This window comes from Pseudomonas weihenstephanensis (genome assembly GCF_001043055.1).
Taxonomy (GTDB): domain Bacteria; phylum Pseudomonadota; class Gammaproteobacteria; order Pseudomonadales; family Pseudomonadaceae; genus Aquipseudomonas; species Aquipseudomonas weihenstephanensis.
In genome coordinates, this window is record NZ_JYLF01000004.1 from 230,309 (window position 1) to 287,979 (window position 57,671).

Annotated in this window: 38 protein-coding genes (2 of these 38 running past the window's edge); 12 read left to right on the top strand and 26 right to left on the bottom strand. The window is 58.7% G+C overall.

Translation table 11 applies throughout. The features are described from left to right. Positions 1 to 645: the 5' portion of a glycosyltransferase gene (locus TU86_RS11755; RefSeq protein WP_048364483.1), read on the bottom strand. 486 nt of this gene lie to the left of the window's left edge; only the first 645 of its 1,131 coding nucleotides appear in the window; the start codon lies at positions 643 to 645; its stop codon lies off the left edge, out of view. Continuing rightward, on the bottom strand, positions 629 to 2,386 hold the full coding sequence (locus tag TU86_RS11760; RefSeq protein ID WP_048364753.1) for a carbamoyltransferase family protein: 1,758 nt from the start codon (positions 2,384 to 2,386) through the stop codon (positions 629 to 631). Before TU86_RS11760 ends, TU86_RS11755 begins: the two co-directional genes overlap by 17 nt. A 286-nt stretch (positions 2,387 to 2,672) precedes the next feature. On the opposite strand from TU86_RS11760, the gene TU86_RS11765 reads away from it, so the two are divergent. After that, complete coding sequence (locus tag TU86_RS11765) at positions 2,673 to 6,935, top strand: membrane-targeted effector domain-containing toxin (protein ID WP_048364484.1); 4,263 nt, start codon at positions 2,673 to 2,675, stop codon at positions 6,933 to 6,935. Positions 6,936 to 6,977: 42 nt separating this feature from the next. Here TU86_RS11765 and TU86_RS22445 read toward each other — a convergent pair whose 3' ends face one another. Next, a complete protein-coding gene (locus TU86_RS22445; protein ID WP_338053168.1) occupies positions 6,978 to 7,346 on the bottom strand; it encodes a YceK/YidQ family lipoprotein in 369 nt (122 codons plus the stop codon). Between the two features lie 214 nt (positions 7,347 to 7,560). Here TU86_RS22445 and TU86_RS11770 point away from each other — a divergent pair, with 214 nt between their 5' ends. After that, positions 7,561 to 9,663 (top strand): TonB-dependent receptor family protein, encoded by a 2,103-nt coding sequence (locus TU86_RS11770; RefSeq protein WP_048364485.1) that lies wholly within the window; start codon positions 7,561 to 7,563, stop codon positions 9,661 to 9,663. On the opposite strand, the gene TU86_RS11775 is transcribed toward TU86_RS11770, so the two are convergent. Both TU86_RS11775 and TU86_RS11780 read right to left on the bottom strand, forming a co-directional pair. Then, the gene (locus TU86_RS11775; protein ID WP_048364486.1) at positions 9,660 to 10,370 is read right to left on the bottom strand and encodes a 3'-5' exonuclease; all 711 of its coding nucleotides are present in this window, start codon (positions 10,368 to 10,370) and stop codon (positions 9,660 to 9,662) included. The two genes, TU86_RS11770 and TU86_RS11775, sit on opposite strands and share 4 nt — an antisense overlap. Then, on the bottom strand, positions 10,367 to 12,301 hold the full coding sequence (locus TU86_RS11780; protein ID WP_048364487.1) for a putative nucleotidyltransferase substrate binding domain-containing protein: 1,935 nt from the start codon (positions 12,299 to 12,301) through the stop codon (positions 10,367 to 10,369). Before TU86_RS11780 ends, TU86_RS11775 begins: the two co-directional genes overlap by 4 nt. Positions 12,302 to 12,586: 285 nt before the next feature. Here TU86_RS11780 and TU86_RS11785 point away from each other — a divergent pair, with 285 nt between their 5' ends. After that, a complete protein-coding gene (locus TU86_RS11785; RefSeq protein ID WP_048364488.1) occupies positions 12,587 to 13,036 on the top strand; it encodes a response regulator in 450 nt (149 codons plus the stop codon). Between the two features lie 94 nt (positions 13,037 to 13,130). On the opposite strand, the gene TU86_RS11790 is transcribed toward TU86_RS11785, so the two are convergent. Further along, positions 13,131 to 15,308, bottom strand: coding sequence for a malate synthase G (locus TU86_RS11790; RefSeq protein ID WP_048364489.1), 2,178 nt, complete (start codon positions 15,306 to 15,308; stop codon positions 13,131 to 13,133). A 427-nt stretch (positions 15,309 to 15,735) separates the two neighbouring features. Between TU86_RS11790 and TU86_RS11795 the strand changes: the two genes are divergently transcribed. Continuing rightward, positions 15,736 to 16,254 carry a glycine cleavage system transcriptional repressor gene (locus TU86_RS11795; RefSeq protein WP_048364490.1) on the top strand — a complete coding sequence of 173 codons (519 nt, stop codon included), beginning with the start codon at positions 15,736 to 15,738 and terminating at the stop codon, positions 16,252 to 16,254. On the opposite strand, the gene rarD is transcribed toward TU86_RS11795, so the two are convergent. From rarD to glnE, 12 genes are all read right to left on the bottom strand, one after another. Continuing rightward, on the bottom strand, positions 16,251 to 17,135 hold the full coding sequence (rarD, locus tag TU86_RS11800; RefSeq protein ID WP_048364491.1) for an EamA family transporter RarD: 885 nt from the start codon (positions 17,133 to 17,135) through the stop codon (positions 16,251 to 16,253). The genes TU86_RS11795 and rarD overlap by 4 nt on opposite strands. Before the next feature lie 166 nt (positions 17,136 to 17,301). Further along, positions 17,302 to 18,276 (bottom strand): serine/threonine protein kinase, encoded by a 975-nt coding sequence (locus TU86_RS11805; protein WP_048364492.1) that lies wholly within the window; start codon positions 18,274 to 18,276, stop codon positions 17,302 to 17,304. A 93-nt stretch (positions 18,277 to 18,369) separates the two neighbouring features. Beyond that, positions 18,370 to 20,271 (bottom strand): PhoX family protein, encoded by a 1,902-nt coding sequence (locus TU86_RS11810; protein ID WP_048364493.1) that lies wholly within the window; start codon positions 20,269 to 20,271, stop codon positions 18,370 to 18,372. A 79-nt stretch (positions 20,272 to 20,350) separates the two neighbouring features. Further along, positions 20,351 to 21,805 (bottom strand): lipopolysaccharide kinase InaA family protein, encoded by a 1,455-nt coding sequence (locus TU86_RS11815; RefSeq protein ID WP_048364494.1) that lies wholly within the window; start codon positions 21,803 to 21,805, stop codon positions 20,351 to 20,353. After that, the gene (locus tag TU86_RS11820; RefSeq protein ID WP_048364495.1) at positions 21,805 to 22,557 is read right to left on the bottom strand and encodes a lipopolysaccharide kinase InaA family protein; all 753 of its coding nucleotides are present in this window, start codon (positions 22,555 to 22,557) and stop codon (positions 21,805 to 21,807) included. Before TU86_RS11820 ends, TU86_RS11815 begins: the two co-directional genes overlap by 1 nt. Continuing rightward, positions 22,554 to 23,288, bottom strand: a complete 735-nt coding sequence (locus TU86_RS11825; protein ID WP_048364496.1) for a lipopolysaccharide kinase InaA family protein — start codon at positions 23,286 to 23,288, stop codon at positions 22,554 to 22,556. The genes TU86_RS11820 and TU86_RS11825 overlap by 4 nt, the downstream gene beginning before the upstream one ends. Beyond that, entirely contained in the window at positions 23,288 to 24,094 is an 807-nt protein-coding gene (gene rfaP, locus TU86_RS11830; protein ID WP_048364497.1) for a lipopolysaccharide core heptose(I) kinase RfaP, read from the bottom strand. The genes TU86_RS11825 and rfaP overlap by 1 nt, the downstream gene beginning before the upstream one ends. Continuing rightward, entirely contained in the window at positions 24,094 to 25,215 is a 1,122-nt protein-coding gene (locus tag TU86_RS11835; RefSeq protein WP_048364498.1) for a glycosyltransferase family 4 protein, read from the bottom strand. Before TU86_RS11835 ends, rfaP begins: the two co-directional genes overlap by 1 nt. Then, positions 25,215 to 26,276 (bottom strand): lipopolysaccharide heptosyltransferase I, encoded by a 1,062-nt coding sequence (waaC, locus tag TU86_RS11840; protein ID WP_048364499.1) that lies wholly within the window; start codon positions 26,274 to 26,276, stop codon positions 25,215 to 25,217. The genes TU86_RS11835 and waaC overlap by 1 nt, the downstream gene beginning before the upstream one ends. Continuing rightward, complete coding sequence (gene waaF / locus TU86_RS11845) at positions 26,277 to 27,311, bottom strand: lipopolysaccharide heptosyltransferase II (RefSeq protein ID WP_048364500.1); 1,035 nt, start codon at positions 27,309 to 27,311, stop codon at positions 26,277 to 26,279. A 58-nt stretch (positions 27,312 to 27,369) separates the two neighbouring features. After that, positions 27,370 to 28,293: a branched-chain amino acid transaminase gene (locus tag TU86_RS11850; RefSeq protein WP_048364501.1), complete on the bottom strand. Its 924-nt coding sequence runs from the start codon at positions 28,291 to 28,293 to the stop codon at positions 27,370 to 27,372. Between the two features lie 85 nt (positions 28,294 to 28,378). After that, complete coding sequence (glnE, locus tag TU86_RS11855; protein ID WP_048364502.1) at positions 28,379 to 31,351, bottom strand: bifunctional [glutamate--ammonia ligase]-adenylyl-L-tyrosine phosphorylase/[glutamate--ammonia-ligase] adenylyltransferase; 2,973 nt, start codon at positions 31,349 to 31,351, stop codon at positions 28,379 to 28,381. Positions 31,352 to 31,734: 383 nt separating this feature from the next. On the opposite strand from glnE, the gene aceE reads away from it, so the two are divergent. The 4 genes from aceE (at position 31,735) to msrA (ending at position 39,793) form a co-directional block, all read left to right on the top strand. Next, positions 31,735 to 34,380, top strand: coding sequence for a pyruvate dehydrogenase (acetyl-transferring), homodimeric type (gene aceE, locus TU86_RS11860; RefSeq protein WP_048364503.1), 2,646 nt, complete (start codon positions 31,735 to 31,737; stop codon positions 34,378 to 34,380). Between the two features lie 11 nt (positions 34,381 to 34,391). Next, positions 34,392 to 36,032, top strand: coding sequence for a dihydrolipoyllysine-residue acetyltransferase (gene aceF / locus TU86_RS11865; protein WP_048364504.1), 1,641 nt, complete (start codon positions 34,392 to 34,394; stop codon positions 36,030 to 36,032). Positions 36,033 to 36,381: 349 nt separating this feature from the next. Continuing rightward, on the top strand, positions 36,382 to 39,075 hold the full coding sequence (locus TU86_RS11870; protein ID WP_048364505.1) for a putative bifunctional diguanylate cyclase/phosphodiesterase: 2,694 nt from the start codon (positions 36,382 to 36,384) through the stop codon (positions 39,073 to 39,075). Between the two features lie 67 nt (positions 39,076 to 39,142). Beyond that, positions 39,143 to 39,793 (top strand): peptide-methionine (S)-S-oxide reductase MsrA, encoded by a 651-nt coding sequence (msrA, locus tag TU86_RS11875; RefSeq protein ID WP_048364506.1) that lies wholly within the window; start codon positions 39,143 to 39,145, stop codon positions 39,791 to 39,793. A 421-nt stretch (positions 39,794 to 40,214) separates the two neighbouring features. Here the strand turns inward: msrA and TU86_RS11880 are convergent, their stop codons facing one another. The 3 genes from TU86_RS11880 to putP all read right to left on the bottom strand — a co-directional run bounded on the left by TU86_RS11880 (position 40,215) and on the right by putP (position 43,165). Next, entirely contained in the window at positions 40,215 to 41,051 is an 837-nt protein-coding gene (locus tag TU86_RS11880) for a 23S rRNA (adenine(2030)-N(6))-methyltransferase RlmJ (RefSeq protein WP_048364507.1), read from the bottom strand. An 89-nt stretch (positions 41,052 to 41,140) separates the two neighbouring features. Continuing rightward, a complete protein-coding gene (locus TU86_RS11885) occupies positions 41,141 to 41,479 on the bottom strand; it encodes a hypothetical protein (protein ID WP_048364508.1) in 339 nt (112 codons plus the stop codon). Positions 41,480 to 41,677: 198 nt separating this feature from the next. Continuing rightward, positions 41,678 to 43,165, bottom strand: a complete 1,488-nt coding sequence (gene putP, locus TU86_RS11890; RefSeq protein ID WP_048364509.1) for a sodium/proline symporter PutP — start codon at positions 43,163 to 43,165, stop codon at positions 41,678 to 41,680. A 458-nt stretch (positions 43,166 to 43,623) separates the two neighbouring features. Between putP and putA the strand changes: the two genes are divergently transcribed. Beyond that, positions 43,624 to 47,577, top strand: a complete 3,954-nt coding sequence (putA, locus tag TU86_RS11895; RefSeq protein WP_048364510.1) for a trifunctional transcriptional regulator/proline dehydrogenase/L-glutamate gamma-semialdehyde dehydrogenase — start codon at positions 43,624 to 43,626, stop codon at positions 47,575 to 47,577. Positions 47,578 to 47,676: 99 nt separating this feature from the next. Here putA and TU86_RS22135 read toward each other — a convergent pair whose 3' ends face one another. From TU86_RS22135 to TU86_RS23280, 3 genes are all read right to left on the bottom strand, one after another. Continuing rightward, positions 47,677 to 48,189, bottom strand: coding sequence for a hypothetical protein (locus tag TU86_RS22135; protein ID WP_157395897.1), 513 nt, complete (start codon positions 48,187 to 48,189; stop codon positions 47,677 to 47,679). Between the two features lie 660 nt (positions 48,190 to 48,849). Beyond that, on the bottom strand, positions 48,850 to 49,698 hold the full coding sequence (locus TU86_RS11910) for a contractile injection system protein, VgrG/Pvc8 family (RefSeq protein WP_239658783.1): 849 nt from the start codon (positions 49,696 to 49,698) through the stop codon (positions 48,850 to 48,852). Next, entirely contained in the window at positions 49,670 to 49,888 is a 219-nt protein-coding gene (locus TU86_RS23280) for a hypothetical protein (protein WP_053076016.1), read from the bottom strand. The genes TU86_RS11910 and TU86_RS23280 overlap by 29 nt, the downstream gene beginning before the upstream one ends. Positions 49,889 to 50,163: 275 nt before the next feature. Here TU86_RS23280 and TU86_RS11915 point away from each other — a divergent pair, with 275 nt between their 5' ends. The 3 genes from TU86_RS11915 (at position 50,164) to selO (ending at position 56,877) form a co-directional block, all read left to right on the top strand. Beyond that, complete coding sequence (locus TU86_RS11915; RefSeq protein ID WP_048364511.1) at positions 50,164 to 51,906, top strand: potassium/proton antiporter; 1,743 nt, start codon at positions 50,164 to 50,166, stop codon at positions 51,904 to 51,906. 35 nt (positions 51,907 to 51,941) lie between these two features. Next, a complete protein-coding gene (gene mscK, locus TU86_RS11920; protein WP_048364512.1) occupies positions 51,942 to 55,289 on the top strand; it encodes a mechanosensitive channel MscK in 3,348 nt (1,115 codons plus the stop codon). 124 nt (positions 55,290 to 55,413) lie between these two features. Beyond that, on the top strand, positions 55,414 to 56,877 hold the full coding sequence (gene selO, locus TU86_RS11925) for a protein adenylyltransferase SelO (protein WP_048364513.1): 1,464 nt from the start codon (positions 55,414 to 55,416) through the stop codon (positions 56,875 to 56,877). 94 nt (positions 56,878 to 56,971) lie between these two features. On the opposite strand, the gene TU86_RS11930 is transcribed toward selO, so the two are convergent. Together TU86_RS11930 and TU86_RS11935 are read right to left on the bottom strand one after the other, a co-directional pair. Further along, positions 56,972 to 57,397: a hypothetical protein gene (locus TU86_RS11930; RefSeq protein WP_048364514.1), complete on the bottom strand. Its 426-nt coding sequence runs from the start codon at positions 57,395 to 57,397 to the stop codon at positions 56,972 to 56,974. Between the two features lie 62 nt (positions 57,398 to 57,459). Continuing rightward, positions 57,460 to 57,671, bottom strand: the 3' portion of a protein-coding gene (locus tag TU86_RS11935) for a DUF6708 domain-containing protein (RefSeq protein ID WP_157395898.1). It continues 361 nt past the right edge of the window; only the last 212 of its 573 coding nucleotides appear in the window; the start codon falls outside the window, past its right edge — the gene reads right to left on this strand; it ends in the stop codon at positions 57,460 to 57,462.

Genomic DNA, 57,671 nt, shown 5'->3' on the forward strand with positions numbered 1-57,671 from the left:
CTGAATCAGCGTGGTCTGGTCTTTATCAGGGTGCAGACGCCCAACGTTGCCGATCACAAAACCGTCAGCCGACAGCCCAAGGTCGGCACGCGCCTCAGCGCGCGGCACCTGGCTGGCTTGCACCGCCTGAATGTCGATCCGGTTGTAAAGCGTACTGATACGCCCGTTTGGCCATTTTGGCAGGCACTTGCGCAAGTCATCACGCACGGCATCCGAAACGCCGAGCAGGCTCAAACGCTTGCGAAACAAGTGGGCGAACAGCTTGCGGCTACGACGCTGGTAATCGCCGAACGCATGGTGCACGCCGATCACCGGCAAATCAGTGGCCAACAACGCGACGTAAATCGGCTTGAAACGGTGTGCGATGCAAAAGCTGAAATCGCGCGAGGCCGCAATTTTGCGCAGTTCGCGGATGGCGCCCAGCTTCAGGCCACGAATGGCCTTGGAGCTGAACTCCATGAACAGCACGTCGTCCGACCCGCAGCCCGCTGCAACCTGGGGGTCAGCCGCCCCGGTCAAAAAGACCGTGGTGACCTTGTACCCGGTGCCTGCAAACAGGCTGGCGTATTGACGGGCGCAGTCCAGAAACGGCCCGTCATAGCCGTGACAGAACTGCAACACATGACGCTCAGTCGAGCGAGTCATAAGCATCCGCGCCGTCTTTGACTACCAAAATGTCTTCCATGATCAGGTACTGCAAATCAGAACCGAAGAACATGTTCAGGGCGTCGGTCGGCGAACACACCATCGGCTCGCCACGACGGTTGAGCGAGGTATTGAGTGACACACCATTGCCGGTCAGCACTTCCAGCGCTTTCATCATGTCGTAGTAGCGCGGGTTGTATTGACGCTCCAGCACTTGGGCACGGGAGGTGCCGTCTTCGTGCACCACCTCTGGTACGCGGGTCTTCCACTCTTGCGCCACTTCAAAGGTGAAGGTCATGAACGGGGCCGGGTGATCGACCTTGATCATTTGCGGGGCCACGGTGTCGAGCATCGAAGGGCAGAAAGGCCTCCAGCGCTCGCGGAACTTGATTTGTTCGTTGATGCGGTCAGCCACACCCGAGCTGCTTGGGCAGCCGATGATCGAACGACCGCCCAAGGCACGCGGGCCAAACTCCATGCGGCCCTGGAACCAGGCCACCGGATTGCCGTCGACCATGATCTTGGCGATGTTTTCAGGGGTGTTGCTGATCTTGCGGTACGCCGGTTTGCCAGGATGACGGGCACAAGCCGCGATCACGTCTTCGTTGCTGTACGCAGGGCCGAGGTAGACGTGTTCCATCTTCTCGACCGGTACGCCACGGGCGTGCGACACATAAGCGGCGGCGCCGACAGCGGTGCCTGCATCGCCGGACGCCGGTTGCACGAACAGTTCTTTGACGTCTGGACGGGCAATGATCTTCTGGTTCAGCTTAACGTTCAGCGCGCAGCCGCCGGCAAAGGCCAGCTTGCCGGTTTCTTTAAGCACGTCGCCCAGGTAGTAGTCGATCATCTGCAACGACAGTTTTTCGAACAGTGCCTGCATGCTGGCCGCGTAGTGGATATACGGCTCGTCGGCGATATCGCCTTCGCGCTTGGGACCCAGCCACTCGATCAGTTTTGGCGAGAAGTAGAAACCTTTGCCCTTCTCTTTGTAGCGGCGCAGGCCGATGACGTTGGCGTATTCAGTGTTGATCACCAATTCGCCATTTTCGAACGAGGCCAGGCGCGAGAAATCGTACTTGCTGGCGTCGCCGTACGGCGCCATGCCCATCACCTTGAACTCGCCGTCCAGCATCTCGAAACCGAGAAACTCGGTGATTGCACCGTAAAGGCCGCCCAGGGAATCCGGGTCGAAGAACTCTTTGATCTTGGTGATCTTGCCGTTTTCGCCATAACCGAAGAAGGTCGTGGCGTACTCGCCTTTACCGTCGATGCCCAGGATCGCGGTTTTCTCTTTGAAACCCGAGCAGTGGTAAGCGCTGGAGGCGTGAGCCAAATGGTGTTCAACCGGCTCGATCTTGATTTTTTTCGGATCGAAACCCAGTTGCTCAAGGCACCACACAATCTTGTTGCGATAGCGCTTGTAGCGACGGTTACCCATCAAAATCGCATCCAGGGCGCGATCCGGGGCATACCAGTAACGCTTGGCATAGTGCCAGCGCGCCTCACCGAACAAGCTGATCGGGGCGAATGGGATCGCCACTACGTCAACGTCGGAAGGCTTGATACCCGCTTGTTCAAGGCAAAATTTTGCAGATTCGTACGGCATGCGGTGTTTTGCATGCTTATCACGTACAAAGCGCTCTTCTTCCGCTGCCGCGACCAGCTTGCCGTCGATATACAGGGCGGCGGAGGGGTCATGGCTCAGGGCGCCGGACAGGCCAAGAATCGTCAATGCCACAGGTTGTGCCTCTTTTGAATGCAGGCAGGCGGCAGGCGCCTGAAAAAAGGGTGTGCTGCGCGCAACGCGCAGAAACAACTAAAGGGCGCGATTATAGCGTAAAGAGCGCGGTAATGACCCAGCGCGATTTGCCACGCCCTGCTCTGACGGCTCATGGCACGCCTCGCGGCGTAATCCCTCCCCCACGGCATACATATATAAGCCCAGCCCCCCTGCACTTTGCGATTTCCTGTGATGACGCATTGGTGTGCATCTCGCACCCACCTCCACAACAGGAACGCCCCCTATGCCTGACAACTTGGCATTGCTCACGAACGCCGCTAAAGAACTGCTTACCCTGCGCAATAACCTGCCAGACCTGGAAATCGCCATGGAGCATCGTCTGCGTCAGTTTTTCCCGACGCTGGCAGAGGACGTTTGCACCGACCTGCTTTTCATCAATGAACAAGCCCCACCTGAGCCGGGGCAAACGCCCTTCATCACCAGCAAAACGCTGAGCATGCTGATCGATCAGTGCTATCTCGAACAAAAGGTACCCACCTTTGTGCAAGGTAAAACCAAGGTCTATCACTACGCCCACACGTTGGCCGAGCAGGATCAGGCCAGTGAGATCACCGTGGATCTGCTTGAAAAATTCCTCGCCGACACCACGTTTAGCCTTGAGATTTGCCTGCGCGATGCGCTCATCGAATTTTGGCAAAAGCCGCAGAGTGAGTTTAATTCACTGACCCCGAAAGCTTGGCTATCGCACTATGTTAGAAACATGATCCGCGCCGAAGCCGCTGTGCGTCATGACGACAAAACTCTGGATACGGCGGCTCTGAATGCGGTCAATCAGGTATTTCCCCCAACCCAAGAGCCGTCCGCACAAGCCACGTTCGGTTTCTATACGCTGACCCTCAACGGGAACAACCCACTGGCGGCCCTGCCTTTGCACGGCATTTTTGTGATCACCACGAAAAACCTGCCTACCGAATCAACCGACTCTTTAACGCTGCGAGTGGTGCAAGACGATTCGCCGCGCACAGTAGTGCTTTTCACCCCCACCCAGGGTCTGGAGTCATTCGCCTCCTTGTCGGCGCTGACCCAGGAGCTGAGTGCGCGGCTTACGGACACCTACCAGCGCGACTCATTGTTCGAGAGCGTGCTGGAGCAAGACCGTGTGCGCGCCCTTGCCCATCATCATGTGGATCTCAGCCCGGTCGAGGAGGCCTCTGCTCAAACCTTTTACGCCGATCAACTGATCGACAAGCAAAAGCATGACATGCGCCATGCCTGGTCCGTGGCGGTCGCACGCCAGGAAGACAAGAGCATCGCGCAACTGTCCGAGCACGTAGAGCAGTCACTGGACTCAAGCATCGTGTTAAAACCCGCAGGTATTTTACGGACTCGCTATACCCGACTGCTGGAAAGCCAGCTCCCGAACTGGCTCAAAACGGCGAGCGACGCCAATAAAAGTCAGTGGCGACTGGCGGTCGAAAAACTCATCCATGAACAACGGGCATCCGAGACCAGCCTGGCACAATCCATCACCCAAAGCGGGCAAAAACACACACTGTTGGGGTACGCACGCCAGCAGCTTAAAGAACGGATCAAAGCCGACCGTAACATCGAGGTCGATCCCGATTTCATCTTCATCTCCACCACTGAAGCCTTGCAAACAGGCCCAGTGATTTACCCTATCGGCGGTTCTGGGTTCCCCGCCGGTTCCAGCATCCCGCGGACCGGACCTTCAATTACCTATAAAACCACCACTCTGAGCCTCAGCGAACTGGCGCTCTCCAACGTCGGGGTATGGGACATCACCTTTGCCTTGACTGCACGTATCACCGACGCCAAGGGGCACCCACATCTCGTTCTGACGCCAAGCTACATCAAAACCCTGGTGCGAGAACTCGATATTGGCGAACGCTACAAAACCCGACTTAATCATCTGCTGGTGAATTCGCAGCAAGCACACTGGCGCAAAGAGCGGTACGTCGCCCTCAAGACTGCACAACTAAAACTGGACCTGATTGAAGCACGCCTGTCAGGTGCGCTGACGGAGAGTAATGCTGCCTGGGTACAAGCGGTATTGGACCATCCGGTTGAAAAAAACCGCCCCTTGATTCAAGGGGCTCAGATAAAAGTCCATCTACTGATGTTGCGCTACCATTCGCTGCCGGGCCTGCTGGTATTCAGTTCTACAGGGGCTCCCCACCTGTTGTGCTACCACCCTGACGCGCCGAACAACAATTGGTTTACCGTGGCAAGCTCACGTAATGATTTGGCCCGCCTTTTGTCCCAACCGATTTTTCACCGTTATGTCGAGAACAAGGTGACTTCAGCACAGCAGGCCTATATCAAACCTCTGCTCAATAAGGGGCTGACCGACAGCAACGTTCGATTGCAAATGATCCATCACCACGCGTTCGAAGCGTCCTACGACACAGAGGTCTCGTATACGCTCAGGGATGCTGACGAACAATCGACCTCCACCTATGAAAGCAACCTCAACACGGCCAAAGAGACGGCGCTGACGTTGCTTGATGTCATATCGTTTGTGTTGCCCACCAAAATACTGCTGCCCATTGTGGCTGCGCGCTTCATCTACCAATTGACATTCGTCTATGACGCCCTGCAACGGGATGAAAAATACGAAGCCTTACTGCACTGGATGGGGGCCATCAGCCATCTCACCGATGGTGCTTCGGACTTTGCCGGTTCTTCGGTGTTTAGCCGCTCTATTCGCCAGCGAGCCAGACAACCCGCGGCCACACTCAATCCCAATGCGGCCAGTTCACCCTCCCCGCAATCGCTCAAACTTCGCACCGGTCACGAGTATGGCGCAGGTGTATACGAAGGCCCCTCAAACGGCGGTAGCGTACCGGCGTATTACGTTAAAGACAGTAATGGCAATTTGTACCGCAGCCGCTATGACAATCTGGACGAGATCTGGCGAGTGAGCGACGAGAGAGCCCCTGATGCCCAGCGCCGCGTGCCCGTAAACGAGCTGTCGGCAGGCAAATGGGACGTGCACCCGGCATCGCCCCAGCTCACGCAAAGGAGCGGCATCGAGCGTGTCATAGACAGTGCAAAAGTCACGAGTGTCTCGCTCAGCGGAAAAACACCTGACGCCCAAGGCATCTATCGGGTCGCCAACCTGAACTATATCGAGCAGGGCGGCATTGTCTTCGAGGTCTACTCCGGCTGGCTACGCCGCCACTGGTACCTGCAAATGCCCGCAGGTTCCAGCAGCGCCAGTTACAAACTGAGGCGCACGCAAGGGCACTGGGAAATCAAGCATCGTCTGTCCAGTACCGAAAAGCACTGGGAACCCTTGGTCCGCGAGAAAACTCAATTGCCTGCACGCTCCACAAACATCTCATACAGCGCCTACGACCTACCTGTAGAGCACCGCGCCATTGTTCAGGAACTCATCGCAGGGAACGACAAACTCCTGCACGTCGACTATGTATCACCCAATCCTGAGCTTCAAAAGGCCAGCCAGACCTTCAAAACCCTCAGGGCTAAATTACTGACGGACGCCCAGACGTTTCTCAAGGCATCTGAGCCTAAACCACGAGCCGTTCGCCCTTCATTGGCACAGTCCGTCACGCCCGATGACCTGTTCAAAAAATTGTTCGAGCAATCGCAAGGTGTGATTTTAGGCGAAGCGCATTCGCAACAATCCGCGAAAAAAATATTGATCACACAGATGAGCGCGCTCAAAAAAAGTGAAGTCGGCGTGCTCTTTCTGGAGCACCTGCAAACCGATACTCATCAGTCCATGCTAGATGACTTTTTCACTACTCAAAAAATCCCCCCCGCACTGGACGACTTTTTAACGTCCCAGGATGTCGGACACCAGATCGACCCCTCGAGTGAGTTCACCTACAGCAAATTGGTCCGCGAGGCTGTAAAGCAGCGCATCCCGATCAAAGCCCTGGACTGTACAGCCAGTTATCACGTTAGAGGCATGCCGACTCGCTTTCCTGACCTGAACCGCACTGAAATGTTCAGCTATTTTGCATCGCAGGTGATCAGGGGCCATCTGGCAGCAAACCCCAATAAAAAATGGATTGCCCTCACCGGTAACAGCCATGCAAACACCTATCAAGGGGTCCCGGGAATAGCCGAACTGGAAGGCGCAATAGGTGTGCGTATCTCAGATGCAGCACCGAACAACTCCCTCGGTCTGCGCCAGAACATCGCCGAGGTCATACCGCCGAGCATATGGCAGCGTGAGCACATCCTATTAAAAAATGACTACTGGCTAGAGGTCGAAATTGCCGGTACAAAACCAAAATTACCGCCGTTCAATACGCCGCAGATTGAGTCAAAACTCAATAAACCTGGCACGTTCATGTTGGAAAATATTCCATCCGAAGGCCCCTACCTGATCCATCGCGCCAAAAATCAACAAATCGTGCGCACACGCATCCAGCTCGATAACGGCGCAGTGTTTATCGATCACCCCAATTGGCCTGACATCCACCTCAAGCGCTATGACTACCTGGAGGGTTTAATTAGGGACCTGAAAGCGAGAGGGTTGCAATCTGCAAACTAACAAGCACTGGAAGCGTATTTGTTCTCTTTACCAGCCCAAACGCTAGTAAGACCTCAGCAATATGCTGCCATATTTATACTGTCGATACAGTGTGTAAGGCGAAACCACTGTATCGACAGCTGCAGAGGCAAACACATCAAAGAAGAAGATCGGCACAAAACCGACGGGTACACCACTCGATGTATTAGGGAGTGCGTTCAATACACACAGGTCAAACGCTACACCGCTGTACAACCGCGGAATGGACTCACAATAGGTGTGTTTTTTTTTGAGCGTGCGCCGGATTGTTTCGTCATAACTGAAGAGCGTCTGCGCAGACCCACATCCGCCCAACATCACAGATACCGCGCACAACAGCACATTCTTATAAGTCATACAGGTGCCCTTCCGAGAGAGAAGGCAACCTAGCATGTGAAATAAATCCCCTCCTAGGTCATGACTTCTGGGTCTTGTGTAAGACGCCTCTTAGGCCTAACGTGAAACTCCAACAGAAATACCCTCAGAGCCTGTGCATCTGCCTTTTTTACCGCTATAAGGCGCTTGAGCCGCTAAACTGCGCGCCCTCTGCTAGCCTGATACCCGTCGCCCAAGACGGGTCGCGTCCCACGGAACTCCAATACCCCCCATGAAATTTTTTGCACCCGCTCGCCTTGCCCTTTTTGTGCCCAGCCTCTGCCTGACGCCTATCTGCTTTGCTGAACCGCTGGAACTCGACCCAAGCGTCATTACCGGCTCACGCAGCGCCAGCCCGAGTTTTGATCTGCCGTACTCGGTTGACAGCATCAACCAGGCGCAAATCAGCGACGGCCAACTGGGCATTAACGCGTCCGAAGTACTGTCCCGGGTGCCGGGGCTGGTGGTGCAAAACCGTCAGAACTATGCACAAGACCTGCAAATTTCATCCCGAGGCTTTGGCGCGCGCTCGGCGTTTGGTGTACGCGGTATCAAATTGATTGCCGATGGTATTCCGGCCAGCACCCCGGATGGCCAGGGTCAGGCGGCAACGTTCAACCTGGACACCGCCGAGCGCATCGAAGTACTGCGCGGCCCCGCTGCGACGCTGTATGGCAGCAACGCGGGCGGAGTGATTCAAATGTTCTCGCGCGATGGCGAAGGCCCGCCGCGCATCGGCGCCGAAACACTGATCGGCAGTGACGGCATGAGTAAAAACCACCTCACGGCTGAAGGCGCGGCCGATGACGTGGGCTTTGTGCTTGACGCCTCACGCATGGACACCGATGGCTACCGCGACCACAGCGCCGCCCGCCGCGACCAGACCTTCGCCAAGCTCAACTTCAAACCCGACGAGGACAGCAAACTGGCGCTGATCTACAGCAGCCTGGAGCAGAACGGCACGCAAGATCCGCTGGGACAAAGTTGGGAAGCCTACAAAGCGGACCCACGCTCAGTTGCACCCAATGCCATTACCTACAACACGCGTAAAAGCATTGACCATCAACAACTGGGGTTGAATTACGAGCGCTACTTTGGCGACGCGACCTTGCAGGTCAATGCGTATACCGGGACGCGCAGCGTGATTCAGTATTTGGCGATTCCCAAATACATCGGTAATACCCAAACGCTCAATCCGGCAAATGCACGGGGTGGCGGCGTTGTGCAATTCGATCGCAAGTTTTACGGCACCAATGTGCATTGGATTCAGCCCATCACGAGCGCGCCAGGTGAGCTGATTATCATCAGCGGCGTGGACTTTGATCAGAGCCGTGACAACCGGCACGGCTACCAAAACTACAACGGGGCGCAATTGGGCGTTAAAGGCGAAATGCGCCGCGACGAAGTCGATACTGCTCGCAGCCTTGACCCCTTCGTACAAGCCAACTGGGCCATCGAAGACTGGACCCTGCAAGCAGGCTTGCGCTACAGCACGATGGAAATGGACGTCGACGATCACTTTTTGAGCAATGGCGACGCCAGCGGCACCAAACGCTACAAAAAGGCCACGCCGTCAATGAGTGTGATGTACGCCTTCACACCAGAACTGCATGGCTATGTGAGCGCGGGCAAAGGCTTCGAAACACCGACTCAAGCTGAGTTAGCCTATGCGCCGGGCAATCAGGAAGGCTTCAACTTCGGACTCAAGCCCTCTGAAAGTACCCAGTATGAAATGGGGTTGAAAGCTCAGGTCTACAACACGCGAATCAACGCTGCCGTGTTCCAGATCACCACCGAAGACGAGTTGGTGGTCGCAGGTTCGGTGGGCGGACGTACCAGCTACCAAAACGCCGGCCGCACCTTGCGCCGAGGGTTTGAGCTGGGCGTCGAAAGCCAGCTCAGCGAACACTGGACCACCACCCTGGCCTACACCCGCCTGCAAGCCACTTACGACAGCGACTTCAGCAGCAGCAAAGGCACTGTCGATAAAGGCAATTACCTGCCCGGCGTGCCGCAAACCACGCTGTTTGCCGAAGTGAACTGGAAACCCGCAGATTGGGTCAGCACCGCCGTCGAGGGCATGTATCGCAGCAAGGTCTACGTTGAAGACACCAACAGCAAGAAAGCCGCCCCGGCCTACAGCGTGTTCAACTGGCGTGCGCGTTTTGAGCAGAACGTCGAACACTGGACCTTCCACCAAACCCTGCGACTGGACAACCTGCTGGACCGCCAATACGTAGGTTCGGTGATTGTGGCCGACGGCAATGACCGCTTCTACGAAGCTGCGCCGGGCCGTTCGTGGTACGCCGGGGCCGGGGCGCAATACCGCTTTTAAAAACTGTGCACCTGCTTGCGCCGCTGCCATTGATTGAGCCGCTGTTGCAGCGCCAGCGGGCTATCCAGCCCCTGTGCGCGCGCACGGCTGAACAGGATCAGCGCCAGTTCGGCGGTGGCCAGGGCATCGGCGCTGGCGTTGTGGCGGTCCTCGACCTGCAAGTTGAAATGCTTGATCCAGTGGTCGAGCCCCGCCTCGCGTAAATCGGCGTGCGGGCACAGCATGGGGGCCAGCGCTGCCACGTCCATAAACGGATGCTGCAAGCGATAACCCAGACTGTCTTTCAACGCGCGGCCCAGCATGTGCTGGTCAAACGGCGCATGGAACGCCAGCAACGGGCTGCCCCCCACAAACGCCATAAAATCGAGCAGGGCATCGGCCGGCTCACACCCGGCGGCAATCGTTTCAGGCCCCAATCCATGCAGCAGCACGCTGGGGCTGAGCGGGTTGTGGGCGCGGCGCAAGGTGCGCTCAAACGCCTGGCCCAGATCAATCGCCCCGTCCTCAATCACCATCGCACCGATTGACAGCACTTGGTCGCGGTTAAGGTTCAGGCCGCTGGTTTCCAGATCGACCACCACCCAACGTTGATGGCGCAACGAGGTGTCGCGCAGCCCCGGCGAGGGTGGCAGTTGCAGCAGGCGCTGTTGCTGCTCAAGGCTCAAGACCGGGCTTTTGCGCGACAACAGCCATGACAGCAGGCTCATAGCTGATACCGCAGCGCCAGGCTGCTTTGCAGGCGCTGCGCCTGACGCAACGCTTCACGCAGGATGCGCCGGTCGAGCTGGTTGAGGCTGTCCGGGTCGACCCGGTTCGAGTACGGGCGGTTTTCACGGGTTTGCAATTGGTGTTGCTGCATGCGCGTTTGCTGAATGAAGTGATACGCCTCTTCATAGGCCGCCCCGTCCAGCGGCTCGATCACGCCCTGCGTCACCAAGTGGCGCAAGCGTTCGAGGGTGTTGTTGGCCTCCACGCCATGGGCCAGCGCCAATAAGCGTGCACCGTCCACAAACGGGGTCAGGCCCTGCACTTTAAGGTCCAGGGTGGCTTTTTCGCTGCCTTTACGTTCCAGCACAAACTCGCGAAAGCGCCCCACTGGCGGACGATGGCGCAAGGCGTTGTCCGCCATCATGCGCTGGAACAGACGATTGTCGGCGACCTGCTCCAGAATGCCGCGGCGCAGTTGCTGGCACCCGCTGTCGTCACCCCATACCGCCCGCAGGTCGAAATAGATGCTGGAGGCCAGCAGATTTTCAGGCGTGGCTTCGCGGATAAACGCCGCAAAGCGTCGCGCCCATTCGGCTCGTGACAAACACAGGTCGGGGTTACCCGCCATGATGTTGCCCTTGCACAGGGTAAAACCGCAGGCTGCCAGGTGAGTGTTAATCAACTGCGCGATGGGCAGCAGGCGTTGACGAATCTCGGCGGCCTGCACAGCATCAGCGGCTTCAAACAGAATGCCGTTGTCCTGGTCGGTGTGCAGTGTCTGCTCGCGACGGCCTTCGCTGCCGAAACACAGCCAGGTGAACGGCACGCCGGGGTCGCCTTTTTCGGCCAGTACCAGCTCGATCACGCGGCACACCGTGTGATCGTTGAGCAGCGTGATGATGTGGGTGATCTGGGTCGACGAAGCACCGTGGGCCAACATGCGCTCCACCAATTGACCGATTTCGCCCCGCAGGTTGATCAGGCTCTCAAGCCGTGGTGCGTGGCGGATGGTGCGGGCCAGGTGCACCAGATCAACCCGTTGCAGTGAAAACAGATCACGCTCTGAAACCACACCGCACAAGCGCTGATCCTTCACCAGACAGACGTGGGCAATGTGCCGTTCGGTCATGGCGATGGCCGCATCGAACGCACTGTGGTCGGGCGTCAGGTAAAACGGCCCCGGCGTCATGTGCTGGTCGATGGCTTGCGCAAAGTCCTGCGTGCCGTCGGCGACCACCTGGCGCAGATCGCGCAGGGTGAAAATCCCCAGCGGCGCCTTGCGCTCATCCACGATCACAATGCTGCCCACTTGTTGCTCGTGCATCAGCCGCACGGCTTCGCGCAAGGCGGTGCCAGGCAGGCAAGTAACAGGGTGGCGCATGGCCAATTCGCCCAGACGGGTATTGAGGGAGTATTGAGTGCCGAGGGTTTCGACAGCTTTTTGCTGAACCTGCTGGTTCACCTTGTCGAGCAAGCTGCTGACCCCGCGCAGGGCGAAATCGCGAAACTCGTCAGACAAGGCAAACAATTTGATAAACGCGGGTTTGTTTAATTGAAGACAAAACGTGTCTTCAGCGGCGCGGTGCTCGGTGCGGGTGGCACGTTCGCCCAGCAACGCGGCGAGAGGGAAGCATTCGCCTGCGGTGATCTCGAACGTGGTTTCGGCTTCCTGGCGCCCGACATGGGTGCGCTCGCCCACCACACGGCCTTGTTTGACGATGTAAAAGTGTTCGACCGGGCCGTCCGCAGGCCGAATGATGCTTTCACCGGGGCCATAGAAGCGCAGTTGGCACTGCTCGACTAAAAACGCCAGGTGAGTGTTTTCCATGTGATTGAAGGGCGGGAATCGCTGCAAAAACTGCATGGTGCCGTGAATGTTCTGCAACACCGCAGCCTTTCCTGCCTGGAGAAACGCATCCGATTTACTCATTGACCGCTACCGCATGTCTGACCGTTGTTGTTATGCCGGGGCGCTGCACCCTGTCGTCGTAATGCAAGTCATGCTCGGTTGTCTGCGCCAAAGTGCCCATTGGACGTAAGTCTATGGGGATAGTGGCCTACTGATATTTTTGAATTACCTCACAGAAAACAGGTCCGTTTATTGTGTTGCAAGACTTGGAAATGCAGCCTTGCGGGCGCACATTGGGGCACAGCCTAGGAATAGCTGACTGCATCGGTGGGATAACAGACTGAATAAAGCCGTTTTGAGAACCGTATGACCGAACACGACATTTTGAGCGACGCCGAGCGAGAGGCGCTGAGCGAAGTCATGAAAGCCCCCATTCGTGCCCGAGCTGCACAGCGCGTACTGATCGTCGAAGACGATCAACTGGCGCGCGACTTGCTCAGCGAACTGCTGGAGTTGCATGGCATTCAGTGCATCAAGGCCGCTGGTCAGCAGCAAGCCTGGCACACGCTGGAGTCAGATAAATCGGTTGCCCTGCTACTGACGGATTTGCGCATGCCGCCCGGTGACGGCCTGGAATTGATCCGCCAGCTTCGCCGCTCCGAGCGGGCGAACATGCCGGTGATCATCATGTCGGGCAATGCCGAGGTAAAAGATGCCATTGATGGCATGCACTTGAGCGTGCTCGATTTTCTGCTCAAGCCCATTGATACCGAAAAACTGACCGCGCTGATCAAACGCGAACTGCACATCGAATAGCTTCCCATGAGCTGCCGACTGAAGTGTGGCGAGCGCACAATAAAAAGCCCCGGCAGTTCGCCGGGGCTTTTTGTTACTGCGCGTTAACGCTTATTCACAGGCCATTTTTGGCCTTGAACTCACGACGACGACGGTGCAGCACCGGCTCGGTGTAACCGTTAGGCTGGCGGGTGCCCTCAATGACCAATTCGACGGCTGCCTGGAAGGCGATGTTGCTGTCGAAGTCGGGCGCCAGAGGACGGTACAGCGGGTCATTGGCGTTTTGGCGGTCAACCACCGGCGCCATGCGCTTGAGGCTGGCCATCACTTGAGCTTGATTGACGATGCCGTGACGCAGCCAGTTGGCGATGTGCTGGCTGGAAATACGCAGCGTTGCACGGTCTTCCATCAGGCCGATGTCATTGATGTCCGGCACTTTAGAGCAGCCCACGCCCTGATCGATCCAGCGCACCACATAACCCAGGATGCCCTGCGAGTTGTTGTCCAGTTCGTTCTGGATCTGCTCAGGCGTCCACTGCGGGTTGACGGCCAGCGGGAGGGTCAGAATGTCGTCTACCGAGGCTTTGGTGCGCGTGGCCAGTTCGGCCTGACGCGCGAACACGTCGACCTTGTGGTAATGCAGCGCGTGCAGCGCAGCAGCCGTCGGCGACGGCACCCACGCGGTGTTGGCACCCGCCAGCGGGTGCGCGATTTTTTGCTCCAGCATCGCCGCCATCAAGTCGGGCATCGCCCACATGCCTTTACCGATTTGTGCGCGGCCTTGCAGGCCAGTGCTCAAGCCGACGTCGACGTTGTTGTTCTCGTAGGCGCTGATCCACTTCTCGGCTTTCATGTCAGCCTTGCGCACCATCGGGCCAGCTTCCATCGAGGTGTGGATTTCGTCACCGGTCCGGTCCAGGAAACCGGTGTTGATGAACACCACGCGTTCGCTGGCGGCTTTGATGCACGCCTTGAGGTTGACCGTCGTGCGGCGCTCTTCGTCCATGATCCCGACTTTGAGCGTGTTGCGTGGCAAGTTGAGCACGTCTTCAATGCGCCCAAACAGCTCATTGGTGAACGCAGCTTCTTCGGCGCCGTGCATTTTCGGTTTGACGATGTACACCGAACCGGTGCGGCTGTTGCTGCGCGTGGCGGTGCCGTTGAGGCTGTGGATCGCCGCGAGGCTGGTCAGCAGGCCGTCAAGGATGCCTTCGGGCACTTCGTTGCCGTCTTTGTCGAGGATCGCATCGATGGTCATCAAGTGACCCACGTTGCGTACGAACAGCAACGAGCGACCGTGCAAGCTAAGGCGGGCGCCGTTGGGCGCGGTGTATTCGCGGTCCGGGTTCATGGTGCGGGTGAAGGTTTGCCCGCCCTTGGACACCTGCTCGCTGAGGTCGCCCTTCATCAGGCCCAGCCAGTTGCGGTAGATCACCACTTTGTCGTCAGCATCGACGGCGGCCACGGAGTCTTCGCAGTCCATGATGGTGGTCAGCGCAGCTTCCATCAGCACGTCTTTGACGCCCGCCGCATCGGTCTGGCCGACAGGGCTGGTCGCGTCGATCTGGATTTCGAAGTGCAAGCCGTTTTGCTTGAGCAGCACGGCGGTCGGGGCGCCAGCTTCGCCGCGGTAACCGATCAATTGCGCGGCATCACGCAAAGCGCTGCTGGTGCCGTCCTTGAGGGCGACGTGCAAGGCGCCGTTGACCACGGCGTAGCCTAGCGCATCAACGTGTGAACCCTTGGCCAGCGGCGCGGCTTCGTCAAGGAAGGCACGGGCGAAGGCGATGACTTTGTCGCCGCGCACCTTGTTGTAGCCTTTGCCCTTTTGCGCGCCATCGGCTTCGCTGATGGCATCGGTGCCATACAACGCGTCATACAGCGAACCCCAACGAGCGTTCGAGGCGTTGAGGGCAAAGCGCGCATTCATCACCGGCACCACCAACTGCGGACCCGCCATGCGTGCGATTTCGTCATCGACGTTTTGCGTCGTTGCCTGGAAATCTGCGGCTTCTGGCTGCAAATACCCAATGTCTTGGAGAAAGGCCTTATAAGCCACGGCGTCATGGGCCTTGCCGGCCGCAGCCTGGTGCCAGGCGTCGATCCGCGCCTGCAAATCATCGCGTTTGGCGAGCAGTGCTTTGTTCTTGGGTGCCAGGTCGTGAATAACCTTGTCGGCACCGGCCCAGAACTGGTCGGCGGTCAAACCGGTACCGGGGATAGCTTCGTTGTTTACGAAGTCGAACAGGACTTTGGCGACCTGCAGGCCACCGACGTGAACGTGTTCAGTCATTGCTTGCCTCACTCATTTTTATTTAAAGCCTGGAGCGCTTCTTAAAACACCGCGTGGCTCATGCTGGCGGGGTTGTACGGGGTAGTGCAGACGCTTTGGCGGACCTTGTTGCAAATTATGTAGTGGTCGCCGAGGCATACTACATGATCACTTGCAGATGTGAAAATCAGACTAATCACGTCGTTCTACGACCATTTTTATCGCAGTGGTCACGTAGAAGAATGGGATGTTCTCAAGAAATGCACAGGTTGTTCCAGATAATTCTAAAAACAGTACACAATTTGTTGTTTGCTGATCTGGTTTCTAAGCCGTTTAGCGACCTGCCCGGTGTGTATAAACGCCGGGGGATGCCTTCGCGAGCCAACGCTCCCCTGCCAGTACGGCGGCTGCCTATACTCAACCGACCTTTAATAAGAGAGCGTGTGCCATGAACCATCTTGTGATTACGGTCTTTGCCCCGGACAAAGCCGGGCAGGTTGAACGCATTGCGCAGTGCATCGCCGAGCACGGCGGCAATTGGCTGGAGAGCCGCATGTCACGCATGGCCGGGCAGTTCGCGGGCATCGTACGGCTGGGGGTGTCGGCCGAAGCCCATGACGAGTTGGTCAACGCACTCAAACATCTTGAGGGGGAAGGCATTCGGGTGCTGGTGGCCGAGAGCGGGATCGAGCAATCCTGCACCTGGAAGCCCATCGCAATGCAATTGGTGGGCAACGACCGGCCCGGCATTGTGCGCGAGATTACGCGGGTACTGACCGGGTTGGGCGTGAACCTGGAGCGATTAGTGACCGAAGTGCGGCTCGCGCCCATGAGCAACGAGCCACTGTTTCACGCCGAGGCCATTTTGGCGGTGCCGCTGACGCTCTCGCTGGAGGTGCTGCGCGAGCGCCTGGAAACCCTGGCCGATGAGATGCTGGTGGAGCTTAAGTTGCAGCCTGAGGATTAACGCCGGCGCAGGCTGATCCACGCATCAATGCTGTACACCACCAAACCGGCCCAGATGAACATGAACGCGATCAAGGTGCTGTGGGACAAGTGTTCGCCATACACCGCCACCGCCAGAATCAGCACCAGGGTGGGCGCCAGGTACTGCATGAAGCCCAGCGTGGTGTAAGGCAAATGCCGTGCGGCGGCGTTGAAGCAGACCAACGGGATCAGCGTCGCCGGACCTGCTGCGACCAGCAGCCAGGCTTGCGAGCTGGACCAAAACTCGGCGTGTGCGCTGTTGGCTTCGGGGTGCATCAGCAACCAGCCAATGGCAATCGGCACCAGAATCCAGGTCTCGACCACCAGCCCCGGCAGCGCCTTGACCGGTGCCTGTTTACGGATCAAGCCATAAAAGCCGAAGGTCAGCGCCAACACCAGCGACACCCACGGCAGGCTGCCCACTTGCCACACTTGCTGTGCCACACCGACGGCGGCCAAGCCCACGGCAATCCATTGCAGACGCCGCAGGCGCTCGCCCAGCAGCAACATGCCCAGCAGCACATTAACCAGCGGGTTGATGTAATAGCCCAGGCTGGCTTCGAGCATGCGGTCGTTATTGACCGCCCACACGTAAGTCAGCCAGTTGGCGGCAATCAACAGGCCGCTGACCGTCAGCACGCCAAGGCGTTTGGGGTTGTCGCGCAGTTCCTGCCACCAGCCGGGGTGCTTCCATACCAGCAACAGCAACGAGCCAAACAGCGCCGACCAGAGCACACGGTTGACGATGATTTCAGCCGCAGGAACGCTGGCCAGCAATTTGAAGTAAAGCGGGAACAGGCCCCAGATGATGTAGGCACTCAGGCCCAGAATGTACCCGTGGCGCGGGTTGGCGGCTTGCATGGTGGATCCTTGCTCAGGCAACAGATGGACACAGTGGAGGACGAGAGTGTAAGCAGGTTTTACAGAGGTGTCGTGCGTGACGGTCAGCGTGCAGCGCATGTTGCAGTCGCTGCCCAGGACTGCGAAGAGGCGCGCAAAGGGCTACTTTGCAGCCCTTTGCGGCGTATCAAAACAACTTCAGCGGTTCTTCATTGAGCGCCGACAGCTGCTCGCGCAAGGCCAGCACCTGATCGCCCCAATAGCGTTCGGTGCCGAACCACGGAAAGCTGTGGGGAAACGCCGGATCGTCCCAGCGCCGCGCCAGCCACGCGCTGTAATGCATCAGGCGCAGGGCGCGCAGCGGTTCGATCAACGCCAGCTCGCGGGGGTTGAAGTCATGGAACTCGCTGTAGCCGTCCATCAGTTCCGACAACTGCCCCAGGCATTCTTGCCGATCACCGGCCAGCATCATCCACAGATCCTGCACCGCTGGCCCCATGCGACAGTCGTCCAGATCGACGATGTGGAACACCTCGTCACGGCACATCATGTTGCCGGGGTGGCAATCGCCGTGCATGCGGATGTTGGTGTGCGGCGTGGCGGCGTACACGTCTTCGACGCGTTTGAGCAAGTCACGGGCCACCGACTCGTAGGCAGGCAGCAAGCTGCGCGGTATGAAATTACCTTCGAGCAGGGTCGTCAGCGAGTCATGCCCAAAATTCTTCACACCCAGCGCTTCACGGTGTTCGAACGGCTTAGTGGCACCCACGGCATGCAGGCGCCCGAGCAGTTGGCCGAGGCGATACAGTTGGTCCAAATTGCCCGGTTCTGGCGCGCGACCACCCCGGCGAGGGAACAACGTGAAGCGGAACCCCGCGTGTTCAAACAGGCTCTGGCCGTTATGGATCATCGGCGCTACCACCGGCACCTCGCACTCGGCGAGTTCGAAGGTGAAGCGGTGCTCTTCGAGGATGGCTTCGTTGGTCCAGCGCTGGGGCCGGTAGAACTTGGCGATCAGCGGCTGCGAGTCTTCGATACCGACTTGGTACACGCGATTTTCGTAGCTGTTGAGCGCGAGCACGCGGGCGTCGCTGAGGAAACCGATGCTTTCGACGGCATCGAGCACCAGATCAGGGGTAAGTGTTGCAAACGGATGAGACATGCTGACTCCTGCGCGCAGCAGGCTGCCGCGTCCGGCCATGCATGTTAGCGCAGACCGGATGGCAGAGGGCGATGGAAATCCGTAGGCGTTTGATCAGCTACCGACAATCGCGCCGTCTTCGCGGCTGATGGCCATCACCGATGAGCGCGGTTTGCCGTTGGGCAGGTGCTCGGGGAATGTCGAACCGCCGTTTTCGCCCGGATGCTGAATACCGACGAACAGGGTTTTTTGATCCGGTGAGAAGCTGATCCCAGTGACTTCACAGCCGACCGGCCCGACCATGAAGCGACGAATTTCACCGCTGGCCGGGTCGGCACACAGCATCTGGTTATTGCCCATACCGGCAAAATCACCGGTGTTGCTGACGTCGCCGTCCGTCAGGATCCACAGTCGTCCTGCGTCGTCAAACCCCATGCCGTCGGGGCTGTTGAACATGTTTTGCGCGGTGATATTGGCCGAGCCGCCCTTGGGCTGTTTGGGGTGCACGGCCGGGTTGCCTGCCACCACGAACAGGTCCCAGTCGAAACTCATCGCGCCATGCTCGTGGTTGTGTTCGTTCCAGCGCAGGATCTGCCCATAAACGTTTTTCTCGCGCGGGTTGGGACCGCCCACCGGCTGGCCGTCTTCACCGCGTTTAACGTTGTTGGTCAGCGTGCAATACACCTGGCCGTCTTTAGGGCTGACAACAATCCATTCCGGGCGGTCCATGCGCGTGGCACCCACCGTGCTGGCCGCCAGACGCGCGTGAATCAGCACCTCGGCTTGATTGGCAAAACCGCTGCCCGCGTTGATGCCGTTTTTACCGTGGCTCAGCTCGATCCACTGGCCCTGGCCTTTGGGACGGTCCGGGTTGCTGTCGCCGCTGTCGAAGCGGGCGACATACAAGGTGCCGTGGTCCAGCAGGTCGCGATTGGCTTGGGGGTTTTGCTGGTCGATTTTGTCGCGGCTGATGAACTTATAAATGAACTCGCCGCGCTCATCGTCGCCCATGTACACCACGGCGCGGCCGTCACCGGTTTGTGCCAGTGCGGCGTTTTCGTGCTTGAAGCGGCCCAGCGCCGTGCGCTTGACCGGGGTCGATTGCGGGTCAAAGGGGTCGATTTCCACCACCCAGCCGTGACGGTTTAGCTCGTTGGGGTTGTGCGCCAGGTCGAAGCGCGGGTCGTGCAGGTGCCAGTTGATGTCTTTGCTGGCGGCAACGGCGCCGTAGCGTTTTTGCGCGGCGTCGAAGCGGTGTTGGGGGTCGGTGCTGCCAAAACAGTCCGTGAAGTTTTCTTCGCAGGTCAGGTAGGTGCCCCACGGGGTTTTGCCGTTGGCGCAGTTCTGGAACGTGCCCAGCGCCAGCGTCCCGCTGTTATCGGCCCGGGTGCGCAGCAAGGCATGCCCGGCAGCCGGGCCGCTCAGGCGAATCGGGGTATTGCCGTGAATGCGTCGATTAAACGGCGAACCTTGCACAAACTGCCAACGGTCGCCCTTGCGCTGAATCTCGATCACCGACACGCCTTCGCTGGCCTGCGCTTTGTGTACCTCTTCGGCTGAAGTTGGCTGACCGCCGTGGGGGTAAAGGTAGCGGTAGTTGGTGTATTCGTTGTTGATGGCCATCAGGGCACGGTTCGGGTCATCGGGGAAAGCGAAGAGGCTCATGCCGTCGTTATTGTCGCCAAACTGGACTTCCTGCTCGGCAGCGGTGCCGTTACCGTCGGGGTTGAAGGCAGGGCCGTCGCTGTGCAGCGGTTGGCCCCAACTGATCAACACCGATGAGCGGTAGCCGGGCGGCAACGTGATGCTATCGGTGGTGGCAGCCTCAATGCTGCGAAACCCCAGCAACGTGCTGGAAGCGGCACGGATGCCGTCTGCCAGCACGCTGCGGCTCAGCAGGCCTCCGCCCAAAAACATAGCGGCTCCGCACAAGGCACCGGCGCTGATAAAACCGCGACGGCTGAGGCCGACGATGTGCTCAAGATCGGTGGGTTGGTCTTCTTGTAATAGGTTCATGGCTGCCTGCACTCACGACGGTTTTGGCAGCCACCTTAATCAGCCGGTATGACAACGATGTTTCAACGCACCCACAGCCTCAGACAGAAGGGGCTGAGGCGCAGGCTGGCAAGCGCGCATCAATCACTTGATACAACGCGCTGCTGGCTGGCCAGTTGCGCATAAAGCGCGCCCGATCGCGGGCATACGCCGGAGCAAAACTGCTGAGCGAGCGGTGCTGGCACATCGAGTCCAGGTCAATCAGCGCCCAGCGACCGTTGTCCCAGAACACGTTATGCCCCTTAAGGTCGCCGTGGCTGATGTGTTCGCCAAGCAAATCGGCAAACAGTTGATCCAGCGCCTGCAACTCGGCTTCTGGCGCATCGCCCTGCTCTACATAAGGTGCGAAGCGCTCAATGATGTCCGGGCCGGGTAAATATTCAGTCACCAGATACGCTTTGCCACGCAACCCCAAAAAACGCGTTTCGAGCAGCGCCAGCGGCTTGGGCGTGGCGATGCCCAGGAACGCCAGCCGATTGCCTTCACGCCACGAATGCCAAGCGCGGCTCGGGCGCCAAAAGCGCTTGAGCCAATGGGCAAAGCCTTTAATGTTGTAACGCTTGATGACCAGCATACGACCGGCCACTTCGACTTTACCCACGCTCGCAGCGCCACCGGTTTTGTACAGATGACCCGCGTCCAGCAACGCATCGGCATTGGCCAGTACCGGCAACATCGCGCCCTCTTCTTCGCGACGAACCGCCCGCAAGCCGCAGGCGGAGTTCTGCACGCTGAACAGCGTGCAGTCGCGTCCTGTTTTGCTCAGAAAGTCGTTCAAACGCCAGGCTCGGATTTTCTCGACCTGTTTGAGCAGCGCTTCGAGCGGCAAGGCGTGTTCGCCGTTGCTCAGCAGATAGTGCACCAGCAATTCTTCGGTAAACGGTTCGAGGCTTTTGGGCAACTGGGCGAAAAACACACCGAGGTTTTCCAACACTTTGGGCCGGGACAGGGGTTTGCCTGCCTGTTCGACGCAGATCCCTGCACCATCGATCAAGTACAGCGCGCCGTTGTGGCGCAGCAGGTTGTCCAGGTGCAGGTCTTCTTGCCACAAGCCTTTGAGGTGCATTTGGCCGATGGCCGCCAACGCCTCAGCCAGCACCGCTTGTTGCTCGTCTGCCAGCACAGGCAGGTGTTGCACCGCACTCCAGGCTTGGCCGAGGCTTTGCGCACCGTCCAGAAACTCGAACAATAACCAGCCGCCCTCGCCTTCCTGCAAGCCGTCGACCAGCAACTGTGGCGTGGTCAGCCCTTGCTCGGCCAAGAGCCGCACACCGGTCAGCTCGCGCTCAAAGTTGCGCGCCGCCTTGCTGCCGACCATCAACTTGGCCAGTACCGTGCGGCCGCGCCACACCCCCGCGCCCACGTAACGTTGGCCCGGCAATACACGCAACAAGGTCAGCAGTTGCAATTGCGCAGGCCCCGCGGCATCCGCCAGCTCGATGCTCAGCGGCAAGCCCGGCGCACGTCCGGCTTTTTGCAGTTCAGACAGGCGCATCAGCGAGTTTCCTTTTGGCTACGACGCACATTCAGGCGCTGATACCACGCCTGCACCAGGCCACTGTCCGCAGGCTGATCGAGATAGGCGGCGAGCAACGCGCGCACTTCGGTTTCGGTCCAGACCTGAGCCCTGCGCAATAACGGCTCGATGTCTTTGACCCGGTCACGCTGGCCCAGCAGCAGCGGCCGGGTTTTTTCCAGGTCGATCAATTGCGCGCGATAAGCCTCGCCATCTGCCTGCAAAAAGATGTGCTTGGGGTAGAAACAGCCGTGCACCTGACGCACCGCGTGCAGCCGTCGCGCCAGTTGCCCGCACGCGCGCAAGATCGCCTGCTGCTGTTGAGCCGTCAGTTGCGGCCACTGCTCCAGCAGCGAATCGAGGTCATTCCAGCCGTCCAGCGCACGGGTCATCAGAACCGCCCGATGCTCACCCTGGACCTTACGCTCACCAAAAAACACCGCTTCCAACGCAGGAATGCCCAACGCCTGATAGCGCTGAATATTACGAAACTCGCGGGCAAAACTCGGCTCGCCCAGCGGGCTGTGCAGCGTGCGGGTCAGGTAGTTGCTTTGGCGTTTGAGGTAAAAGCCCTGACCGTCGAGGTCCAGACGGAACACGCTGCTCCAACCACCGCGGCTGGTGTTGGGTTCGTCCACGGCATCAAGTTGCAGGTGCCACAGCGCTTCAAAATCCGCCAGACCGTTGCGTTCCAGCAAGGCACGATCAGCGTCTGCTACAAAATCAGTCATTCCCGACCCTCAAAAAAACGCACGATATGGCGTACACGTTCCTTATCCGCCGCGTTGAGCATCGTGCGCCCGGTGTATTGGAAATAAAAACGCAGGCGCTGGGTGGCCGACAGATGATATTTGGCCACTTTGTCCAGGCACGCCAGGTCTTTGGTGATGCGGTACTTGAGCCAGAATCCGCGCCAGAAGTCGCCATTGGGGCAGTCGATCAAATAAAGGCGCGCCTGATCGTCGATCAGCAAATTGCGCCACTTCAGGTCGTTATGCGTGAAGCGATGGTCGTGCATGGTTTTGGTGTAACGCGCCAACTGGCGGCTCACACCGTCGACCCAGACCCGGTCTTTGAGCAGCGGATCGTTGTTGTCGGCCAGGTCGGACAAATCGCGGGTATTGGGCAACTCGCGGGTAATCATCGCGCCACGGGCATAGGCCATGCCTTTGCGCTCAAGGCCCCAGGCCACCACGTCTGCGGTAGGAATGCCCCACTTGGCGAAGCGCTTGAGGTTCTGCCATTCGGACTTCACGCGCGGTCGGCCCAAATAACGGCGCAAGCCTTTGCCTGCTCCGGTGTAGCGTTTGACGTAGTAATTGACGCCCTCACGCTCGACACGAATGACCTCGGACAACGGATCGCGGGTCAGGTGCTCGCCTTGCAGGGCAAACACGGTATCCAGGCTGCCAAAATCGTGGGCCAGCGCACTGTAGGCAGGGTCAAGGTTCCAGCCCGCCATTACAGTGCATCCCCATAACGCACTTTACGTGCATAGAGTTTGTTTGCCTTGCCTTCCAGCCACGCCAACAGGCGGGCCTCTTCGCGCAGGATCTGGCGCAGCGGCATTTGGAAATAGCCGCGCAGGAAGCGCAACTTGTCGCGTTGCGTCAGGCCGATGTCCAGCGCCGAGAAATACAACGCGGCCAGATCCTTGTTGCGCCAACGCTGGCTGATCACGGCGCGGGTTTGGGCGCGGTGCAGGTCGATCACCGACAAACGGAAGTTATCGGCGGTGACCGGGGTGTCGGTGTGCAGCAAAAAATGGCAAATGTAGCAGTCGCGGTGGTTGACGCCTGCGCGGTGCATCATGCCGGTCATGCGCGCCACCTCAGCAATCAACGCGCGTTTGAGCGCGGGCTGCGGCGGCTGCTTGACCCAGTTGAGGCTGAAATCTTCGAGGCTGACGGTCGGCGCGAGTTCTTCCGTGATGATGAACGAGTGCTGCGCGGCCGGGTTGCTGCCTTTTTCGCCATAGGCTACGGCGGTCATGGTGGGCACGCCGACTTCGTGCAGGCGATTGATCGCCCGCCACTCCTGACCTGCACCGAGCACCGGCAATTTGGCGGTCAGCAGGTTTTTGAACACTTCACCCCAGCCAATGCCACGGTGGATTTTCACAAAGTAGCCGCGCCCGTCGACTTCAGTACGCAAAGTCCGTCGCCCTTCCAGTTCGCGGTACACCTCGCCTTCCAGACGCTCGACTTCGGTGAACGCATCGCGCCCGGCCCACACGCTTTTGAACGGTTCGGCAAGAATCAGTTTCATCAGTGTTGCTCCGCCAGAATCACATCCGCAGCGTGCTGCGCCATGCTATAGAGGTCGGCCGTCTGCGCGAAGGCCAGGCCGTTTTGGCTCCAGGCCGCACGCGCAGCATCATCGGACAACATGTGGGTCAGGTACTCATTGAGTTGCGCCTGCTCAAACGGCTCGTCCAGCACGCGCCCCGCGTCTGCATCAGCGATGTAATGGGCATAGCCGCATACCGCGCTGACCAGCACCGGCAAACCGGCCACCAGCGCTTCGAGCAGTACGGTGCCGGTGTTTTCGTTGTAGGCCGGGTGAATCAGCAAGTCAGCGCCCAACAGGAAACGCGGGATGTCACTGCGCCCTTTGAGAAACTGCACCTGATCGCCCAGCCCCAATGTGGCACTTTGCAATTGAAAGACTTTGGGGTCGTCCTGGCCGATTACAAACAGCCGGGTACGTTTTTTAAGCTCGCCAGGCAGCGCCGCCAACGCTTTAAGGCTGCGATCCACGCCTTTGGTCTTGAACCCGGAGCCAATCTGTACCAGCAGCAGATCATCGTCGGCCAACTTGAATTCACGGCGAAACTGGGCACGAATCTCGGCGGCATTTGGCGGCGCACGGCGGTCCAGCGCGATACCCGGCGGCAGCAGGTGAAAACGCTCCAGCGGGGTGCCGTAATGCTTGATGAACAGCGGCTGCTGGACTTCGGAAATCATCAGGATTTGGGTCTTCGCCTCTTTGGCAAACACCGCGCGTTCGTACTCGGCAAAGTGCTTGTAACGTTTGAAGAAGCGGTAAAACGCATGGCGCAGGTTTTGCGCTTTGTCTTCAAAACAGCCGTCTGCGGCGTAGTACACGTCCAGACCGGGCATTTTGTTGAAGCCGATCAGGCGGTCCACCGGACGCTTGGCCAGGTCGGCCTGCATCCAGGCGAGCATTTTTTCGTTGCGGGTGTGGTTGTGAAACGCCTTCACCGGCGCCACTAACACGTCAAACCCGGGCGGAATATCGCCTTCCCAGATCATGGTGTACACACGGATCTGGTGCCCGCGCTGCTGGCACTCCAGCGCAATGCGCATGAAGTCGCGTTGCAAGCCACCAAACGGGAAATATTTGTACAGCACAAAAGCCAGTTGCATCAGCGCAGTTCCTCAGCCAGTAACAACGTGCTTAATCGACTCGCGACACGCTCAGGGTTCAAACGAGTGAAGCACAGCGGCCACTCGTTTTTCAGGTCAAACCGCTGCTGGTCCTGTGCAGTCGGCGAATAGGTACATTTTTTTTGCAGGCACGGCGCGCAGGGAAAGTCGCTGGCCAAGTGGATTTGCCCCTTGCCGTAAGCGCCCGTCAGGCCGGGGTTGGTGGGGCCAAACAGGGAAATGGTCGGCACATCCAATGCAGCGGCCAAATGCCCCAGACCGGTGTCCACCGCCACGCAGGCACTGGCGCTGGCCAGCACTTTGGCAACGCCTGCCAGGTTCAACTTGGGCAGCACCACAACGTTGTGCAAATCCTTGGCGATGCGTTCAGCCCGAGCCTTCTCGGCCGGGTTGCCCCACGGCAAACGCACGTCGACACCCAAATGGCCCACGCGAATGGCCAGGTCGCGCCAGTACACTTCGGGCCAGTGTTTGGTGTCCCATGTGGTGCCGTGCAAAAACAACACGAAGGGTTTTTTACGCGGCAGCTCGACCAGTTTTTCGACGTCCAGACCATAGTCGCCCAAACCTTTGGGCAGATCGTAGCCCAGCGCAACCGCAAACAACTGACGCAACCGCTCGACCGCGTGTTGGCCACGGGCCACCGCCAAACGACGCTGATAAAAGCGGCTGGCCAAGGGTTCGCGGGCCGAGTCTTTATCCAGCCCGGCCACCGGCGCCTTGACGTAGCGGGTCAGCCAGGCACTTTTGAGCAGACCCTGGGCGTCGATCACCAAGTCGTATTTTTCGGCACGCAGGCTTTGCTTGAAGCGTCGCCATTCGCCGCTCTTGAAGGTTTCCCAGATGTTTTTACGCCAGCGGCGAATCGCCACCGGAATCACTTTACCCACGGCCGGGTGCCAGGTCGGAATCTCGGCAAAGCCTTCTTCCACCACCCAGTCAAAGGTGATGCCCGGAATCGCCCGCGCGGCATCGGTCAGGGCGGGCAACGCATGAATCACATCCCCCAGGGATGAGGTTTTGACCAACAGTACGCGCACCTAGTGGACCTCGACCGGTGAACCTTGCAACCGCTGCAAGGCGTCTACAACGGGTTGCGGCATCAGCTCGCGCAAACAGTTGTAATGGCCGAAACGGCAGGTGCGCTCAAAGCAGGGGCTGCACTCAAGGCCCAGACGCACGATCTCGACCTTGTCGGCCAAGGGCGGTGTAAAGCCTGGCGACGTTGAACCGTAGACCGCCACCAGCGGGCGATTCAGGGCGGCAGCCACATGCATCAGGCCCGAGTCGTTGGACACCACCGAGTCGGCGCAGGACAACACATCAATGGCCTCGGCCAGCGAGGTCTCGCCGCTGAGGTTGACGGCTTCTTCACGCAGACCGGGAATCAGGCGCGAGCGAATGTCTTCGCCTACCGCATGATCATTTTTCGAACCGAACAGCCAGACCTGCCAACCTTCGCGGATTTTTTGCTCGGCGACCTTGGCGTAGTGCTCGGATGGCCAGCGCTTGGACTCGCCAAACTCAGCGCCGGGGCACAGCGCCAGCACCGGACGGTCGAGCGTCAGACCAAACTTGGTCAATGCCGCCTCACGGCGCTGCGGATCAATCTGCAACGCAGGCCGCGGGTAAGGCTTGGGCAGCTCTGCGCCCGGCTCGAAGGCCAGCGCCATGAAGCGCTCGATCATCAGCGGGTAGCGTTCTTTATCGAGCTTGCGCACATCGTTCAGCAGGCCGTAGCGAAACTCGCCACGCCAGCCGGTGCGCTTGGGCACCCGCGCAAAGAACGGCACGAGGGCTGATTTCAGCGAGTTGGGCAGCAAGATGGCCTGATCGTACTGCCCCTTGAGGGACTTGCCGATCTTGCGCCGCGTGGCCAGTTCCAGCGCGCCGTGGCCGAGCGGAAAGCTCAAGGCCTGGCGAACTTCAGGCATGCGTTCGAGAATCGGCCGGCTCCACTCGGGGGCCAGCACATCGATTTCGCACTCTGGGTGACGCTGTTTCAGGCACTGGAACAGTGTCTGCGCCATCACCATGTCACCGACCCAACTGGGCCCAACGATCAAAATATTCATAAGTTTCCATAAACAAGCAAGGGAGGCATTCGCCTCCCCGCTGTGATGCCATTTCGCTTTATTTGACCAGTGTACGCCACTCGGGGTGGGCCGTTGTCTTGCCGGTCACCAGGTCAAAGTAAGCCTTTTGCAGTTTTTCAGTGATCGGGCCACGGCGGCCGATCCCGATTAGACGCCCGTCGACTTCACGAATCGGCGTGACTTCAGCGGCAGTGCCGGTGAAGAACGCTTCGTCGGCGATGTATACCTCGTCGCGGGTGATGCGTTTTTCAACAAATTTGTAACCCAGCTCGGTGGCCAGGGTCAGGATCGTGCTGCGGGTGATGCCGTTCAGGCAGGCCGTCACGTCCGGGGTATAAATGACGCCATCTTTGATCAGGAAGACGTTCTCACCCGAACCCTCGGCGACAAAACCTTCCGGGTCGAGCAACAGCGCTTCGTCGGCACCGCCCGAAATCGCTTCTTGCAAGGCCAGCATCGAGTTGATGTAGTGGCCGTTGGCCTTGGCACGGGTCATGGAGATGTTCACATGGTGGCGGGTGAAGGAGCTGGTACGCACCTTGATCCCGACTTCCAGCGCTTCGGCGCCCATATAGGCACCCCAGCTCCACGGCGCGATGATCACATGCACCTTCAAACCGGTGGCGCGCAAGCCCATTGCCTCAGAGCCGTAAAACACCATCGGGCGGATGTAGGCGCTGTCGAGGTTGTTTTCACGCACCGCCACGCGGGTCGCTTCATTGATTTCGTCTTTGCTGAACGGGATCTTCATGCCCATGATGTGGGCCGAATCGAACAGACGGTCAGTGTGCGCCTGCAAGCGGAAAATCGCTGCGCCCTGCGGGGTTTCGTAGGCGCGCACACCTTCAAAGACACCCATGCCGTAATGCAGGGTATGGGTCAGCACGTGGGTGGTTGCGTCACGCCACGGCACCAGTTTGCCGTCATACCAGATCACACCATCACGATCAGCCATCGACATCATTACGCTCCTCAAAAGAATCCAGCACCTGCGCCTTGAGACGACAGGCAAATTGGACGAGCCTTATGGGCCCGCCGGATACGTTCTACAGCTTTAACTCTGTGTTCTGGCTGACCGGGTCAAGACCCAGCTCAGACCAAATGCGTCGCACGTGTTGACGTTCGACGACAAACTGATCACCCGTGACCACCCCCGCTTCCTTTTGCAAGGCTTGGCGGTGAGCGACAGCACGGAAGGCTTTGTAAGCCTCACGCAACAGGCTGGCATCAGCGGCGGGCATCAACCCAGCCTGTTCCAGCCCTTCAAGAATGCGGATGTTATCGGTGTAACGGAGCAATTGCGGGTATTCCCACGCCCATGCAAGGGCCGCGTATTGCACCATAAATTCAATATCGACGATACCTCCGGCGTCCTGCTTGAGGTCGAACGGCACCGTGGGCTGGAAGGCGTTTTCGCCCAGCCCCGCCGCGGTAATGCGCGTGCCCAGGTTGTCGCGCATTTTGGCCCGCATCTCGCTGACCTCCAGTCGCAGCGTGGGCAAGTCACGCTCACGGCCCAACACCTTGGCGCGGACCTGCTCGAACGCAGCCCCCACTTGCTTGCAGCCTACAAGCACCCGCGCGCGCACCAGCGCCTGATGTTCCCAGGTCCAGGCTTCGTTTTGCTGATAACGCTCAAAGGCACCGAGCGAGCTGACCAACAGCCCGGACGCGCCTGACGGACGCAAGCGCATGTCGACTTCATACAACTGACCGGAGTTGGTTTGTGCCGTGAGCAAGTGAATGATCCGTTGCCCCAAACGGGTGAAGAACTGCGCGCTGTCGATGGGTTTGGTGCCGTCCGTTTCGGCGTTCGGGTCACCGTCGTGGATAAACACCAGGTCCAGGTCCGAGCCGTGGCCCAGCTCGATGCCGCCGACTTTGCCGTAGCCCACAATAATGAAGCCCGGATCGCACAAGCTGCCGTCAGTGCGTTGCGGCGTGCCGTACTTGGCCACGGTCTGGCGCCAGGCCAGTGCCAGCACTTGCTCCAGAATGGCTTCAGCCAGCCAGGTCAGGTAATCGCTGACCTTCATTAAGGGCAAGCTGCCAGCGATTTCCGAGGCCGCAACGCGCAAGCGGTGCGCCAGCTTGAAGTTGCGCAGCGCTTCCATCTGCTGCTCAAGGTCATCTTCGGGAATGCGCGTCAGGCGCTCGCGCAACTCGGCGGCCAGTTCCGGCGCCAAAGGTGGCTTGAACAGACGGCCTTCGTTGAGCAATTCATCAAGCAAGAGCGGGAAACGGGTGATTTGTTCGGCAATCCACGGGCTTGCCGCACACAAGGTCAGCAAACGACGCAGCGCGTCAGGGTTTTCAGTCAGTAGCACCAGATACGCTGAACGGCGGGCCACGGCTTCTACCAGGGGCAATACCCGCTCCAGCACCAGGTCCGGATTGGCGTGCTCAACGGCCTGTGCCAGCAAGCGCGGAATGAAGGCATCCAGTCGCTCACGCCCCAAACGCTGCATCGCCCGCAGCTGCGGGCTGGAACGCAGCCCGGCCAGTTGTTTCAATGCTTTGGGGGCATCTGCAAAACCGGCTTCTTGCAATTGAACACAGGCGGCAGCGTCGTCCTGAACTTCTTCCCACAACGGCAGCCACTCGCCGCCCACGATCAACTCACCCTCGTCGATATCTTCTTCATCGTCCGGGTCGGCGATCACCTGACGGAAATGCCAGTCAATTCGCCCGCGCCACGCCATCAATTGTTCATGGAACGTGGCCCAGCTATCGAAGCCCATCATGAAGGCGATACGCGCTTGATCCTGCTCGCTGTCGGGCAGCATCTGGGTCTGGCGGTCGGCAATCGCCTGAATCGCGTGCTCGGTGTAGCGCAAAAATTCATAGCCTTCACGCAGCTCACTGACCACCGCGGCCGGCAAGTAACCCTGGCCTTCGAGGATGCTCAGCACTTTAAGCAGGGGACGCTGCTGCAAGCTCAGGTCGCGGCCGCCGTGGATCAGCTGGAACGCCTGAGCGATAAATTCAACCTCGCGGATGCCGCCTGCCCCCAACTTGATGTTGTCGGCCATGCCTTTGCGCCGCACTTCTTGCTGAATCAATTGCTTCATGGTGCGCAGCGCTTCAATCGCCGAAAAGTCGAGGTAGCGCCGATACACAAACGGGCGCAGCAGATCGAGCAACTGCGCGCCCATTACTTGATCGCCCGCCACCACACGGGCCTTGATCATCGCGTAGCGCTCCCAGTCCCGGCCCTGATCCTGGTAATACTGCTCCAGCGCATTGAAGCTCAGTACCAGCGCGCCCGATGAGCCGTAAGGGCGCAGGCGCATGTCGACCCGGAAGACGAAACCGTCGACGGTCATCGGGTCGAGTGCTTTGATCAGGCGTTGACCCAGGCGGATGAAGAACTCCTGGTTGTCCAGCGGGCGCTTGGCACCCACCGTTTCACCCCCTTCGGGGTAAGCGAAAATCAAGTCGATGTCTGACGACAAGTTCAGCTCGACGGCGCCGAGTTTGCCCATGCCCAGAATCACCATCGGCTGCGGCTCGCCACTGCGCTGCCCGATCGGCGTGCCAAATTGCTGGCAATGACGCTCATACAACCAGCGATACGCCTGATCAATGCTCGCATCGGCCATGTCCGACAGATCGCGACAGGTTTCGATCAAATCCGCCTGGCGGGTCAGATCGCGCCAAATAATGCGCACTTGCTGACGCGTGCGTTGGCGGCGCAATACGCGCCCCAGCTCATCATCGGTGTGCGCCTGCTGCACTGCGGCGCTAATTTGCCCGCACAGCTCGCCGGGGGCAAAGCTGCGGTCCAGTTCGCCAAAGCCCGCCAGCTCCAGCAACATCAAAGGGTCACGTAACGCTTGTTCAATAAAGAAGTCACTGGCGGCGCTGACGCGATTGAAAGCCACCCACCGCTCGGCCGACCAGTCATCCAGCGCCCACTCACTGTCTAGCCCGGCCACCGCAGCGCGCCACGACTGTTCGGCACGGGTTACCAATGGCAATAAAAGGGTGGGGATTGGAGCAAGCGACGGAAGGCTCATGGTCTATCCTTGATCGGCGACAGTAATGCCGAGTACGGTGACAGGAAGAAACAGCGGTTTAATCCGACTGTCGAACAAAGGTTATTAATAGCTGAATGCTGTTTTTTATTGGCAGCAAACCTTCAAAAAGAAGGCAATAAATTAAATTTCGCACTAACAATATCGATTTTTCGCACAACTACACGACTGACCATCAGCGCCTGACATGTAGTTTTACTACTGAGTGACCCACTTGAAAGGCTGAAATGGCCAACGATTTGTAGTAAAACTACACAACGCTGGAATCTACTTCCGGTCATCCAAGAATTTATGTCGTCTGCCCACAAGGCCAGTCGCAAACTCAGGCAACCGATTCTGGAAGCCTTTCCGCCCTGGAGCAAGCCATGCAAGACCTCGATCCCGTCGAAACCCAGGAATGGCTGGACGCCCTGGAATCGGTTCTCGACAAAGAAGGCGAAGACCGCGCTCACTACCTGATGACCCGTATGGGTGAGCTCGCAACCCGCACCGGTTCGCAGCTGCCGTACGCCATCACCACGCCATACCGCAACACCATCCCTGTGACCCACGAAGCACGCATGCCTGGCGACCTGTTCATGGAACGCCGCATTCGCTCGTTGGTTCGCTGGAACGCCATGGCCATGGTAATGCGCACGAACTTGAAAGATTCTGACCTGGGCGGTCACATCTCCAGCTTCGCTTCCAGTGCAACCCTGTATGACATCGGCTTCAACTACTTCTTCCAGGCCCCGACCGAAGAACACGGCGGCGACCTGATCTACTTCCAGGGCCACACCTCCCCAGGCGTTTACGCCCGTGCGTTCATGGAAGGCCGCATCACCGAAGACCAGATGAACAACTTCCGCCAGGAAGTCGACGGTCAGGGCCTGTCGTCCTACCCGCACCCTTGGCTGATGCCTGACTTCTGGCAGTTCCCGACCGTTTCAATGGGTCTGGGCCCCATCCAGGCGATCTACCAGGCACGCTTCATGAAGTACCTGGAAGCCCGTGGCTTCATCCCCGCTGGCAAGCAAAAAGTCTGGTGCTTCCTGGGCGACGGCGAATGTGACGAGCCTGAATCCCTGGGCGCGATCTCGCTGGCTGGCCGCGAAAACCTCGACAACCTGATCTTTGTCATCAACTGCAACTTGCAGCGCCTCGACGGCCCGGTTCGCGGTAACGGCAAAATCATCCAGGAACTCGAAGGCGTGTTCCGCGGTGCTCAGTGGAACGTGACCAAAGTCATTTGGGGCCGTTTCTGGGACCCGCTGCTGGCCAAAGACGTCGACGGCATCCTGCAACGCCGCATGGACGAAGTCATCGACGGCGAGTACCAGAACTACAAAGCCAAAGATGGCGCGTTCGTTCGCGAACACTTCTTCAACACGCCTGAACTTAAGGCGATGGTTGCTGATTTGTCCGACGACGAAATCTGGAAGCTCAACCGTGGCGGCCACGACCCGTACAAGGTCTACGCGGCGTATCACGAAGCGGTCAACCACAAAGACCAGCCAACCGTGATCCTGGCCAAAACCATCAAGGGTTATGGCACCGGTGCCGGCGAAGCAAAAAACACCGCGCACAACACCAAGAAAGTCGACGTCGACAGCCTGAAGTTGTTCCGCGACCGTTTCGACATCCCGGTCAAAGACGAAGAAATCGAAAACCTGCCGTTCTTCAAGCCAGAAGAAGGCAGCGCTGAAGCCCGCTACCTGAGCGAGCGCCGTAGCGCACTGGGTGGTTTCGTGCCACAGCGCCGCGCCAAGAGCATGAGCATTCCGACCCCGCCACTGGATACCCTTAAGGCCATCCTTGACGGTTCAGGCGAGCGCGAAATCTCCACCACCATGGCTTTCGTGCGCATTCTGGCGCAACTGGTCAAGGACAAAGACATCGGCCAACGCATCGTGCCGATCATCCCGGACGAAGCCCGTACCTTCGGGATGGAAGGCATGTTCCGCCAGTTGGGCATCTACTCCTCCACCGGCCAGCTCTACGAGCCAGTCGACAAAGACCAGGTGATGTTCTACCGCGAAGACAAAAAAGGTCAGATCCTCGAAGAAGGCATCAACGAAGCAGGCGCCATGAGCTCCTTCATCGCTGCCGGTACTTCGTACTCCAGCCACAACCAGCCGATGCTGCCGTTCTACATCTTCTACTCGATGTTCGGTTTCCAGCGCATTGGTGACCTGGCCTGGGCCGCTGGCGACAGCCGCACCCGTGGCTTCCTGATCGGCGGCACCGCCGGGCGTACCACGCTCAACGGCGAAGGCCTGCAACACGAAGACGGTCACAGCCACATCCTGGCCTCCACCATCCCTAACTGCCGCACCTTCGATCCAACCTACGGCTATGAGCTGGCGGTGATCATCCAGGACGGCATGAAGAAGATGACCGAAGAGCAACAGGACGTCTTCTACTACATCACCGTGATGAACGAGTCTTACCAGCAGCCAGCCATGCCGGCCGGGGTTGAGGAAGGCATCGTCAAGGGCATGTACCTGCTCGAAGAAGACACCAAAGAAGCGGCACACCACGTACAGCTGATGGGCTCCGGCACCATCCTGCGTGAAGTGCGCGAAGCGGCAAAAATCCTGCGTGATGAATTCAACATCGGTGCCGACGTGTGGAGCGTTACCAGCTTCAACGAACTGCGTCGCGACGGCCTGGCCGTTGAGCGTGAAAACCGTCTGCACCCTGGCCAGAAGCCAAAGCTCAGCTACGTAGAAGAGTGCCTGAGCGGGCGTAAAGGTCCGGTCATTGCCTCCACCGACTACATGAAGCTGTTCGCCGAACAGATTCGTCAGTGGGTACCGGTCAAAGAATTCAAAGTGCTGGGCACTGACGGTTTCGGCCGCAGCGACAGCCGCAAAAAACTGCGTCACTTCTTTGAAGTAGACCGTCATTTCGTGGTGTTGGCAGCCCTTGAAGCACTGGCTGACCGTGGTGATATCGAACCTAAGGTAGTGGCAGAAGCCATCGTCAAGTTCGGCATCAACCCAGAAAAACGCAACCCACTGGACTGCTGAGGAGAATTTTTGTGAGCGAACTCATTCGAGTACCTGACATCGGCAGCGGTGACGGTGAAGTCATCGAACTGTTTGTAAAAGTCGGCGACCGTATCGAAGCCGACCAGAGCATTCTGACGCTGGAATCGGACAAGGCGAGCATGGAAATCCCTGCTCCCAAAGCGGGCATCGTCAAAAGCTTGAAAGTAAAGCTGGGCGACCGCCTGAAAGAAGGCGACGAACTGCTGGAACTGGAAGCCGAGGGCGCCGCTGCGGCGCCTGAAGCTGACGCTCCTGCGGCACCGGCAGCCGCTGAAAAGCCTGCGGCCGCGCCCGTAGCCGAGGCCCCTGCGGCCCCGGCCGCTGCACCGGCAAGCTCGACGGTTCAGGACATTCACGTCCCGGACATCGGCTCGTCGGGCAAAGCCAAAATCATCGAAATTCTGGTCAAGGCTGGCGACACCGTTGAGGCTGATCAGTCGTTGATCACCCTCGAATCCGACAAGGCCAGCATGGAAATTCCATCGCCAGCCGCCGGTGTGGTCGAAAGCATTTCGGTCAAACTCGATGACGAAGTTGGCACTGGCGACTTCATCCTCAAGCTCAAAGTACAAGGCGCTGCGGCCCCGGCTGCACCTGCGCCAGCTGCTACTGCTGAACAAGCTCCGGCCACAACTCAAGCACCGGCTGCGGCCCCTGCGCCAGCCGCCAAAGCCGAGGCAGCCCCTGCCCCGGCAACCGCGCCTGTGCCAAAAGGCGCCAAAGTTCACGCTGGCCCTGCCGTGCGTCAACTGGCCCGCGAGTTCGGCGTCGAGCTGAACGCGGTCAGCCCAAGCGGCCCGCACGGTCGTGTGCTGAAAGAAGACGTGCAGGTTTACGTCAAAGCCATGATGCAAAAGGCCAAAGAAGCACCGGCCGCCGGTGCAACCGGTGGTGCTGGCATTCCGCCGATTCCGGCTGTCGATTTCAGCCGTTTCGGTGAAGTCGAAGAAGTGGCCATGACCCGCCTGATGCAAATCGGCGCGTCGAGCCTGCATCGCAGCTGGCTGAACATCCCGCACGTGACGCAGTTCGATCAGGCTGACATCACTGAGCTGGAAGCTTTCCGCGTTGCACAAAAAGCGGTCGCAGAAAAAGCCGGTGTGAAACTGACCGTGTTGCCGCTGCTGCTCAAGTCCTGCGCGCACCTGCTCAAAGAAATGCCCGACTTCAACAGCTCGCTGGCGCCAAGCGGCAAAGCCATCATCCGCAAGAAGTACGTCAACATCGGCTTCGCCGTAGACACCCCGGATGGCCTGCTGGTCCCTGTGATCAAGAACGTTGATCAGAAGAGCCTGCTGCAACTGGCGGCGGAAGCGGCGGCACTGGCTGCCAAGGCCCGTGACAAGAAGCTCACCGCTGACGACATGCAAGGCGCCTGCTTCACCATTTCCAGCCTGGGCCACATTGGCGGCACCGGCTTCACGCCAATCGTCAACGCGCCGGAAGTGGCGATCCTTGGGGTTTCCAAGGCAACCATCCAGCCAGTCTGGGACGGCAAAGCCTTCCAGCCGAAACTGATGCTGCCGCTGTCGCTGTCCTACGATCACCGCGTGATCAATGGCGCTGCGGCTGCACGCTTCACCCAGCGTCTGAGCCAGTTGTTGGGCGACATCCGCACCATCCTGCTGTAAGCCAGACCCCGGCCTTCTTCATAGAAGGCCGGGGCCGCGCACTCTTTTTCGAGCGCCACGCTCGTACCTCAACCCCGCCCATGTGGCGGGGCTTTTTTTATCGCCGCTGCCCTCCATCGAATCGATCCCGGTGCACAGGCTCCAATCCGTGATCCTTACTCGCGCACCGTCATAAAACTGAAACGAACGACGGTCGGTATGCAGGAAAGCCTCCGCCTGCCGATAACGCTGTATAGCACTTAGCCTGCATGCTCACTTGTCAGCGCCGTGAGCATGATGCAACCTTGCCCAAACCGCAGGAACAGGCGCCAGCCCGTGCGTAAACAGCCTTTGTGAAGCGAGTTTCCCAATGAAAAGCCAGCCCGATGCTGCCCCGCGCGTGGCAGTCGAGGTCGTGACGCAGCTCCCCGTGCCTTCCAGGCTCGGTATGCTGCGTTTCGAGCGGCTTAATGAAGCCAGTTGGGCCTTGCTCTATCTGGACCCTAATTGCGAACGTCAGTTTGGCCTCGCTGCGGTAGACCTGTGTTCGCTGATCGGCTCACCCTTTGCCAGCCTGATGGAGCCTGAAGCGCGCTATCGCCTGCACGATGCGATACAAACTCAGCTTGGGGCTGGCCCGCATTACGTGGTGCATTACACCCTGCATACCTCTCGGGGCGCCTTGAGCCTGATGGAGTTGGGCGAAGCGTACAAACAGCACAATCGGCATTTGCTGCGCGGTTACCTGCTCGTGCTTGAATCCACCCTCAACAGCACCCCGCCGGTGCCGCTCGCCGACCTCGAAACCCAGAATTCTCGCCTGCAAATCGCGCTGGAGCTTAATCAGCGCGCCCAACAAGAGCAGTTGCAGCATTTGGAGCGGGTGCGGGCGCAGCAGGACTTGATCCTGCGTCTGGCGCGCCACCGTTATAGTCAAAACAACTCGCTGCAAGAAGCCGCCGAGCTGATTACCCACAGCGCCTGCGATATCTATCAGATCGACGCTGCCAGCCTGTGGAACCTTGAGGGCAACCGGCTGCTGCCTATTTCCGCCTACGAGCGTGCAAGCCAAGCGCATGTGGCCAACGAGGTTTTTGACGCCAGTGACTTCCCTGATTATCTCGAAGCCCTGCACACCAGCCGCTCAATCGACGCGCACAACGCCACCCGCGACCCGCGCACCCGCGAATTGGCAGCCAGCCTCCGTCGCGGCGACGTGAGCGCGATGCTCGATGCGAGCATCCGCATTGATGGCCAGGTGGTCGGCGTACTGTGCCTGGAGCAAATTGGCAGTACCCGCGTGTGGCAGTCCGATGAAATTGCTTTTGCCGGCGAGTTGGCGGACCAGTTTGCGCAGGTCATCAACAACCACAACCGCCGCGCTGCCACCAATGCCTTGCACCTGTTCCAGCGCGCGGTGGAGCAAAGCGCCAACGCCTTTTTGCTGGTCAATTGCGAGGGCCTGGTGGAATACGTGAACCCCAGTTTTGCCGCCATCACCCAGTACAGCACTGAAGAAGTTCAGGGCCACAAACTCTCAGAGTTGCCCGCACTGGAGAACCTCAGCGAACTGCTGTTCGATGCCCAATCGAGCTTAAGCAAAAGCAACAGCTGGCAGGGCGAATTCAAGAGCCGGCGTAAAAATCTGGAACCGTACTGGGGCCAGTTGTCGATTTCCAAGGTCTACGGCGACAACCGTGAACTGACGCATTACATCGGCATTTACGAAGACATCACCGACGCCAAGCTGGCGCAACAGCGCATCGAGCGGCTGGCCTACACCGACAACCTGACCAATCTGGGCAACCGCCCGGCCTTCATCCGCAACCTTGATGAACGCTTCAACCGCAACAGCGAGCAGCCCATCTGCCTGCTGCTGGTGGACATCGATAATTTCAAGCGCATCAACGACAGCCTCGGCCACCAGACGGGCGACAAACTGCTGATCAGCCTGGCACGCCGCCTGCGTAACAGCCTCAACCCTGGCGGCAGCCTGGCGCGCTTTGCCAGCAACGAATTCGCGGTGCTGCTGGACGACACTGACCTGGAGACAGGCCAGCAAATTGCCAGCCAACTGTTGATGACCCTCGACAAGCCGATGTTCGTCGACAACCAGTTGATCAGCGTTACCGGCTCGGTTGGCGTGGCAAGCGCGCCGATTCACGGGCGCGACCCGCAGACCTTGATGCGCAACGCGGGGCTGGCGCTGCATAAGGCCAAAGCCAACGGCAAACATCAGGTGCAAGTGTTTACCGAAGCGCTGAACGCCGAAGCCAGCTACAAGCTGTTCGTCGAAAACAACCTGCGCCGCGCCCTGACCCAAAACGAACTTGATGTGTTCTACCAACCCAAACTCTGCCTGCGTTCCGGCCGGTTATTGGGGATGGAAGCGTTATTGCGCTGGAACCACCCGGAACGCGGCATGATCCGCCCCGATCAGTTCATCAGCGTGGCGGAAGAAACCGGGCTGATCATCCCTATCGGCAAATGGATTGCGCGCCAGGCATGCCGCATGAGCAAGCAATTGAGCGCCGAAGGCTTGGGCAATCTGCAAGTGGCGATCAACCTATCGCCCAAACAGTTTTCTGACCCGGACCTGGTCGCCTCGATTGCCAGCATCCTCAAGGAAGAACAGCTACCGGCCTCTTTACTGGAGCTGGAACTGACCGAAGGCTTGCTGCTGGAAGCGACAGAAGACACCCATTTGCAGCTCGATCAGTTGAAAAAGCTGGGGCTGACGCTGGCGATGGACGACTTTGGTACGGGCTACTCATCGCTCAGTTACCTGAAGAAATTCCCGATCGACATCATCAAAATCGACCGCAGCTTTATCAACGAAATCCCGGACAACCAGGACGACATGGAGATCACCTCTGCCGTGATCGCGATGGCGCACAACCTCAAGCTCAAAGTGGTGGCCGAAGGCATCGAAACCGTCGAGCAACTGGCCTTCCTGCGCCGTCATCGTTGCGACGTAGGCCAGGGATATCTGTTTGACCGACCGATCCCCGGTAGCGAACTGGTAGAAAAGCTTAAACGCTACCCGCGCGGCCCTCTGGCCTGACATCGTTGCAACACTCGGGCACACTGGCGGTCTACATTTTTACAATCTGACTGAGAGGGCTTGAAAAATGGTCTTGCGCTCGGAAATCCTGGTGAATAAAAACGTGCTACCTACTCCTGAACAAGCCCTGCCGGGGCGCGAAACACCCATGGTGTTGCCTGAATACCATTTTGTTCATAAAGACATCCCGCTGCTGGGGCCTTTTATTGTCAATGTCGGCTTTGCGATTTTTGGTCTGGGTTGCTTCTGGGGCGCAGAGCGCAAGTTCTGGCAGAAAGACGGTGTTGTCAGTACGGTTGTGGGCTATGCCGGAGGCCATACGCCGAATCCGACCTACGAAGAAGTGTGCTCCGGCCTGACCGGTCACAGCGAAGTGGTGCTGGTGGTCTATAACCAGGACAAGGTCAGCTACAAAGAGCTGCTGAAGATGTTCTGGGAACTGCACGATCCGACACAAGGCATGGGCCAGGGCAACGACATCGGCACTCAATACCGCTCCGTGATCTACTGCACGACCCCTGAGCAGCTCGACGAAGCATTGGCCAGTAAAAACGCATTCCAGGCCGAACTGACCAAGGCCGGCAAAGGCACTATCACCACTGAAATCGAACAAGCGCCGACCGTCTATTTTGCCGAGGCTTACCACCAGCAATACCTGGCGAAAAACCCGAATGGCTACTGTGGCATTGGCGGCACAGGCGTGACCTGCCCGATTTAAGGCAAGCAAAACCTGTAGATACCGTCTTGACCCTCATCGCGCAAGCGCGATGCCGGGGTCAAACGCTCTGCCCGATCGCAGCCTCGTACCTCGACAGCGACTACAAAGGCCCGCGATTACCGGTTACACGCCTGTAGTCGCTGACGAGTCATGCGAGGCTGCGTCCAGCGGCGCAGCCGTCGTAAAACCATTCAACGCGGTGCCTCAGACACACCGCAGCGCCCAATCGCAGCCGCGTACCTCGACAGCGACTACAAAGGCCCGCGATTACCGGTTACACACCTGTAGTCGCTGACGAGTCATGCGAGGCTGCGTCCGGCGGCGCAGCCGTCGTCAAACCATTCAACGCGGTGCCTCAGACACACCGCAGCGCCCAATCGCAGCCGCGTACCTCGACAGCGGCGACTACGAAAATGCAGGCTTACTCCGCGATCAACCATTCCATCTGCCAGCCGCCTTGGGTTTGGCCCAGTTTCTTGGCCAACCACGGCAACAATTCACGCAGCTCTTCTTCCAGGCCCCACGGCGGGTTGGCAATCGCCAAACCCGAACCATTCAGGCTGTAGGGGGTGTCCAGCGGATGCACAAACAGCTCAACTTGCAGCAATTTCGGCGCCCCCGAACCCGCCAGATCCTGATAAAAGCGGCGCAACTGACGCTTGTCCTTGATCGGGTACCAAATCGCAACAACGGTCTGACGCATACGGCTGATGGCGTCTTTCAACGACTCCGTGCAACGCTTCATCTCGTCGAGCTTTTCAAACGGCGGATCGATCAACATCAGCCCGCGCTTTTCTGCCACCGGCAGCAGCGCACGCGGCACATGCCAGCCTTCACCCAGATGCACCGCTACCCGGCGATCACCCTTCATGTTGTCTTTGAGCAACACGCCGTCTTCCGGGTGTTTTTCGTTCAACAACACGCGGTCTTGCGAACGGGTCAGGCGCCGCGCCAATTCAGGTGAACCGGGGTAGTAACGTAGCGTTCCATCCGGGTTCATCTTGTGCAGCACTTGCATGTAATCGGCTGTTACTGCGGGCAAGTCTTTCTGGCCCCACAAACGGGCGATACCTTCCAGGTACTCACCAGTACGGTTGGCCTGGTCACCCTGAAGGTCGTACAGACCGATGCCCGCGTGGGTATCAAGGTAAGCAAAAGGCTGTTCTTTACGCGACATCAAGGCGATGAGGCGGGTCAACACAATATGTTTGAGAACGTCGGCATGGTTGCCGGCGTGGAAGGCGTGACGATAGTTCATGGTTGCTCCTGCGCAGGGGGCGAAGTTTACCCTGTGCAGCGAGTAACGTCAGGGGTTAAGCCGCTCGCCACGCCAAACGGTGTTATCCATCAAACCGCTTGCGGCATCAGCGTCAGATTTTGCACCTTTCGGTCTTCGTTCCAGTCAAAGAAGAAGCTTCTCTCGGCATCAGCCACGACGACCTGGTTGTCCAGGACTTCTGAGCGGATGACATACCCGGCGATGCTGGGGTCATTTACCGCCCCCCCTGCATAAAGCCCATACACAAAAGGCGACGCGATCTCACTGTACATTCTTGTTTCAGCCAGCGTCTTGCGACACCCCATGAGGTCATGTGCAAACAGCGTAACTGTCCATACGTAATGACGCTGAATAGAAAAAGGCAGTTCGTGGCTGGACACGTAACCGGTAACTGCTCTGTTGGGCATCTCAACGCTCCTTGATGAGGTACTCAACACTGAGCACTCACGCAAGATTAGTCGGTGCGTTTGAACAAAAACAGCCTCCAGACCATTCGATGCACAAATGCCGAAATTTCATACAGTACGTCCAAAAAAAAGCCCGCTCATTTACAGAGACGGGCCTTTTTTAACCACATTTACGGTGTGAGCCGAGGCTCAAATCACTCAGCGGTTTTGCTGGAAGTCTTTCTCGGCAGCGCTGAAACGCTCAACCATGTTCTTGCTTGGGCCTTTGCCCATCAAGCTAACCACCAGAATGGCGATGCTCGCGAAGATGAAGCCCGGAATGATCTCGTACAGACCAAACAGCGAGAAGTGTTTCCACACGATCACGGTAATGGCACCCACCAAAATACCGGCCAATGCGCCATTACGGGTCATGCCCTTCCACAGTACCGAGATCAGTACCACTGGGCCGAACGCAGCCCCGAAGCCTGCCCATGCATAGCTCACCAGACCCAGAACGCGGTTATCCGGGTTGGCGGCCAGTACGATGGCGATCAAGGCAACCACCAGCACCATGGCGCGACCGACCCACACCAGCTCAACCTGGGAGGCGTTTTTACGCAAGAAAGCCTTGTAGAAGTCTTCAGTCAGGGCGCTGGAGCACACCAGCAACTGGCAGCTCAAGGTGCTCATTACCGCAGCCAGAATGGCCGACAACAACACACCGGCAATCCACGGATTGAACAGCAGCTTGGCCAGTTCAATGAACACGCGCTCAGGGTTTTCGGTCACAGGACCGGCCACCTCAGGGTGTGCCGAGAAGTACGCGATACCGAAGAAGCCCACAGCCACAGTACCGGCCAGGCACAGGATCATCCAGGCCATGGAGATACGACGCGCCTTGGCGATCGATTTCACCGAGTCTGCGGCCATGAAACGCGCCAGAATGTGCGGCTGACCGAAGTAACCCAGGCCCCAGCCCATCAACGAAATAATGCCGATGAAGGAGGTGCCTTTAAGCATGTCGAAGTTGCTTGGGTCTTTGGCTTCAATGGCCAGGAACGTGGTGTCCACACCGCCCGTGGCCAACAGCACGATGATCGGCGTGAGGATCAACGCGAAAATCATCAGGGTCGCCTGAACGGTGTCGGTCCAGCTCACGGCCAGGAAACCACCGATAAAGGTGTAGGCGATGGTTGCCGCGGCACCTGCCCACAATGCGGTTTCGTACGGCATGCCGAAGGTGCTTTCGAACAGACGGGCACCGGCGACGATGCCGGAAGCGCAGTAGATGGTGAAGAACACCAAAATCACGATGGCCGAGATGATCCGCAGCAGACCGCTTTTGTCTTCAAAACGGCTGGAGAAGTAATCCGGCAGGGTCAGCGCATCGCCGTTGTGCTCGGTTTGCACCCGCAGGCGACCTGCCACAAACAGCCAGTTCAGGTAAGCACCGGTTACCAGGCCAATGGCAATCCAGCTTTCCGACAGACCGGAAACATAAATGGCGCCCGGCAAGCCCATCAACAACCAGCCGCTCATGTCGGAGGCGCCAGCGGACAGTGCAGTCACAACGCTGCCCAGGCTACGGCCACCCAGAATGTAGTCGGAAAGGTTATTGGTGGAGCGATAGGCCATAAGGCCAATCAGCACCATTGCCACGATATAGATCACGAACGTGATCAGGGTTGGGTTACTAACACTCATTGAATTAAGCCCTGGCATTGTTTTTATGTTTAGCAGCGGTCTGGTCGGACGCTCACAAACGTCCTGTTTGAGACGAATAACATAGCCGCGCAATTATGACTGACGTTTCCCCAGGAAAATCATCAGCCGATGAACCCAACAGCGAAGAGGTTGCACCTTAGCGGCGAATGCTATGCAACAAAGCAAATCAGGTGCAACCAGTTTTTGTCTGACAAGTTGCACCTTGTCGCCTTTTCGTCTCAATTCGGTTTTTTTGCTCCTTTTCGGAGCAAGAACCACACAAAGCCAATCAAAAAGCACCAAGCCTGTGCAAAAAATTCGACTCGACTCAAAATCCTGACGAAGCGTCGAACAATCCGTAAAAAAACGGGTTGCACTAGGTTGCACCTCTGGGTGCGCACAGCTAATCTTGCCGCCAGCTGCTGCCGCGCAACTGCGGCACCCATGAGGATAAAAATATGGCTACCACCACCCTTGGGGTCAAACTTGATGACCCGACCCGCGAGCGCCTCAAGGCCGCCGCGACCTCGATTGATCGTACGCCGCACTGGCTGATCAAGCAGGCAATCTTTAATTACCTGGAAAAACTCGAGGGTGGTGCAACCCTGACCGAGTTGAGCGGTATCCCTGGCGCGGCCAGCGATGACGCCGACGAGGTGCAAACCGATCACGCGCATCAGTGCTTCCTGGAGTTTGCAGAAAGCATCCTGCCCCAGTCGGTGCTGCGTGCCGCGATCACTTCCGCTTACCGTCGCCCGGAACCCGAAGTGGTACCGATGCTGATCGAGCAAGCGCGTCTGCCTGCCCCTATGGCCGAAGCCACGCAAACACTGGCGGCCTCGATTGCTGAAAAACTGCGCAATCAGAAGAGCGCCGGTGGCCGTGCAGGCATCGTCCAGGGCCTGCTGCAAGAATTCTCTCTGTCATCCCAGGAAGGCGTGGCATTGATGTGCCTGGCCGAAGCGCTGCTGCGCATCCCGGACAAGGGCACCCGTGACGCGTTGATTCGCGACAAAATCAGCACCGGCAACTGGCACCCGCACTTGGGCAACAGCCCATCTCTGTTCGTCAACGCAGCGACTTGGGGCCTGTTGCTGACAGGCAAGCTGGTGTCGACCCACAACGAAGCAGGCCTGACCTCCTCCCTGAGCCGCATCATCGGCAAAAGCGGCGAGCCGATGATCCGCAAGGGCGTCGACATGGCCATGCGCCTGATGGGCGAGCAGTTTGTGACCGGCGAAACCATCGCCGAAGCCCTGGCCAACGCCACGCGCTTTGAAGCCAAGGGCTTCCGTTACTCCTACGACATGCTCGGCGAAGCCGCACTCACCGAGCTCGACGCGCAAAAATACCTCGCGTCCTACGAGCAAGCGATTCATTCGATCGGCAAAGCCTCTAACGGCCGTGGCATCTACGAAGGCCCGGGGATTTCGATCAAATTGTCGGCCCTGCACCCGCGTTACAGCCGCGCCCAGTACGAGCGCGTGATGGACGAGCTGTACCCGCGCCTGCTGTCGCTGACCTTGCTGGCCAAGCAATATGACATCGGCCTGAACATCGACGCCGAAGAAGCTGACCGCCTTGAGCTGTCGCTCGACCTGCTGGAACGCCTGTGCTTCGAGCCACAACTGGCTGGCTGGAACGGCATCGGCTTCGTGATTCAGGCTTACCAGAAGCGCTGCCCGTACGTGATCGACTACGTGATCGACCTGGCACGCCGCAGCCGTCACCGCCTGATGATCCGCCTGGTAAAAGGCGCGTATTGGGACAGCGAAATCAAGCGCGCCCAAGTCGAAGGCCTGGAAGGCTACCCGGTCTACACCCGTAAGGTGTACACCGACGTTTCCTACCTTGCCTGTGCGAAAAAACTGCTGGCCGTGCCTGAGGCTATCTATCCGCAATTCGCGACGCACAACGCCCAAACGCTGTCGGCGATTTACCATATCGCTGGTCAGAACTACTACCCTGGGCAGTACGAGTTCCAATGCCTGCACGGCATGGGCGAACCGCTGTACGAGCAAGTCGTCGGCAAACTGTCCGAAGGCAAGCTCAATCGTCCGTGCCGTGTGTACGCACCGGTCGGCACCCACGAAACACTGCTGGCCTATCTGGTGCGTCGCTTGCTGGAAAACGGCGCCAACACCTCGTTCGTTAACCGCATCGCCGACCACACCATTTCGATTCAAGAGCTGGTAGCCGACCCGATCTCGCAGATCGAGCACATGGCGGCGCAAGAAGGCGGCTTCGGCTTGCCTCACCCGCGCATCCCTTTGCCGCGCGACCTGTATGGCAGCGAACGCGCCAACTCCAGCGGCATCGACATGGCCAACGAACACCGCCTGGCGTCGCTGTCCTGCGCCCTGCTGGCCACCGCACACAACGACTGGAAAGCTGCGCCGATGCTCGGTTGCGCCTCCAGCACCGAAACGCCTGCACCGGTGCTCAACCCGTCCGATCTGCGCGACGTGGTCGGCCATGTGCAAGAAGCTACCGTTGAGGACGCCGATAACGCGATCCAGTGCGCATTGAATGTCGCGCCGATCTGGCAAGCCACACCGCCTGCCGAACGCGCCGCCATTCTGGAGCGTGCCGCAGACTTGATGGAAGCCGAGATCCAGCCACTCATGGGCCTGTTGGCACGCGAGGCGGGCAAGACCTTCGCCAACGCCATCGCCGAAGTCCGTGAAGCCGTCGACTTCTTGCGTTACTACGCCGTACAAGCGCGCAACGACCTGACCAACGACGCGCACCGCCCATTGGGCCCAGTGGTCTGCATCAGCCCGTGGAACTTCCCGCTGGCGATTTTCAGCGGTCAAGTTGCTGCCGCTCTGGCCGCCGGGAATCCGGTGCTGGCCAAACCGGCCGAGCAAACGCCGCTGGTCGCCGCACAAGCGGTGCGCATCCTGCTGGAAGCCGGTATCCCTGAAGGCGTGCTGCAATTGCTGCCGGGCCGTGGTGAAACCGTCGGTGCGCGCCTGGTCGGCGACGATCGCGTCAAAGGCGTGATGTTCACCGGTTCCACCGAAGTCGCCCGCTTGCTGCAACGCAACATTGCCGGCCGTCTGGATGCACAGGGTCGTCCGATCCCGCTGATCGCCGAAACCGGCGGTCAAAACGCCATGATCGTCGACTCCTCGGCATTGACCGAACAAGTGGTCATCGACGTGGTGTCCTCGGCCTTCGACAGCGCGGGTCAACGTTGCTCGGCACTGCGCGTGCTGTGTTTGCAGGAAGATTCGGCTGATCGCGTCATCGAAATGCTCAAAGGTGCAATGGCTGAATCGCGCATGGGTAACCCTGAGCGCTTGAGCGTGGACATTGGCCCGGTGATCGACGCCGAAGCCAAAGCGGGCATCGAGAAACACATCCAGGGCATGCGTGACAAAGGCCGCAATGTGTTCCAGATGGCGATTGCCGACATCGAAGAATGCAAGCGCGGCACCTTCGTCATGCCGACCCTGATCGAGCTGGAAAGCTTCGATGAGCTGGAACGCGAAATCTTCGGCCCCGTGCTGCACGTAGTGCGCTACAAGCGCAAAGACATTGACCAATTGATCGCTCAGATCAATGCGTCGGGTTACGGCCTGACGCTGGGCGTGCACACCCGCATCGACGAAACCATTGCCAAAGTGGTCAACAGCGTCAATGCCGGTAACGTCTACGTAAACCGCAACATCGTTGGCGCAGTGGTCGGCGTCCAGCCGTTTGGTGGCGAAGGCTTGTCAGGCACCGGCCCTAAAGCCGGCGGCCCTTTGTACTTGTTCCGCTTGCTGTCGACCCGTCCGGGCAATGCCATCGAGCAGTCGTTCGCCAAGGTCGATGCCATCAGCGCACCCGACACCCAAGCCCGCGAAGCCTTGAGCAAACCGCTCAAAGCGCTGCACGCCTGGGCCGACAACAACCAGCAGGCCGCCTTGGCCGAGTTGTGCAGCGAATTCGCCGCCCATTCGCAAAGCGGTATCACTCGCTTGCTCAATGGCCCGACGGGCGAGCGCAACAGCTACGCCATTCTGCCGCGCGAACACGTGTTGTGCCTGGCCGAGGTGGAAAGCGACTTGTTGACCCAACTGGCAGCGGTACTGGCCGTGGGCAGCTCTGCGGTCATGCCGGAAAGCGAACTGGCCAAAGCCCTGCTCGCCCGCCTGCCAAAAGAGGTGCAAGCACGCATCAAGCGGGTGGCTGACTGGACCAAAGACGACGTGATCTTTGACGCTGTCCTGCATCACGGCGACTGCGATCAATTGCGTGACGTGTGCCAGCAAGTGGCCAAGCGCGCAGGCGCGATCGTCGGTGTGCAAGGCTTGTCTCAGGGCGAAACCAACATCGCGCTGGAACGTCTGGTGATTGAGCGCGCATTGAGCGTCAACACCGCAGCCGCAGGGGGCAATGCGAGCTTGATGACCATCGGTTGATGGATTAACCGAACACTGAAAATAAAAACCGGACGCCTATGAGGGCGTCCGGTTTTTTATTGCCTAAGCAACCTCTAGGTGCACGGCAGACCTTGGCTATCAGGCGGGCATAAAAGCCGATAGCACCATCATCAAGATGAACAGCACCCACACCACAGCGCCGCACACCGCCCAAACACCGTTGGCAAAGTTCAGTGCCTGATTCTTTTTGCCTAGTGGGTCGTTATGCAAAAAATTTACGGCACGTTGCGCTCCGATCAACCACCACCCGCACGCCACAAACAAACCCACATCCAGAATGGTAAAAATCCAGAAAAACGGTTCATCTACCTCAATCATCATGCTGATAATGGGCAATGCCCAGGCGATGCATAGCAGAACGGCCCGCCTTGTCGGGAACCACTGGTACGTGCGACCTGACACAGCCAATGCCTGCTGAATCCTGCTGAACAGCGAAAAAACATAGAACCCATTAAAAAAGGCACGAAAGACCGGCAAAACCTCTGTCCCGGTAGAGCGCTGATAACATTTCCAATGCTGGTAGAACCATGCGAACAAATACAAGCCCATCGTGACGCCATACATGAATGCCAGTTTTTTGATCGATACCACATAAAACTCGGCGGGCTTTAAACCTGCGAGTGGAGTGTCCTGAACCATGAGCGCGTTCCAATCAAAAGAAAGCTACGACCCTGATCCATCTCCCAGATTTAAAAAACCGCCCGGCTCTGATCTTCATGCAGGACAAATCTGATTCATTGTCCGGCGTCATTGCCTGGTGATGCCTCATCCTGCGAAAACCTAATATTGTAAAACTCCATAAGTTTATGCACTGGCTGAAAGCCCCCCCCCCCTGACTTCGGCGCTGGGTTAGGCGTGTTGTTCGGGAGGTAATAGACCACTCAACCATTGACTCAGGGAACGCCGCTTTGGGCTGGTTGCTTATCCATTGGGCGAGTCGGCAGGGCAAAGTCCAGGCGCTGCAAAACGGAATCGTCAAAAAGCCAAAGGCGTATACCGACCATGAATGCATTTCGCGGTAGACCTCGCGACACATATGAAAGTAGGCCACGGTGTCTTCCTGAAACTCTTCATCCGTCAACAACGTGACGGGTAGGCCTTCCCATTCACTTATCGCCAGACTCAAGTGCCCGGTTGGAATGGTCAGCCACGCCACCGCCCCACTGCTGCTGTCGCGCAGACCGATCATCAGTGAAGCGCTGGGCATAACGGCGTACTCAGTTACGAGCGTACCTACCGTGACGCAGGCAATCACTTGCTCCCAAGGCACGATGACGGGCGGCTGCCCTTATTACCTACCTGCTTATCCCACGCGCCCCACGCCTGCCACAACATCAGCCCCAACGGCAGCCAACCACTTTTAAACAGGGTCGGCGCGGCATTTCCTTCGCCGTAACCGCCCTTGATGCCCGAGCGCAGGCGGTTGATTTCTTCGTTCAAATACGCCTGCTGTTGCGGGTTCAGGCTGAGTTTCAAGCCAATAAATCCAGCAGGCTGGGTGCTGGTCCGCGACTTGGCGTAGGTCTTTTGCGCGCGATAAGTGCCTATCTCCGGCGTGCCGTCAAAGCTGTTGCGATAACCCTGAAAGTCGAACGTCGAGGCGCTGGCAAACGCCTCAAGCACCTGCGGCTGACAGCCTTCGAGGGTAATGTGCGTGAGCAGCCACTGCACATTGCACTCGGCCAGTGGATGGTCGCTGAGGGTGAAAAAGTGCCCGCTGAGCAAGCTCGGCTGATCGCTTTTGCCGCGGACCACACAGGACTCGGCCTGATGACGCTCAAGCGCTCGCAGGCTCATCTCAAACTGAGTTATCGCAGGCTCCTCTGCCACCATCCCGCTACCGGGCACGTAAGGCGTCGGCCATTTAAGGGGTGTAAATGCCTGCTGTTTATCGCCAAATACCAACTGATGGCTGTCAGGCGAATGGCGAAAGTAGTAGTGAAAACCCTCTTCAAAACACAGCCGCTGAATAAAGTGCAGGTCCGACTCCCCGTACTGCACGCAATACTCTCGTGGCGGGTAATCCGAGAACCCGGCAAAGGTGTACCCATCGCTGAAAATACCGTGCTCTTCAAGCATCTGCTCGATGATCTGCTGCACCGTCAGGTGCTGGAAAATCCGGTGCTGGGTGCGGCACCAGCGTCAGGCTGTAATGCGTCAGCCGTGTTTCAGAGCCGCTGCGGGCGATGCGTTCAATCTGCCCGTGGATGCCGTTTTGCGCGTTGAACGCTAAAAACGCAGGCTGATGCAGCAACGCTTCAAGGTCGAGATTGGCACGGCCGGTTATCACCAGGCTGAAACGCGATGGGGGCGAAGGGTAGGCATCCGTGACGCCTCTGAAACAGAGGCGCTGACGCTAACGGATAAGCCTGATGATCATGCATAGGAGGATTCCCAAAGATCCAAAAGAAACGGATCGAATTAATTACCAAGGCTGTAAACCCATCCAACTGAACGCGTACAAAACCTTTTTGACAGCCCTGCAATTACACAGGTTAGAATCGCTGGCACGCAAACTGCTTCAACAGTGAGCGCCCTGCCTTTGAGTTTTCTGGAGTACTGCCTTTGAATGCGACGACCATCAACAGCCTGTTCTTGATCGGCGCGTTGCTGGTGGGTGCAAGCATTCTGGTGAGTTCACTTTCTTCACGCCTGGGCATCCCGATTCTGGTGATTATCCTGGCGGTGGGCATGACCGCGGGCGTCGACGGCGGCGGCATTATTTTTGATAACTACCCAACGGCTTATCTGGTGGGCAACCTCGCCTTGGCAGTGATTTTGCTCGATGGCGGCTTGCGCACCCGCGTGTCCAGTTTCCGCGTCGCCTTGTGGCCTGCGTTGTCGCTGGCCACGGTCGGGGTGATGATCACCACCGGGCTGACCGGGCTGATGGCCGCCTGGCTGTTCAATCTCAACCTGATTCAGGGCCTGCTGGTGGGTGCCATCGTCGGCTCCACCGATGCGGCGGCAGTGTTCTCGCTGTTGGGCGGCAAAGGTCTGAACGAGCGGGTATCGGCCAGCCTTGAAATCGAATCGGGCAGCAATGACCCGATGGCGGTGTTCCTCACCGTAACCCTGATCGACATGCTCGCCAGCGGCGAAACCACGCTGCACGCCAGTTTGCTGCTCAATCTGTTACGCGAGTTCGGTATCGGCGGCGCCATCGGTCTGGCCGGGGGCTGGATGATGCTGCAACTGGTTAACCGCATTAATCTGGCCAATGGCCTGTACCCGATTCTGGTGGTCGCGGGCGGGCTGGTGGTGTTCGCACTTACCAACGCCCTGCACGGCAGCGGCTTCCTCGCGGTATACCTGTGTGGCCTGGTGATAGGCAACAGCCCGATCCGCAGCCGCCACGGCATTTTGCACATGCTCGACGGGATGGCCTGGCTGGCTCAGATCGGCATGTTCCTGGTGCTCGGCTTGTTGGTCACACCCCACGATTTGCTGCCTATCGCGGCGCCTGCTCTGGCGCTGGCGTTATGGATGATTCTGTTCGCACGGCCGTTGTCGGTGATGGTCGGGCTGCTGCCGTTCAAAGCGTTCCACACCCGTGAAAAAGCCTTTATTTCGTGGGTCGGGTTGCGCGGTGCGGTACCGATTATTTTGGCGGTGTTCCCGTTGATGGCCGGGCTTGAGAATGCGCAGCTGTACTTCAACCTCGCGTTTTTCATCGTGCTGGTGTCCCTGTTGGTGCAAGGCACCAGCCTGCCGTGGGTGGCCAAACTGCTTAAGGTCACCGTGCCGCCAGACCTGGCGCCGATCTCGCGCGCAGCCCTTGAAGTGCATGTCACCAGCGAGTGGGAGCTGTTCGTTTATCGCCTCGACGCACAAAACTGGTGCATTGGCGCCGCCTTGCGTGAACTGAAAATGCCCGAAGGCACGCGCATCGCAGCCCTGTTTCGGGGTCAACAACTGCTCCACCCGTCGGGCAGTACCACCCTTGAAATTGGCGATCTGCTCTGCGTGATCGGCCACGAACACAACCTGCCAGCCCTCGGCAAACTGTTCAGTCAGCCGCCTACCCGCGGTTTGGACCTGCGCTTTTTTGGCGACTTTGTACTCGAAGGCGACGCCCAGCTGGGCGCGGTGTCGGCGCTCTATGGCCTGAAGCTGGACGGCATTGACCCCGACTTGCCACTCAGCCGCTTCATCGCGCAGAAGGTCGGCGGCGCCCCCGTGGTGGGCGATCAGGTTGAATGGAACAACACTATTTGGACCGTGGCCGTGATGGACGGGAACAAGATCGGCAAAGTGGGCGTCAGATTCCCCGAAGGAAGTGCCCCGGGTCCGGGGTTGTTCCTCTAAACTCCCCCTCTCCGCCCCTTGTATGACCGGTATCTATGCCCACTCTGCGCACGCTCTTCGCCACCGTCCTGCTCGGCCTGAGCCTTTGTGTCGGCCCTCTACAGGCTGCCGAGCCTCCAACCACCGAGTCGGTTCAGCAAAGCCTGGACAAAATTGCCGACCGCAAACTGCCGGACGCTGACCAAAAAGCGCTGCAAGCAGTCCTCGAAAAGACCCTTGCCCACCTGGCCAACAAAGCGGATTACGAACAAAGCCTGAGTGAGATCAAGCGGCAACTCAGCACCGCGCCGCAGCAAACCCTCGAAAACCAGCGAGAACTGGCCAAGCTCAAAGCCAGCACCGTGGTACCGGTTGCCCAGCGGTACAGCAATCTCAGCGTGCAGCAGCTTGAGCAACTGCTCGCTGACCGCACCACGCAGCAAGGCGAGCTGCAAAAAGCGTTGGCCAGTGCCAACAGCATGACCATCGCCGCGCAAACCCGACCAGAGCGGGCACAAGCCGAAATCAGCACCAGCCAAACGCGCATCCAGCAGATCAACAACATCCTGAAACTGGGGCGCGACAACGGCAAACTGCTGACGGGCGACCAACGTAACCAGCTCAATGCCGAGGCGGGTGCGCTGACCGCCCTCATCGCGCTGCGCCGCCAAGAACTGGCGGGCAACAGCCAGTTGCAAGACTTGAGTGGCAGCCAGCATGACTTGTTGATGGAAAAAACCGCGCGTCAGGACCAGGAAATCCAGGAACTGCAAACCCTGATCAACCAGAAACGTCTGGCGCAATCGCAACAGACCGTGACCCAGCAATCCATCGAAGCGCAAAAGTCCGGCAGCAGCAGCCTGCTGTCCACCGAAAGTGCGATCAACCTCAAGCTCTCCGACTACCTGTTGCGCAGCACCGACCGCTTGAATGAAGTCACGCAGCAAAATCTCGAAACCAAACAGCAACTCGACAACGTGACCCAAAGCGATCAGGCGCTGGACGAGCAGATCAGCGTGCTAAAGGGCAGCCTGCTGCTGTCCAAGATTCTCTATAAGCAGAAACAAGCACTGCCGCGCCTGCAAAAGATGGACAAGAACCTGGCTGATGAGATCGCGGACATCCGCCTGTATCAGTTCGAGATCAACCAGCAGCGCGAGCTGATCAGCAACCCGACCACCTATGTCGACAACCTGCTGTCCACCCAGCCAGCCGATCAAGTCACCCCGCAGCTGCGTAAAACCTTGCTTGAACTGGTCGGCACCCGGGGTGATTTGCTGGAGCGCCTCAACCGCGAACTGAGCGCTCTGCTCAACGAAACCATCACCTTGCAACTGAACCAGAAACAATTGCTCAGCACCGCCCAGAGCCTGCGCGCCACGCTGGACGAGCAAATGTTCTGGATTCCCAGCAACAAGCCGCTGGATCTGGAGTGGCTGGAAACCGCGCCGCGCTACCTCAAGCAGCAATTACTGACTTTGCCCTGGACTTCCGGCTTCAGCGAGCTGGCGGATGGCTTGTCGCAACGCCCGTGGCTGTTTTCACCGCTGGCCTTGTTGATCGTGGCGTTGCTGTGGAAGCGTCGTTACCTCTACACCAAGTTGAACAAAATCCACCAGGACATCGGCCACTTCAAGCGTGACAGTCAGTGGCACACGCCGCTGGCGATTCTGATCAACGTGTTGCTGGCGATGCCGATTTCTCTGGCGCTGGCCTTGTGCGGCTATGCCTTGCAAACCGACGCCCGCGGCATGAACGCCAATCTGGGCGCCGCCTTGATTCAAATGGCCCAGGCCTGGCTGGTGTTTTACACCGCCTATCGCATTCTGGCGCCGGGCGGGGTGGCCGAGCTGCATTTTCGCTGGGAAAAACCGCTGGTCGAGTTCCTGCAACGCTGGATCCGCAAGCTAGGCTTTGTGGTGCTGGCGCTGGTGGCCGTGGTCGCGTTTGCCGAACAACAACCCGCCGCGTTGGCTGACGATGTGCTGGGCATTGCCATTGTGCTGGGCTGCTATGCCGCTATGGCCTGGCTGCTGTGCAGCTTGCTGCTCAAAGATTTCGAAATCGAGAAAAAGGGCTATCGCCTGCGTAAGTTGCTCGGTTTTGCGTTTGCCCTGCTGCCGCTCGCTCTGTTTGTGGCGGTGTGCTTTGGCTACTACTACACCGCACTCAAACTCAGTGACCGCTTGATCAACACCTTGTACCTGTTGATGTTTTGGCTGGTGGCCGAAGCCGCCTTTGTCCGCGGCCTGGCCGTCGCGGCCCGTCGCCTGGCCTATCAACGGGCGCTGGCCAAACGCCAGGCAGCCAAAGAAGCGGGCGAAGGCAACGACATCATCATTGAAGAGCCCACGCTGGACATCGAGCAGGTCAACCAGCAATCGCTGCGCCTGATTCGTCTGGCCTTGCTCGCAGGCTTTATCGGTGGGCTGTATTGGGTGTGGGCGGACTTGATCTCCGTCTTTTCCTACCTCGACAACATCACCTTGTACGAATACACCAGCGGCACCGGCGCCAACATGAGCATGGTGCCCATCAGCATTGGCGACGTGATCGGCGCACTGGTGATCATCGGTATCAGCATTGCCCTGGCCCGCAACCTGCCCGGCCTGCTGGAAGTGCTGGTGCTGTCCAGGCTCGAACTCGGGCAGGGCAGCGCCTACGCCACCACCACCCTGTTGACCTACGTGATTATTGGCGTGGGCTTTGTCGCGACCCTGTCGACCCTCGGCGTGAGCTGGGACAAGTTGCAGTGGCTGGTGGCCGCACTTTCGGTGGGCCTGGGCTTCGGCATGCAGGAAATCTTCGCCAACTTCATCTCCGGCATCATGATTTTGTTCGAGCGCCCGGTGCGTATCGGCGACACCATCACCATCGGCAACCTGTCGGGCACCGTGAGCAAGATCCGCATTCGTGCAACCACCATCACTGACTTCGACCGCAAAGACATCATCGTCCCGAACAAAACCTTCATCACCGGGCAACTGATCAACTGGTCGCTGACCGACACCATTACCCGCGTCACCCTCAAGTTGGGGGTCGATTACGGCTCCGATCTGGACCTGGTCAAACACCTGCTGCTCAAGGCCGCCCAAGAAAACCCGCGCGTGCTCAAAGACCCCGAGCCGCATGTGTACTTCCTGAACTTTGGCCAAAGCACCCTCGACCACGAACTGCGCATGCACGTACGCGATCTGGGCGACCGTAACCCGGTCATCGACGAGGTCAACCGTTTCATCAACCGCGAGTTCAAGAACCACAGCATCAACATCTCGTTCCAGCAGATGGAGGTGTACCTCAAGAACTTGCAAGGCCAGGAATACAAACTGGTGCCCGTCGGGCCAGAAGTGCCGGATTCAACACCGCGCCTGGACAAGCCAGACAATGCGCCCAAAATGCCGTAGCCATTGCACAAGGCCGAGATGAGCCCCCAGGCCATCAAGACAACGGGTTGCCAGGCAACCCTTCACGGCCTGCGGCAGTCATTACACCTCTGGCTGCACCTTAAATTTATGTGGGAGACGGCCATTGAAAGCCCTCGACGATCTGACATTCGATAACCGCTTCGCTCGTTTGGGCGACGCGTTTTCGACCCACGTATTGCCCGAACCTCTCGACGCACCACGGCTGGTAGTGGCCAGCGAAGCAGCGATGGCTTTACTCGACCTTGACCCATCCATGGCCCACGATCCGGTCTTTGCCCAACTGTTTGGCGGCCACACCTTGTGGGCCGACGCCGAACCGCGTGCCATGGTGTATTCCGGCCACCAGTTCGGCTCCTACAACCCGCGCCTGGGCGATGGCCGCGGCTTGCTACTGGGCGAGGTGTGCAACGACGCCGGTGAGCATTGGGACTTGCACCTCAAAGGCGCGGGCATGACGCCCTACTCACGCATGGGCGACGGCCGTGCAGTATTGCGCTCCTCAATCCGCGAGTTTCTGGCCTCTGAAGCCCTGCACGCACTGGGCATCCCCAGCAGCCGCGCCGCCTGTGTGATCGGCTCCGACACCCCGGTATGGCGTGAAAAACAAGAACGCGGCGCAATGGTGCTGCGCTTAGCGCCCAGCCATATCCGCTTCGGGCATTTCGAGTACTTCTACTACACCCAGCAACCCGAACAGCAAAAGCAGTTGGGCGAACACGTGCTGGCCCTGCACTTTCCCGCATGCCTGGAACAGCCAGAACCGTACTTGGCGATGTTCCGCGAAATCGTGGAGCGCAACGCCGAACTGATCGCCAAATGGCAGGCTTACGGCTTTTGTCATGGCGTGATGAACACCGACAACATGTCGATACTGGGCATCACTTTTGACTTCGGTCCCTTTGCCTTCCTCGACGACTTCGATGCGCAGTTCATCTGCAACCATTCAGACCACCAAGGGCGCTATTCCTTCAGCAACCAGGTCCCCATCGGTCAATGGAACCTCAGCGCACTGGCGCAAGCACTGACGCCCTTCATCAGTGTTGAGGCCCTGCGTGAAACCCTTGGCCTGTTCTTGCCGCTGTATCAGGCGCACTACCTCGACCTGATGCGCCGCCGCCTTGGCCTGAGCACGGCACAAGACACGGATCAAAAACTGATCGAAGACCTGCTGCAACGCATGCAGGGCAGCGCCATCGACTACACCTTGTTCTTCCGTCAGTTAGGCGAGTTACCGCCCGAACAGGCCGTGGCGCGCCTGCGCGAAGACTTTGTCGACCTCAAAGGCTTTGATGAATGGGCCGCACAGTATGTAGCGCGGGTAGCAAGCGAAGGGGTCATTGACCCACAGGTGCGTCGTGAGCGCATGCATGCCGTGAACCCGCTGTACATCCTGCGCAACTATCTTGCACAAAAAGCCATCGATGCGGCCGAAGCCGGGGACTACAGCGAAGTACGCCGTTTACACAGCGTCCTGACTCGGCCCTTCACCGAGCAACCGGGCATGGAGGGCTATGCCGAACGACCACCGGAATGGGGCAAGCACCTGGAGATCAGCTGTTCGTCGTGAGGGGAGAGTGGGCGGCAATGGATCAGCATTGCTCAGCGAACTTGAGCTTTTTAAGGAAGACCTGATTTGTGAAGATTGGTTTTTCCGGCCGCCACTAAAAGGCTGTGCGGCCGAATGCACAAAAATAACGCATGCCCCAATAAGAACCGTGCCCAACCGCCCGACCAAAGCGCCTGCTTCCAGCCCTGTTCATCCACTTGCCGAGCCGCCATGACGGCGTTCCAGCCATCCAGAATGCTACCCACAACGCCCACACCCACATCCAGTTGCGCCGCCCGCGGCCATTGCGTGGCTGACCAGCAAGCTGGCGTCGCCTTAGTACGTTGCGCCAGGCAAACGGGTTACTCAGTGCCAACTCGGCAGTGGCCGACTCTTCCAGATGACGGGCGGCTTGCTCGTCATTGAGCACCCGCGCACGCAGGGTGATGTTGTTGAGGTCGTTGTAGTGTCCGCGCAGGTCTTGCAGCAGCAGGTCGATGATTAACTGATGGCCCGTCAAACCGCTCAAGCAGGCGCCCACGATACCTCCGTGCGATTGGCACGATGGACGAGAAGCGTAATGTCTCAGACAACTCACCGAAGTCACGGCCCCGACGGAACAGGATTTGCCTGTTCGTAAGCCAAGGCCGCTTCTTTGGCCGACCTTATGTAATCAATCTCTTGGAGAAATTCCTCTTCGGTCAATCCGTCGCGCTCCGCTGTCTGGCGCGGTTCGGGCAGACGGTAGGGATCGTCTTCTGCAATCTGGCAAACTGCCTCAACCTCAGCAGGCCAGCGAGGAGTGCGGCAGGTCT

Coding starts and splice junctions, on each gene's coding strand:
- TU86_RS22445 (WP_338053168.1), bottom strand. CDS start 7,346: ATGCTAGGTTGCCTTCTCTCTCGGAAGGGCACCTGTATGACTTATAAG.
- aceE (WP_048364503.1), top strand. CDS start 31,735: ATGCAAGACCTCGATCCCGTCGAAACCCAGGAATGGCTGGACGCCCTG.
- rarD (WP_048364491.1), bottom strand. CDS start 17,135: ATGCAAGCCGCCAACCCGCGCCACGGGTACATTCTGGGCCTGAGTGCC.
- TU86_RS11775 (WP_048364486.1), bottom strand. CDS start 10,370: ATGAGCCTGCTGTCATGGCTGTTGTCGCGCAAAAGCCCGGTCTTGAGC.
- TU86_RS11765 (WP_048364484.1), top strand. CDS start 2,673: ATGCCTGACAACTTGGCATTGCTCACGAACGCCGCTAAAGAACTGCTT.
- rfaP (WP_048364497.1), bottom strand. CDS start 24,094: ATGAAACTGATTCTTGCCGAACCGTTCAAAAGCGTGTGGGCCGGGCGC.
- glnE (WP_048364502.1), bottom strand. CDS start 31,351: ATGAGCCTTCCGTCGCTTGCTCCAATCCCCACCCTTTTATTGCCATTG.
- msrA (WP_048364506.1), top strand. CDS start 39,143: ATGGTCTTGCGCTCGGAAATCCTGGTGAATAAAAACGTGCTACCTACT.
- TU86_RS11885 (WP_048364508.1), bottom strand. CDS start 41,479: ATGCCCAACAGAGCAGTTACCGGTTACGTGTCCAGCCACGAACTGCCT.
- TU86_RS11825 (WP_048364496.1), bottom strand. CDS start 23,288: ATGGCGGGCTGGAACCTTGACCCTGCCTACAGTGCGCTGGCCCACGAT.
- TU86_RS11815 (WP_048364494.1), bottom strand. CDS start 21,805: ATGCGCCTGTCTGAACTGCAAAAAGCCGGACGTGCGCCGGGCTTGCCG.
- TU86_RS11850 (WP_048364501.1), bottom strand. CDS start 28,293: ATGTCGATGGCTGATCGTGATGGTGTGATCTGGTATGACGGCAAACTG.
- TU86_RS11790 (WP_048364489.1), bottom strand. CDS start 15,308: ATGACTGAACACGTTCACGTCGGTGGCCTGCAGGTCGCCAAAGTCCTG.
- TU86_RS11820 (WP_048364495.1), bottom strand. CDS start 22,557: ATGACTGATTTTGTAGCAGACGCTGATCGTGCCTTGCTGGAACGCAAC.
- TU86_RS11805 (WP_048364492.1), bottom strand. CDS start 18,276: ATGTCTCATCCGTTTGCAACACTTACCCCTGATCTGGTGCTCGATGCC.
- TU86_RS11835 (WP_048364498.1), bottom strand. CDS start 25,215: ATGCAACTGGCTTTTGTGCTGTACAAATATTTCCCGTTTGGTGGCTTG.
- waaF (WP_048364500.1), bottom strand. CDS start 27,311: ATGAATATTTTGATCGTTGGGCCCAGTTGGGTCGGTGACATGGTGATG.
- TU86_RS11870 (WP_048364505.1), top strand. CDS start 36,382: ATGAAAAGCCAGCCCGATGCTGCCCCGCGCGTGGCAGTCGAGGTCGTG.
- putA (WP_048364510.1), top strand. CDS start 43,624: ATGGCTACCACCACCCTTGGGGTCAAACTTGATGACCCGACCCGCGAG.
- mscK (WP_048364512.1), top strand. CDS start 51,942: ATGCCCACTCTGCGCACGCTCTTCGCCACCGTCCTGCTCGGCCTGAGC.
- TU86_RS11780 (WP_048364487.1), bottom strand. CDS start 12,301: ATGAGTAAATCGGATGCGTTTCTCCAGGCAGGAAAGGCTGCGGTGTTG.
- TU86_RS11880 (WP_048364507.1), bottom strand. CDS start 41,051: ATGAACTATCGTCACGCCTTCCACGCCGGCAACCATGCCGACGTTCTC.
- TU86_RS11785 (WP_048364488.1), top strand. CDS start 12,587: ATGACCGAACACGACATTTTGAGCGACGCCGAGCGAGAGGCGCTGAGC.
- TU86_RS11810 (WP_048364493.1), bottom strand. CDS start 20,271: ATGAACCTATTACAAGAAGACCAACCCACCGATCTTGAGCACATCGTC.
- TU86_RS11770 (WP_048364485.1), top strand. CDS start 7,561: ATGAAATTTTTTGCACCCGCTCGCCTTGCCCTTTTTGTGCCCAGCCTC.
- TU86_RS11795 (WP_048364490.1), top strand. CDS start 15,736: ATGAACCATCTTGTGATTACGGTCTTTGCCCCGGACAAAGCCGGGCAG.
- putP (WP_048364509.1), bottom strand. CDS start 43,165: ATGAGTGTTAGTAACCCAACCCTGATCACGTTCGTGATCTATATCGTG.